Source organism: Cryobacterium sp. 10S3, from assembly GCF_034344045.1.
GTDB classification, from domain to species: domain Bacteria; phylum Actinomycetota; class Actinomycetes; order Actinomycetales; family Microbacteriaceae; genus Cryobacterium; species Cryobacterium glucosi.
In genome coordinates, this window is the sequence record NZ_CP133773.1 from 461191 (window position 1) to 517664 (window position 56474).

The 56474-nt window shown below is 64.1% G+C and carries 56 protein-coding genes; 32 read left to right on the plus strand and 24 right to left on the minus strand.

The features are described from left to right. The first annotated feature begins 149 nt into the window (after positions 1-149). The 10 genes from RHM57_RS02095 (at position 150) to RHM57_RS02140 (ending at position 11258) form a co-directional block, all read left to right on the plus strand. Positions 150-3041, plus strand: a complete 2892-nt coding sequence (locus tag RHM57_RS02095) for a phage tail tape measure protein (RefSeq protein ID WP_322189526.1) — start codon at positions 150-152, stop codon at positions 3039-3041. Between the two features lie 307 nt (positions 3042-3348). Beyond that, positions 3349-4899, plus strand: a complete 1551-nt coding sequence (gene istA, locus RHM57_RS02100; protein ID WP_322188742.1) for an IS21 family transposase — start codon at positions 3349-3351, stop codon at positions 4897-4899. Further along, the gene (locus tag RHM57_RS02105) at positions 4896-5645 is read left to right on the plus strand and encodes an ATP-binding protein (RefSeq protein WP_322188740.1); all 750 of its coding nucleotides are present in this window, start codon (positions 4896-4898) and stop codon (positions 5643-5645) included. The genes istA (RHM57_RS02100) and RHM57_RS02105 overlap by 4 nt, the downstream gene beginning before the upstream one ends. Positions 5646-5771: 126 nt before the next feature. Next, the gene (locus RHM57_RS02110; protein ID WP_322189527.1) at positions 5772-6446 is read left to right on the plus strand and encodes a phage distal tail protein; all 675 of its coding nucleotides are present in this window, start codon (positions 5772-5774) and stop codon (positions 6444-6446) included. Then, positions 6447-7595: a hypothetical protein gene (locus tag RHM57_RS02115; RefSeq protein ID WP_322189528.1), complete on the plus strand. Its 1149-nt coding sequence runs from the start codon at positions 6447-6449 to the stop codon at positions 7593-7595. A 16-nt stretch (positions 7596-7611) separates the two neighbouring features. After that, positions 7612-8016 carry a hypothetical protein gene (locus RHM57_RS02120; protein WP_322189529.1) on the plus strand — a complete coding sequence of 135 codons (405 nt, stop codon included), beginning with the start codon at positions 7612-7614 and terminating at the stop codon, positions 8014-8016. A gap of 457 nt (positions 8017-8473) precedes the next feature. Next, positions 8474-8923 carry a hypothetical protein gene (locus RHM57_RS02125; protein WP_322189530.1) on the plus strand — a complete coding sequence of 150 codons (450 nt, stop codon included), beginning with the start codon at positions 8474-8476 and terminating at the stop codon, positions 8921-8923. 69 nt (positions 8924-8992) lie between these two features. Continuing rightward, positions 8993-10288, plus strand: a complete 1296-nt coding sequence (locus RHM57_RS02130) for a hypothetical protein (protein WP_322189531.1) — start codon at positions 8993-8995, stop codon at positions 10286-10288. 86 nt (positions 10289-10374) lie between these two features. Next, positions 10375-10704, plus strand: coding sequence for a hypothetical protein (locus tag RHM57_RS02135; protein ID WP_322189532.1), 330 nt, complete (start codon positions 10375-10377; stop codon positions 10702-10704). Beyond that, entirely contained in the window at positions 10704-11258 is a 555-nt protein-coding gene (locus tag RHM57_RS02140) for a hypothetical protein (RefSeq protein ID WP_322189533.1), read from the plus strand. Before RHM57_RS02135 ends, RHM57_RS02140 begins: the two co-directional genes overlap by 1 nt. 13 nt (positions 11259-11271) lie before the next feature. On the opposite strand, the gene RHM57_RS02145 is transcribed toward RHM57_RS02140, so the two are convergent. Further along, positions 11272-12563, minus strand: a protein-coding gene (locus tag RHM57_RS02145) for an IS3 family transposase (protein WP_322189242.1) whose coding sequence is annotated in 2 segments (ribosomal slippage) — positions 11272-12293 and positions 12293-12563 — 1293 coding nt in all. Because the reading frame shifts where the segments join, the coding sequence is not laid out codon by codon here. Between the two features lie 270 nt (positions 12564-12833). Between RHM57_RS02145 and istA (RHM57_RS02150) the strand changes: the two genes are divergently transcribed. The 6 genes from istA (RHM57_RS02150) to RHM57_RS02175 all read left to right on the plus strand — a co-directional run bounded on the left by istA (RHM57_RS02150) (position 12834) and on the right by RHM57_RS02175 (position 16823). Then, positions 12834-14426, plus strand: coding sequence for an IS21 family transposase (gene istA, locus RHM57_RS02150; protein ID WP_322138239.1), 1593 nt, complete (start codon positions 12834-12836; stop codon positions 14424-14426). Next, a complete protein-coding gene (locus RHM57_RS02155; RefSeq protein ID WP_322137582.1) occupies positions 14423-15193 on the plus strand; it encodes an ATP-binding protein in 771 nt (256 codons plus the stop codon). Before istA (RHM57_RS02150) ends, RHM57_RS02155 begins: the two co-directional genes overlap by 4 nt. An 84-nt stretch (positions 15194-15277) precedes the next feature. Then, positions 15278-15613, plus strand: coding sequence for a hypothetical protein (locus tag RHM57_RS02160; protein WP_322189534.1), 336 nt, complete (start codon positions 15278-15280; stop codon positions 15611-15613). Further along, on the plus strand, positions 15610-16128 hold the full coding sequence (locus tag RHM57_RS02165; protein WP_322189535.1) for a hypothetical protein: 519 nt from the start codon (positions 15610-15612) through the stop codon (positions 16126-16128). Before RHM57_RS02160 ends, RHM57_RS02165 begins: the two co-directional genes overlap by 4 nt. Beyond that, the gene (locus RHM57_RS02170) at positions 16125-16376 is read left to right on the plus strand and encodes a hypothetical protein (RefSeq protein ID WP_322189536.1); all 252 of its coding nucleotides are present in this window, start codon (positions 16125-16127) and stop codon (positions 16374-16376) included. The genes RHM57_RS02165 and RHM57_RS02170 overlap by 4 nt, the downstream gene beginning before the upstream one ends. 105 nt (positions 16377-16481) lie before the next feature. Further along, positions 16482-16823, plus strand: coding sequence for an Lsr2 family protein (locus RHM57_RS02175; RefSeq protein ID WP_322189537.1), 342 nt, complete (start codon positions 16482-16484; stop codon positions 16821-16823). 60 nt (positions 16824-16883) lie between these two features. On the opposite strand, the gene RHM57_RS02180 is transcribed toward RHM57_RS02175, so the two are convergent. Next, positions 16884-17138, minus strand: a complete 255-nt coding sequence (locus RHM57_RS02180; RefSeq protein WP_322189538.1) for a hypothetical protein — start codon at positions 17136-17138, stop codon at positions 16884-16886. Between the two features lie 11 nt (positions 17139-17149). After that, positions 17150-17422, minus strand: a complete 273-nt coding sequence (locus tag RHM57_RS02185) for a hypothetical protein (RefSeq protein WP_322189539.1) — start codon at positions 17420-17422, stop codon at positions 17150-17152. 413 nt (positions 17423-17835) lie between these two features. Here RHM57_RS02185 and RHM57_RS02190 point away from each other — a divergent pair, with 413 nt between their 5' ends. Together RHM57_RS02190 and istB are read left to right on the plus strand one after the other, a co-directional pair. Then, positions 17836-18957, plus strand: a complete 1122-nt coding sequence (locus tag RHM57_RS02190; protein ID WP_322138562.1) for a Mu transposase domain-containing protein — start codon at positions 17836-17838, stop codon at positions 18955-18957. Continuing rightward, on the plus strand, positions 18954-19718 hold the full coding sequence (istB, locus tag RHM57_RS02195) for an IS21-like element helper ATPase IstB (protein ID WP_322135186.1): 765 nt from the start codon (positions 18954-18956) through the stop codon (positions 19716-19718). The genes RHM57_RS02190 and istB overlap by 4 nt, the downstream gene beginning before the upstream one ends. Positions 19719-19742: 24 nt before the next feature. Here istB and RHM57_RS02200 read toward each other — a convergent pair whose 3' ends face one another. The 4 genes from RHM57_RS02200 to RHM57_RS02215 form a co-directional block, all read right to left on the minus strand. Next, positions 19743-21773 carry a type IV secretory system conjugative DNA transfer family protein gene (locus RHM57_RS02200; protein ID WP_322189540.1) on the minus strand — a complete coding sequence of 677 codons (2031 nt, stop codon included), beginning with the start codon at positions 21771-21773 and terminating at the stop codon, positions 19743-19745. Positions 21774-21813: 40 nt separating this feature from the next. Next, positions 21814-21993: a hypothetical protein gene (locus RHM57_RS02205; RefSeq protein ID WP_322189541.1), complete on the minus strand. Its 180-nt coding sequence runs from the start codon at positions 21991-21993 to the stop codon at positions 21814-21816. A 79-nt stretch (positions 21994-22072) separates the two neighbouring features. After that, on the minus strand, positions 22073-22258 hold the full coding sequence (locus RHM57_RS02210) for a hypothetical protein (protein WP_322189542.1): 186 nt from the start codon (positions 22256-22258) through the stop codon (positions 22073-22075). A gap of 5 nt (positions 22259-22263) precedes the next feature. Next, complete coding sequence (locus tag RHM57_RS02215) at positions 22264-22572, minus strand: hypothetical protein (protein ID WP_322189543.1); 309 nt, start codon at positions 22570-22572, stop codon at positions 22264-22266. Between the two features lie 90 nt (positions 22573-22662). Between RHM57_RS02215 and RHM57_RS02220 the strand changes: the two genes are divergently transcribed. Continuing rightward, positions 22663-23265, plus strand: a complete 603-nt coding sequence (locus RHM57_RS02220; RefSeq protein ID WP_322189544.1) for a hypothetical protein — start codon at positions 22663-22665, stop codon at positions 23263-23265. Further along, positions 23237-23728: a hypothetical protein gene (locus RHM57_RS02225; protein ID WP_322189545.1), complete on the plus strand. Its 492-nt coding sequence runs from the start codon at positions 23237-23239 to the stop codon at positions 23726-23728. Before RHM57_RS02220 ends, RHM57_RS02225 begins: the two co-directional genes overlap by 29 nt. Positions 23729-23786: 58 nt before the next feature. On the opposite strand, the gene RHM57_RS02230 is transcribed toward RHM57_RS02225, so the two are convergent. Together RHM57_RS02230 and RHM57_RS02235 are read right to left on the minus strand one after the other, a co-directional pair. Continuing rightward, the gene (locus RHM57_RS02230; RefSeq protein WP_322189546.1) at positions 23787-25553 is read right to left on the minus strand and encodes a DUF5671 domain-containing protein; all 1767 of its coding nucleotides are present in this window, start codon (positions 25551-25553) and stop codon (positions 23787-23789) included. Next, on the minus strand, positions 25550-26023 hold the full coding sequence (locus RHM57_RS02235) for a hypothetical protein (protein ID WP_134449763.1): 474 nt from the start codon (positions 26021-26023) through the stop codon (positions 25550-25552). Before RHM57_RS02235 ends, RHM57_RS02230 begins: the two co-directional genes overlap by 4 nt. 78 nt (positions 26024-26101) lie before the next feature. Here RHM57_RS02235 and RHM57_RS02240 point away from each other — a divergent pair, with 78 nt between their 5' ends. Continuing rightward, positions 26102-27595 carry a sensor histidine kinase gene (locus RHM57_RS02240; RefSeq protein ID WP_134449764.1) on the plus strand — a complete coding sequence of 498 codons (1494 nt, stop codon included), beginning with the start codon at positions 26102-26104 and terminating at the stop codon, positions 27593-27595. A gap of 46 nt (positions 27596-27641) precedes the next feature. Here RHM57_RS02240 and RHM57_RS02245 read toward each other — a convergent pair whose 3' ends face one another. Beyond that, positions 27642-27890, minus strand: a complete 249-nt coding sequence (locus tag RHM57_RS02245) for a WhiB family transcriptional regulator (RefSeq protein ID WP_035837005.1) — start codon at positions 27888-27890, stop codon at positions 27642-27644. Positions 27891-28070: 180 nt separating this feature from the next. Here RHM57_RS02245 and RHM57_RS02250 point away from each other — a divergent pair, with 180 nt between their 5' ends. Continuing rightward, on the plus strand, positions 28071-28526 hold the full coding sequence (locus tag RHM57_RS02250; RefSeq protein ID WP_322189547.1) for a hypothetical protein: 456 nt from the start codon (positions 28071-28073) through the stop codon (positions 28524-28526). A gap of 126 nt (positions 28527-28652) precedes the next feature. Here the strand turns inward: RHM57_RS02250 and bcp are convergent, their stop codons facing one another. The 3 genes from bcp to aroA are packed head-to-tail and all read right to left on the minus strand — an operon-like array spanning position 28653 to position 31549. Then, a complete protein-coding gene (bcp, locus tag RHM57_RS02255; RefSeq protein WP_322189548.1) occupies positions 28653-29132 on the minus strand; it encodes a thioredoxin-dependent thiol peroxidase in 480 nt (159 codons plus the stop codon). A 9-nt stretch (positions 29133-29141) separates the two neighbouring features. Further along, on the minus strand, positions 29142-30191 hold the full coding sequence (gene rsgA, locus RHM57_RS02260) for a ribosome small subunit-dependent GTPase A (protein ID WP_134449767.1): 1050 nt from the start codon (positions 30189-30191) through the stop codon (positions 29142-29144). Further along, entirely contained in the window at positions 30188-31549 is a 1362-nt protein-coding gene (gene aroA / locus RHM57_RS02265) for a 3-phosphoshikimate 1-carboxyvinyltransferase (protein WP_322189549.1), read from the minus strand. Before aroA ends, rsgA begins: the two co-directional genes overlap by 4 nt. Before the next feature lie 110 nt (positions 31550-31659). Between aroA and RHM57_RS02270 the strand changes: the two genes are divergently transcribed. Together RHM57_RS02270 and RHM57_RS02275 are read left to right on the plus strand one after the other, a co-directional pair. Further along, positions 31660-32298: a sigma-70 family RNA polymerase sigma factor gene (locus RHM57_RS02270; RefSeq protein WP_174774656.1), complete on the plus strand. Its 639-nt coding sequence runs from the start codon at positions 31660-31662 to the stop codon at positions 32296-32298. Further along, a complete protein-coding gene (locus tag RHM57_RS02275) occupies positions 32295-32537 on the plus strand; it encodes a zf-HC2 domain-containing protein (RefSeq protein ID WP_134449770.1) in 243 nt (80 codons plus the stop codon). Before RHM57_RS02270 ends, RHM57_RS02275 begins: the two co-directional genes overlap by 4 nt. Before the next feature lie 72 nt (positions 32538-32609). Here the strand turns inward: RHM57_RS02275 and RHM57_RS02280 are convergent, their stop codons facing one another. Further along, positions 32610-33524, minus strand: coding sequence for a VOC family protein (locus RHM57_RS02280; RefSeq protein WP_241975497.1), 915 nt, complete (start codon positions 33522-33524; stop codon positions 32610-32612). Between the two features lie 151 nt (positions 33525-33675). Next, positions 33676-37458: a multifunctional oxoglutarate decarboxylase/oxoglutarate dehydrogenase thiamine pyrophosphate-binding subunit/dihydrolipoyllysine-residue succinyltransferase subunit gene (locus tag RHM57_RS02285; protein ID WP_322189550.1), complete on the minus strand. Its 3783-nt coding sequence runs from the start codon at positions 37456-37458 to the stop codon at positions 33676-33678. Between the two features lie 130 nt (positions 37459-37588). Here RHM57_RS02285 and RHM57_RS02290 point away from each other — a divergent pair, with 130 nt between their 5' ends. From RHM57_RS02290 to RHM57_RS02305, 4 genes are all read left to right on the plus strand, one after another. Further along, positions 37589-39028 carry a GuaB1 family IMP dehydrogenase-related protein gene (locus RHM57_RS02290; protein ID WP_134449772.1) on the plus strand — a complete coding sequence of 480 codons (1440 nt, stop codon included), beginning with the start codon at positions 37589-37591 and terminating at the stop codon, positions 39026-39028. Between the two features lie 189 nt (positions 39029-39217). After that, positions 39218-40645: a hemolysin family protein gene (locus tag RHM57_RS02295; protein ID WP_322189551.1), complete on the plus strand. Its 1428-nt coding sequence runs from the start codon at positions 39218-39220 to the stop codon at positions 40643-40645. Beyond that, positions 40638-41720 carry a hemolysin family protein gene (locus RHM57_RS02300; RefSeq protein ID WP_322189552.1) on the plus strand — a complete coding sequence of 361 codons (1083 nt, stop codon included), beginning with the start codon at positions 40638-40640 and terminating at the stop codon, positions 41718-41720. Before RHM57_RS02295 ends, RHM57_RS02300 begins: the two co-directional genes overlap by 8 nt. Positions 41721-41826: 106 nt before the next feature. Beyond that, positions 41827-42204 (plus strand): VOC family protein, encoded by a 378-nt coding sequence (locus tag RHM57_RS02305; protein WP_134449775.1) that lies wholly within the window; start codon positions 41827-41829, stop codon positions 42202-42204. A gap of 71 nt (positions 42205-42275) precedes the next feature. Here RHM57_RS02305 and RHM57_RS02310 read toward each other — a convergent pair whose 3' ends face one another. Next, positions 42276-43415, minus strand: a complete 1140-nt coding sequence (locus RHM57_RS02310) for an NADH:flavin oxidoreductase/NADH oxidase (protein WP_416173103.1) — start codon at positions 43413-43415, stop codon at positions 42276-42278. A 23-nt stretch (positions 43416-43438) separates the two neighbouring features. Between RHM57_RS02310 and RHM57_RS02315 the strand changes: the two genes are divergently transcribed. Further along, a complete protein-coding gene (locus RHM57_RS02315) occupies positions 43439-44308 on the plus strand; it encodes an ADP-dependent NAD(P)H-hydrate dehydratase (protein ID WP_134560604.1) in 870 nt (289 codons plus the stop codon). A gap of 11 nt (positions 44309-44319) precedes the next feature. Here RHM57_RS02315 and RHM57_RS02320 read toward each other — a convergent pair whose 3' ends face one another. The 3 genes from RHM57_RS02320 to RHM57_RS02330 are packed head-to-tail and all read right to left on the minus strand — an operon-like array spanning position 44320 to position 46918. Next, positions 44320-45078, minus strand: a complete 759-nt coding sequence (locus tag RHM57_RS02320) for an amino acid ABC transporter ATP-binding protein (RefSeq protein ID WP_322140671.1) — start codon at positions 45076-45078, stop codon at positions 44320-44322. Next, complete coding sequence (locus tag RHM57_RS02325; protein WP_416173104.1) at positions 45075-45968, minus strand: amino acid ABC transporter permease; 894 nt, start codon at positions 45966-45968, stop codon at positions 45075-45077. Before RHM57_RS02325 ends, RHM57_RS02320 begins: the two co-directional genes overlap by 4 nt. A gap of 17 nt (positions 45969-45985) precedes the next feature. Continuing rightward, entirely contained in the window at positions 45986-46918 is a 933-nt protein-coding gene (locus RHM57_RS02330; RefSeq protein WP_134560608.1) for an ABC transporter substrate-binding protein, read from the minus strand. Between the two features lie 120 nt (positions 46919-47038). Here RHM57_RS02330 and RHM57_RS02335 point away from each other — a divergent pair, with 120 nt between their 5' ends. The 3 genes from RHM57_RS02335 (at position 47039) to RHM57_RS02345 (ending at position 50046) form a co-directional block, all read left to right on the plus strand. Then, positions 47039-48364: a glycosyltransferase family 87 protein gene (locus RHM57_RS02335; RefSeq protein WP_322189553.1), complete on the plus strand. Its 1326-nt coding sequence runs from the start codon at positions 47039-47041 to the stop codon at positions 48362-48364. A gap of 2 nt (positions 48365-48366) precedes the next feature. Then, on the plus strand, positions 48367-48693 hold the full coding sequence (locus tag RHM57_RS02340; RefSeq protein WP_134449780.1) for a thiamine-binding protein: 327 nt from the start codon (positions 48367-48369) through the stop codon (positions 48691-48693). 72 nt (positions 48694-48765) lie between these two features. Beyond that, positions 48766-50046, plus strand: a complete 1281-nt coding sequence (locus tag RHM57_RS02345) for an MFS transporter (protein ID WP_322189554.1) — start codon at positions 48766-48768, stop codon at positions 50044-50046. A gap of 92 nt (positions 50047-50138) precedes the next feature. Here the strand turns inward: RHM57_RS02345 and RHM57_RS02350 are convergent, their stop codons facing one another. From RHM57_RS02350 to metX, 5 genes are all read right to left on the minus strand, one after another. Continuing rightward, positions 50139-50819 (minus strand): response regulator transcription factor, encoded by a 681-nt coding sequence (locus RHM57_RS02350; RefSeq protein WP_255454140.1) that lies wholly within the window; start codon positions 50817-50819, stop codon positions 50139-50141. A 69-nt stretch (positions 50820-50888) separates the two neighbouring features. Further along, positions 50889-52193: a hypothetical protein gene (locus RHM57_RS02355; RefSeq protein ID WP_322189555.1), complete on the minus strand. Its 1305-nt coding sequence runs from the start codon at positions 52191-52193 to the stop codon at positions 50889-50891. After that, a complete protein-coding gene (locus RHM57_RS02360; RefSeq protein WP_322189556.1) occupies positions 52190-53359 on the minus strand; it encodes a sensor histidine kinase in 1170 nt (389 codons plus the stop codon). The genes RHM57_RS02355 and RHM57_RS02360 overlap by 4 nt, the downstream gene beginning before the upstream one ends. A 217-nt stretch (positions 53360-53576) precedes the next feature. Further along, the gene (locus tag RHM57_RS02365) at positions 53577-55082 is read right to left on the minus strand and encodes a DUF4389 domain-containing protein (RefSeq protein ID WP_241987476.1); all 1506 of its coding nucleotides are present in this window, start codon (positions 55080-55082) and stop codon (positions 53577-53579) included. 159 nt (positions 55083-55241) lie between these two features. Further along, complete coding sequence (gene metX, locus RHM57_RS02370) at positions 55242-56444, minus strand: homoserine O-acetyltransferase MetX (RefSeq protein WP_322189557.1); 1203 nt, start codon at positions 56442-56444, stop codon at positions 55242-55244. Positions 56445-56474: the final 30 nt, after the last annotated feature.

The following is a 56474-nucleotide window of genomic DNA, read 5'->3' on the forward strand; positions in this document are numbered from 1 at the left end:
TTGAAGTCATCAACCGGGCGTTTATTATCTGGAAGCTCGATGCTCAACACGAAGTTATGGCGCAATCTTCATCTGATTAGCTTCTATATAGTCGAATGAATTAAACCGTGTTAAATTGAACTAAAGGATTACACAAAAACTAAATACAGATGGCCTATAGCAACACAATCGGCATTATCATTGCAGCAAAGGATGAGGCTTCCGCTGTTATTAATAAGGCCGCTCTTAGTACTAAGGCTGCCGCTGGTGAAGTCAATGGACTAGGAAACGCTTCTTCCGCTGCTGGTTCCATGCTCAAGGGTGGTTTGGTACTCGGCCTTATCGCAGCAGCTGGTGAGAGCGCAACCCTTGCCATCAGATTCCAGCAGAGCATGGAAATGCTTCACACCAACGCCGGTGTGGCTCAGTCAGACATCGCTGGTCTGTCTCAGAAGCTCCTAGACATGTCTGGCGCAGTCGGCCAGGGACCAGATCAACTCGCCAAGGCGTTCTATCACATCGCCTCAGCCGGTACCGGTATCTGGGATACGGCCAAGCAGCTCGACATCTTGAAGGTTGCCGCCGAAGGTGCAGCGATCGGCCAAGCAAGTCTTGACGACACAACCTATGCGCTTACGAGTGCAATGGCATCGAACATTGGCGGTGTAAAGAACGCCGCTGAGATGATGGCCGTTCTAAATGCCACTGTCGGCGCTGGTGACATGAAGCTCCAAGACCTCAACGGCGCCCTCTCAACTGGCATCCTCTCAACCGCTGCAACTTTCGGTATCTCGGTACAGTCGGTTGGCTCAGCGCTTGCAACTCTGACAGACAACGGTGAGCACGCTGATGAAGCGGCGACCAGGTTGCGCATGACGTTTGCCCTCATGTCTTCGCCTAGCTCGATGGCAACTAAGCAGCTCGAAGCTCTTGGTCTGACTGCTGAGAACGCCAAGGTATCGACGGAAGGAATGAACTCTGTCTTCGCCAAGTCCGGCCTAAGTACCACAAAGCTCGCTGATGACCTTCGTAAGCCAAATGGTATTGCAGTGGCCATTGAGGATCTCCAAACCCACCTGAAGAATGCTGGGCTGACAGCCAGTGAATCAGACGCGATGCTTTCAAAGGCATTCGGTGGCGGTCGTACTGATGCGGCTCTATTGACCTTGTTGCAGAACACAGATCGACTCGATGCCAAGTTCAAAGTCATTAACCAGAATGCCGGTCAGTTTGGCCAGAACTATGCCGATCAACAGATGACAACGGCGCAGCGTATTGCCGACATGTGGGCTGCTATCCAAGCATCTCTAATCAAAGTAGGCGATTGGCTCGGCACGGTAGCTGACAAGGGAATGAAGCTTGTTGCACCTGCATTTCAGGCTATTGCTGATGTTTGGAATAAGAATATCAAGCCATTCTTTGATGCTATCAATGGTGATACAGGTGACAAGCTGACTCAATTCTTTGGCGTCGTACTTGCTGGATCACTAATGTCCGCAGCCGCGGCTCTAGCGATAGCAGCTGTGCCCTTTGTATTGCTAGATCTTATACTCGCTGGAATTGTTCGCGGCGCTGAATGGTTCGCAACAAACTTTCCTAAGTTCATTGGTGAAGCCGTGGCAAATGTCACCAAATGGTGGACAAAGCTCGGAGAAGATACGAAGAACGCCTGGGATGGCGTACTGACGACCATTAGTGATACCTGGAATAACGCAATCGCAGCGACAAAGGACTTTGCAAAGCGCGCAGGTGATTGGGCAAGGCAGACAGTTAGCAACATTATTACCGAGTTTCAGAAGCTCCCAGGACAAATCGGAACCGCGATTTCAGATGAATGGAAGAGCGTAACTAAGGCCTTTCAAGATGGCTTTAGCAACATCGTGAAGAATGCGCCGACCTGGGGGAAGAACCTAGCGAACGGGTATATGGATGGCCTCAAGGCTTTAGCGGACTATGACATCCAATCAGTCATGAATTGGGGAAAGGGCATTGTTGATGCCTATAACGCTGGTGTAAAGGGCATAAAGGACTTCATCTCAGGCATGATGACTGGCCTCAAAAATTTCAAGTCAGATGTCGAGAAGGTTGGCAAAGACCTGATTAAGGGGATTGAAGATGGATGGAATCAGGGTGTGAAAGATGCTGAAAGGTGGGCTAAGGATCTCATCAAGAAAGTAGGCAGTGGATGGGAAAAGGCTGTAGCAGATACTCAGCAATGGGGTAAGGACCTAGGTGCAAACATCAAAAAGGGTTGGGATCGCCTATTGGCAGACGCTCAGCAATGGGGAAAAGATATAGTCGGAAACATCGTGAAGGGTCTCAAACAAGCAGGGGATGACATATCCAAGTGGTTCAACAATCTTCCGAACACAGTTAATCAGGCAGTTACCAAAAGCGGAGCTGATATAGCTAAAAAGAACATTGATGGTATGGCCAAATCATGGCTTGATCCAGACAATATGAAGACTATTGGCGACAACATTCTAAAAGGCATCGGTATCGCTATCCTTGCCATTGTTGGGGGATTACTTCTTGTTGCAATCTCGATTGTTATCTCACTGATAAACGCGCTGATATGGGCTTGGCAGCAGACCATCCATCTGTTCGCTGAAGCCGTCGTCAATAGTTGGAATGCAGTAACGGGGGCCTTCACCCAGTGGGGAGCATCAATTACGAACTGGGCTGCCGGAGTCGTGAAGTCAATTGTTGATGAGTTCAAGAAACTCCCTGGACAAATCGGAGATGCCATTGGCGGTGCAACTGGGGGTATCGGCAATTTATTAGGCGGTATCGGCAACAACATTGGTAGTTGGCTCGGACTCGGTCTGAACCACCATGCACTCGGTACTAACTTCGCACCTGGCGGTATGACCATGGTTGGTGAGAACGGCCCCGAGCTGGTCAACCTACCTACTGGATCACGAGTTCATACCGCTGCCGATACTCAGCAGATGTCTCAAGGCGGCAGAGGTGTAACTATCACTGGTGGCGTGCATATCCACAACAACATGGATGAGGACAAGTTCCTAGCCAAACTCGGCTGGAGGTTGTCACTTGCATGATTATCGGGGTCAACTCATTTACCCTCAACGACCCGACGAGTGCTAACCCCGTCGCTTTAGATGAACCTGTCGCTGGCCTTTCAATGCCTCCTATCCGCACAAGTAGCGGAACCTACAGCGGCCGAGATGGTGGCTATGTAGGTGCTCAGTGAATATTGGCTTCGATGGGCACCACCTGTGGTGCGAGTGAGCCCCACTGTTCAGATGCGTGATTTGTATCGTTCAGCCCCACTACCGGCGTGGTTGAGCCCCACCTGAAAAGCTCCTTCCACCGTGTGAGCGCCACACGGTGGAAGGAGTACCGGCAATGGTACGGAAGATCAAAGCGAAGCAGATCCTGCAGCTGCGTAATCAGGGCTTGTCGCGACGGGCTATCGAGTCCGCCCAGGGAATGTCCCGGCACAGCATTCGAGCTGTGCTCGATGCAGCAGAGCGGCTCGGGCTCGACTGGGACGACGTCGCCGAGTTGTCGGAGGCCAAGGTGTATTCGACGTTGTTCCCCGGCCGCGGCGTCCACGAGAGTGTCTTCGCGCAGCCGGACTGGGCGCGGGTGCATACGGAGTTGGCCAGGGTCGGGGTGACGTTGAAGCTGTTGCACCAGGAGTATGTAGACGCCTCATCGATGGCGCAGGCGACGATGAGCTACGACCGCTTCTGCCGCCTCTATGGCGAGCACGCCGCTGTCTCGGGGGCGACGTCGCGGGTCGGCCACAAAGCCGGCCGCAGCATCGAGGTCGACTGGTCCGGGCCCACAATGCAACTACTCGATCCGACGTCGGGCGAGATGTCGAAGGTGTATTTGTTCGTCGCGTGCCTGCCGTTCAGCCGCTATGCGTTCGTGGAAGCCACCCTGGATATGCGGCAGGAGTCGTGGCTGCGCGCCCACACTGCAATGTTCGCGTTCTTCGGCGGCAGCGTCCCACGCCTGGTGCCCGACAACTTGAAGACAGGGGTGATCTCCCACCCGAAGGAAGGGGAGGTCGTTTTGAACGATGCCTACCGGGAGATGGCTGCGCACTACTCGGCCGCGGTGCTCCCCGGCAGAGTTCGGCACCCGCGCGACAAAAGTAGTACTGAGAACACGGTCTCCCATGTCGCGACCTGGGTCATCGCGGGTTTGCGGCAGGAGACGTTCACGTCGCTGGCACAGCTGCGCCTGCGAATCCGGGAACAGATGGATGCCTACAACCGGGAGCCGTTCCAGAAACGCGTCGGGTCCCGCCTCAGCGTGTTCACCACCGAGGAGAAACCTCTGTTGCAGGCGCTGCCAGCGGCACCGTTCGAGATCAGCACGTGGTCCTATAAACGAAAGGTCAACGCCAACGCCCACGTGGTCTGGGCCAAGAATTTCTACTCCGTCCCTTTCAGCCACATCGGCGCGCTGGTAGACCTTCGTGTCACCGAGACGATGCTGGAGGTCTATCGGCGCGACGAGCGTCTGGCCAGCCATTTGCTGCTGCCGGTCACGACGACGAACCAGTATCGGACGAACGATGCGGACTTGCCCGAGGGGCGCAGCTTCCAGGCCTGGGACCGAGCCCGGATCGAGGAATGGGCCGCGCGGATCGGGCCGGCAACCGTCACCGTGACGGCCAAGATCTTCGAGACCGTCTTCATCGACGAGGCCGGCTTCGACGCCGCGCTGGCCGTGCTGAAACTGTCGCGCCGGTTCCCTCCGGCCCGGGTCGAGGCCGCCTGCGCACTCGCGCTGCGGGGGCCGGTCCGCTCCCCGCGCTACGCGCATTTGCGGCCGATCCTCGACACCGGGCAAGACAAAACCGGACAAGTTCCGGAACCGGAACCGGACGATGGCGGTTATGTTCGTGGCAGCGCTTACTACGCCGGAGGGAACCGTTGAGCGCGCTGGACGGGGAGACTAAACGCAAGCTCCGCGAGATGAATGCCGGCGAGCTGTTGGAGGCCATCGACCTCCAGGACGAGATTCTCTCGATCAGCCTGACCTTCGAGGAACGGGTCCGGCTGGTCGTCGACGACGCCTACTCGAGCTTCATGCATTCCAAGGTTGACGGGCTGATCCGGCGGGCGGGACTGCGTTACCCGAACGCGGATTTGCGGCGCATCGACCTGCTCGACGAGCGCGGCCTCAACCGGCAGGTGCTGACCCAGCTCGGGACCTGCTCGTTCGTCACCCGGCAGCAGAACGTCGTCTTCCAGGGCTTTACCGGGTCGGGGAAGTCGTATCTGGGATGCGCGATCGCCAAACGGGCCTGCGAGCATCGAATCCGCGCTCACTACGTCCGGATGCCCGACCTCGAGGAAGCCTGGGTCGCCGCGCAAGACGCCCCGGGCGGGGCGGGCAAGTTCCTCCGCAAATATGCCGCGTTCACGCTGCTGGTCATCGACGAGTGGCTGCTCGATAAGCCGACGGAATCGATGCGGACAATGCTGCTGGAGCTGATGGAGCGCCGCTACGGCGAGACATCAACAGTGTTCTGCACCCAGTATCAACAGAAGGACTGGCACCAACGCCTCGGCGCCAGCGTCCACGCCGACGCCATCATGGACCGCATCATCCACAACACCACCTGGGTCGACACCGGCACCTACAACATGAGGGAACAAACCGCCCTCGCAACCGCGTAATCCGTGACGGGGAGCACCAGTGGTGCTGAGCCACACCACCACTGGTGCTCTTCCGCACGACCAGTGGGGCTCAACCGCACGATCGGGTGGGGCTCAGAGACTCGAATACTCACTCAGTTCTACGGGATGCGCCTCATAACCCTGACAGGTTTCATCTTCGGTACCCCAGCACTCCTTGAATCAACCAGGCAAGCGTTTGAGGCCGCGGTATCAACTGGCAGCATCCTCCTGACCATTACGACCAACGCAGGTAACCAGTACGTCATCAACTGCTATCTCGATGCGCTGGATATTCCGATCAATCGCTCAGCGACTAAAGCACCGTTCAATCTCACGCTAATCGCGCCGGACCCAACGATCTATGACAACTCAGCTGGTGGCCTTCAAACAGCATCTCTCGTCCCAGTAACAGGCGGGGGAGTGACCTGGCCAATCGCCTGGACTCCCGTTGTCTGGGCACCAGGTGGACTGCCTACGACGATCACAAATACAGGCAATCTTGCTACCTACCCGATGATCACCCTGACGGGTCCAGCTACCAACCCGACGATTACCAACATCTCAACGGGTCAGTTCTTCAGCATTCAAGGACTCACGACAACCGGTACCGATGTGATTGTCATCGACATGCTCAATAGAACAGTCCTTCTCAACGGCGGACCAATCCTGACCTACGTAACGGTGACAAGCAGCTGGTTCCCTCTGCTGTCGGGATCAAACTCGATCAAACTAACCACGGGAAACTCACTCGACACTGTTACAGGTGTGATCTCTTGGAGAAGCGGTTACCGGGGCATCTAGGTGGATCTCGGAAGCTCACGCCGATATGAGATTGAATTGTGGAGTTCTAGCGGGCTGCGCATTGCTGACATCAGCGCTTTCTGTTTCAATCGCCGCTATACGATGCAGCGAAACGAAGCCGAGACGCTGACCTTCGATGTCAACCTCTATGCATTCGAGAAATATTGCCTGAACAACCTGGGCGGCATTGATCCAAAGACACTCATCGCACCATACGTGACCGACGTGAAAGTGAAACGCAATGGGCTCTATCTCTTTGGTACTCAAGTAGTCGATGTGAATTTCGACCTCGCACAGGACATGTCACGAGCTGGCGAGTCAGGCGGCGGCGCAGCTGCTACGACTCAAGACCAGAAAGTCAGCATCACAGCCACGGGCTATCTAAACCTCCTGAAGGACCGTTACGTAACAAAGACATATGCAGCCACGGAACGCACCGCGATAGCCACAGACCTCATTACAACGACGCAGGCGCAGACAAATGGAAGCGTCGGCATCACCATCTCTGGGTCTCAGTACCTCACCACGCAGCTGAGTGACCGTACGTACCAACTTGATGAGGTGAAGAACAAGATCCAAGAGATGGCCGCTCTAAGTGACTCACCTTTCGACTTTGACTTCTCCCCACTTAAGGCATTCCGCACGTATGCCAAGATCGGTGCTCGTCGCCAGGACATAAACCTTATCTATGGGGGAGCACTTGGCAACGTGGCCGGCTTCGCTCTTGATCGCAGTGCTATCAACCTGTTCAACAAGATCTATGGCATCGGCTCGGGCTTTGGCACAAGCCAGCTCACATCAACTGCGGGGGATAACGCGAGCCAACTCAACTACTACCTACGTGAGCAGATACAGCAGTTCAACAGCGTTCTATTGCAACCAACTCTTGACCAGAACACATCAACAGCGCTGAGTCTTGAGAAGGACATCCTAGAGTTACCTGTCGTCACGATCACAGGCAAGGAGATCCCAGCAACTTTCCTGAGCGTTGGTGATCGCATCCCACTCAAGGTCATGACTCACAAGTGGCTCGACAACATCAACGGCCTGTACCGCATCGAGCAGATCGACGTCACGATCGATGAGAACGACTTCGAGAGTGCAATCAAGCTGACCTTCGATAGCTACGGAGTCAACCAGAGTGAATAGTCGGCTAGACCGTCAGGTGCAGAACGTGCCGGGTGCGTGGCTTGCTGACCTGGCGGATGACATCAACCAGATCAAAGTAAGTAGGCAATCATTTGGTCCTGAGAGCCTTATTGTGCAGCGAACGGTGACTGGTAGTACTTGGGACATCAACGGGGATGCAATTGCAGCGTATGCCGTGCAGCAATACCGAGTTGTCTTTGCACCCAATAAAACGGTCAACCCCTACGCGGAACTCACCTACAACCTGACCATCACTGGTGCTGATGGCTTTGAGAAGACATTCCTCTGGCCGGATGGTTCACTCCCTCAAACAATCGAGTGGAGGTTCACTGTCGCTAATGATGCCAATGCAATCAATCTCTACGTGCAGTTCTCGATAAAGTGCGTAGACGCTGGAACGATCCGGGTCACAAAGCTATGAATCCTCGTATTGATAACACTCCTGAAAATCAGATGGTTTCGACTATCTCTAGCATGCGCACCACTGTGAATGAGATGCGTGCCGTACAAAACACCGCAACCTCAGCGCTCAAGACCTATCTCAACCAGACAGCCAATGCATCTGACAAGTCGTTCACCATGACTACCTACGGACAAGTCGTCACGTTCTCAGTTACCTTCACCGGGGCAATCCAGACGTACCCAATTACCAGTCTGATCTACCAGGTGTTCATGAACAGCACGAGCAATGAGGTCTATCCTGGGTCATCTACGTCGGCGCCAACGTGCCCACTAGTCGACATTCACCAACGACCGCCGGCCACTGGATCAAAGGCAACGATCTGGGACTTCAAGGTAACGATGAATGACTCAGCAACTGAGACGTGCTTCTTCAAGTTCTTCGTACAATCGACTGACAATGGCGGGATCACTGTCTCATGACTCGCCTAAAGCATCCTCAGATCATCGAAGACTTGAAGCAGCTGCGGACGGACGTTGACGAGCTCAAGCGAACGCAGCTCATCAGTGGAGACAGTCTCTTTGGCTACCTGACGCAGAGCAGCAATCAAAACGACTACTCATTCTCGTTAGGTGCCTATGCCAAGCGGACTCTAGTTGTTACCTTTACACCGGCAACACCTAACAACTCAGCGATTGTCGAGATGATGCAGTTCAACACAGTCAATCAACCTATGGTGTTGCCGAATGCCGTGCCGCCCTGGGCTGACTCAACCTACAGTGACATTTCCTTTGTGCAGAAGCTTCCCCCTATCGGTAACGCCAGTCGATGGAGGATATGCGCTCAGGACTATTCCGGTTCGTCGCGAACGGTCTATCTCAAGTTCATCTTTGACGGTACTGATACTGGAACTTGGACAGTTGTCTAATTGCCATAGGAAAATGAGTCCTGATGTTTTATATTGGGGGCATAACCAAAACTAAACAGAGATAATACCTTGGCAAAGCTCGTAGCGAATTATAACGGCGGAACTTCAGACGAATATGGAACCCTCAAGGCTCTGAATGAAGCCTTTGCGGGTCAAGTGTTCAAAGGCTTTGATGTCGTACCTAATAGCACTCCGAACATGACTATCAAGGTCAACATCGGAAGCGCACGTATTCCAACGGGGACCATTCCTAGTGACTACTACTACATGGTGAGTCACGACACAACGGCTGGTGAATCGGTCACTATCGCAACTGCTGCGGCCTCACCTCGCATTGACTACATCGTGGCCTACATCGACAAGAGCGTCACAGCTGCCGTCTCCCCAGTCAACAACGCGAACAATTTGCTCAAGTTCGCTGCCGTTGCCGGAACGCCTAGCGGTTCACCTGTGGTCCCAACGACTGCCCAGATTCAGACTGCTATTGGTGCGGCTAACCCGTACATCATCCTGGCGCAGATTGCAGTTGCAGCTTCAGCGACGACGATTACGACTCCGAATATCGCTGACAAGCGAACATTCGTGGCCTCAACTAACGGCCTGGCTCTCGGTGCTTCGTCCTACGTTGACAACGGCGCTGTCTGGTCTATTAGCTCGGGGCTGAGCGGAACGATGACCGCTGGCCTAGCGTACATCAATGTTGCAGGCATGATGGTCCCAGTCAACATAGCCACAATCGCAAGTAACACCTTTACGGCATCACAAGATACCTATGTTTACGTAAACGTGTTTGGCACAGTCGGCTACTCAGCCGTCGCTAACAACGCGGTTTCACCTACACTGCCTACCAACTCTTTGTGGCTAGCGATTATTGTTACAAGTGGTAGCGCAATCACAACTATAAACACGGGCCAACTGACGGCAACAGCGCCTGTAGTTACCTCACGCATCCTGACCGTCTCTGACACCAATGGGTTTCTCATCTACCCACAAGCTAACCAGCGGCATTTGGGTTATGCGTACACTACAACTGTCCAAGGCGGCATATCGTCAGCTGATCTCACTGGACTGACGACAACAGTTATATCGAATGGTAAGAAGATAAAAATTGAGGGGCGGGTGCCAATGTTCACCAACGCCGCTGGAAATTACGTTGAACTATCTATCAAAGAAGGTGCCGCAATTGTCAGGCTTGATAACACACAATACCCAACTGTGACCATACCTGGAACAGCGAGTGTAGTTGCCTATATTTCACCAACGCCAGGCGTACACGTATACAAACTGTCAGTAGCGCTATTCTCAGGCGCTGGTCAAACCATTACTGTTAATACTATGCCGTTCATGTCTGTGGAGAACGAGTAGTAATGGCAGCTAATAAGTCTCAAGACAAAATGGAAGCGCCCGCAAAGGCTTATTGCTTTGGATGCACGATGATGGAGAGCCTTTAGGTGGATAACTCACCTCATACTCAAGTCGATAACAACGTAATTAAGATTGCTCTTCTTGAAAATAACCAGGTCATTTTTGAACGCATTGATAAAGCAGTTGAGAATAACGGCGCGAAAATAACAAAAGTTGTCAACGATAAGACGGATAGCTTAATTAGTCAAATAACTTCTCTCGCAACAGTGCAAGGCTCAAACGTGGCGAGAATAACAGACATTGAATTGAAGCTATCGAATATCTGGGCAAAGATTGTGGCTCTGCAATCAGTCATCGGCTTCATCATCGGCCTAATCGGATTCCTACTTGGCGGTGGTCATATAGGTAGCCATTAATGAGCTTGGTCCAACTACGAGATGCTAATTGGCAAGTTCCCTACGTCGGTGGCTGGTGTCTCAAGTTCGTACAGGATGCCTTTGGAACTGACCACCCATACTCAAGCGCCATTGATGCCTGGAATGACAACTACGGCGGCGGTAATCACCCAGGCGAACTGCCACCCGCAGGCAAGACCGTTGTGGTCTATTTCTCACTCGGCGATGTTCCTGCTGGCCATGTAGCGATCTCACTAGATGATGGCTCTGTTGCTAGCTCGACGCAAGGCGGCACACACGCCCAGGGCTTCATCCACCCAAACCTACAGAACCTAATCGACACCTATGCCAAGTACAACGGTGGATGCACGTATCTCGGTTGGAGTGAGTACGTCGGCACGGTGCAAGTAGTCAGTCAAGATCAACCAACAACGCAACCATCACAAGGAGGTGACAACGTGGCAATCATTCAAGATGCAGATAACTACAGAGCGCGAGCAAACAAGAGCTTTCAAATGATCCGTGGCCGGTCCATGGGTGATGGCGAGTTTGAGCCTTGGATTGGCAAAGACTGAACCGTCCCGGTTTTCATGCCGCCGTTTTGTTGGCGGCTTCGATATCTATCGGGCCGTTTGTTTCAGCGTAGTAGTTGCGTTCATATTCTTCGGGCGGCATGTTCCCGAGCGCGCTGTGCAGGCGCCGATTGTTGTACCAATCCAACCAATCGAAGGTGAGTTTCTCGACGTCCGCGAGAGTCTTCAACGGCCCCGTCATGAAGGGTGAGTTCTTCGCCACGGCCTCGTTTTTGTAGAGCCCCATGACGGTCTCCGCGGCCGCGTTATCGTACGCGTCACCGATAGTTCCGATCGAGGCGATGAGCCCTTCCAGAGCGACAGTCTCGGTGAATTTAATCGATGTGTATTGAGATCCGGCATCGCTGTGATGTATCAAACCGGGCCCCACGGCGTGGCCGGCGCGATCGCGACGCCAGAGCGCCATGTTCAAACAGACTTCCACGAACGGCGTGTCTTTGGCCGTTGACGCATGCCAGCCCACGATCGCTCGGGAGTACAAGTCGATTGCGAAAGCTACGTAGACGAAGCCGCCCCACGTTGGTACGTAGGTGAAGTCCGTGACCCAGGAATGGTTAGGGCGGGGCGCACTGAAGTTACGTTTGAGCAAGTCAGGAGCTCGCGGTGAGTCCTTGCCAGCCGACGCCGACTCCCGGGGCTTATGGCCCCTTACGAGGCCATTCATGCCCTCGAGGCGCATCAACCGGTCGACCGTGTGCTTGGAAACGCCGGCGAACTCGCCTCGGTTCAGCCACGCCGTCATCTTCCGCCGACCGTAGAGAATCTCAGGTTGCTGACGGCCCTGGGTATCTCGCGCCTTCAACGCTTTGAGCCGATCGACGAGGGCAGCGTCGCTCTGAACTCGCGCTGCGGCGGCGCGGGTCTTCCATGCCCGAAATGACCGTGAAGTGACAGCAACGCCCTGCTCGCGCAGGACGCCACACGTCAACTCGACTCCATGGCCATTCGCCTTCATCTGAACGATGAAAGCGACTATGGACGGTTGCGAGGGTCGAGCTCCCTCGCGAAGAAAGACGCGGCTGCTTTGAGGATGTCGTTCGTTTCTCGAAGGTCGCGGTTCTCGCGCTTCAAGCGCTTGATTTCCTCGAGCTCTTCGCTTGTGGGCCCGCTACGTTCGCCGGCATCGGCCTGGGCCTGGGTGACCCACTTCCGGAGCGTTTCCGCGCCGATATTGAGCTTCGGTGCAAGGTCGCGGCACGCGGCCCACATCGATGGGTAATCCTTCAAACGGTCAAGGGTCATACGGACCGCTCGTTCGCGAACCTCTGTTGGGTGTTTCTTGGGCATATCCGAATCCTTTCACCAGAAAGAAAGCGGCAGGAAAACCGGGACGGTTCAGACTTCCTTAGTCTTGTTGAAGCCCTGGAAGATAACCCCGAAGCTGATGCACAAGTTGACTTCGCTAATTGGGTGGCGAGTCGCCCTATCGGGTAGCGCTGTTCTGACGATCCGGTAGCGCGATTCCGGGGACAAGGTAGCGCTCGACGCGGGTGTGCTGCTCTGCTGTGAAACGACAACACATGGGGTGTTGTCGTTTCACGTTTGGAGTGCTGGTTCATGGCGGATTATCGAAAGATCCTGGTGTTGTTGCTGGAGGGGCGCAGTTATCGGGACGTGGTGGAGATCGCGGGGTGCTCGCACCGCGCCGTGGCCCGGGTGAGCCAGGAAATCCAGGCGCGGGGCGTCACCGCGGCGGATTCAGTCAGCGACGCCGATCTGGCCGGGTGGTTCCCGGACGGGCGCCGGAAAGTGTCCGAGGAATATGACCAGCCCGACCTGTCTCGGGTGCTGGCGTCGATGAAAGCGAACCGGCATTTCACCCTGTTGTTGGCCTGGCGCCGCTACGTCGACACGAAGGACCTCGGGAAGAAGTATGGCTATTCGCAGTTCTGCGCCCTGTTCACCGACTACGTCCGCAGCCACGACTTGGTCGCGGTGCTGAACCACGAGCCGGGCCGGGCGATGCTGGTGGACTGGGCCGGCGACACCATCGAGCTGGTCGACGCGGTCACCGGTGAGACTACGAAGGCGGTGCTGTTCGTCGCGGTGCTGCCGTTCTCCGGGCTGATGTTCTGCTGCGCGTTCATCGATATGAAGTCGCCGGCCTGGCTCGACGCCCACGTTCAGGCATTCGCATTCTTCGGCGGGGTGCCGCAGATCATCGTGCCGGACAACCCGACGACGGCGACAAACCGGTCCCACCCCGGCGATGCGGAGCGGGTCGTGAACGCCCGCTATCAACAGCTCGCCGACCACTACCAGTGCGCGATCGTCCCCGCCCGAGTGAAGAAGCCCCGGGACAAGGCGTCGGCCGAGAACGCGGTGAACGTCGTCAACAAACGCGTCATCGGGTATCTCGAGGACGATGTCTTCACGACTCTGGCCGAGTTGAACGACGCGATCGTTGAGCGGGTGCGGGAGATCAACCACGATATCCGCCGCGCTGACGGCTCGACCCGGTGGGAGAGGTTCGACGCCGAAGAGAGGAAGCTGCTGGGATCGTTGCCGGACGCGGCATTCGAGGACGTCCAGTGGAAGGAGCTCAAGGCAGGCCGCAACTACCACGTCACCGCCGACACCCAACGGTATTCGGTGCCGTTCGCGTTGGCCGGCAAGCTGTTGCGGGTGAGGCTGACCGCCTCGACGGTGACAGTGTTCGACGGGAACGACATCCTCTGCCAACACCCGCGGTTGACGGGCCGGAAAGGCCAGTACTCGACCCTGCCGGAGCATGTTCCGCCGCAGCACCGCAATATCGACGGGCTGTGGTCCAGGCGGTGGTTCACCGATCGGGCCCGCAGTTTCGGCCCGGCGACGGTCACGGTGATCGAGCAGATCCTCGACAGCCAGGCAATCGAGGCGCAAGGGTATCTGGCCTGCCAGAACATTCTCGACGGGCTCGGCAAGAACAACCGGCAACGGCTGGACGCCGCCTGCCAGGAGCTGCTGAACCGTCACGGGCACCCCACCTACACGACGCTGAAACACCTCATGGCCACGATCGACAGCGACGCGAAGAAACCCAAGCCGTTGATCCCGGCGGCCTCGACCCGCAAGCGCGGCAGCACCGTCGTCTTCCGGGACACCGGACCCGACGTCTATGTTCGCGACGCCTCCCACTACGAGATCGGCGAAGGGACCGGGCGATGACCTTCACGAGCATCGACTACGACAAGTTCCGCGCCCTGCGGGTCACCCATGTTGCGACCCGGCTGGAGGAACTCATCCAGGACGAGGCCAACGACACCCTCACCCCGGAGCAGCTGTTCCTCACCGCCGTCGACGACGCGTTGGAATCCCGGCGGGTGAACAAGGTCGAGCGCCTGATCCGCCAGGCACAGCTTCCGATTCCCGGAGCCACGATTGCGGAAGTCGACTACCGCGACGGGCGCGGCATCACCCCCGTTCGGATGCGCCGCTATGCCACCCATCAGTGGCGGGCGGATTCGACGAACCTGCTCATCATCTCGCCCAGCGGAGGCGGGAAAACCTACCTCGCCTGCGCGCTCGGGATCAGCGCCAGCCAGAGCGAGCACACGGTCGCCTACTTCCGGATGGACGACCTCGCCCGACGGCTCGTCATCGCCCGCGGCAATGGCATCGCGCACCAGAAGCTGCTGAACGAGCTGTCCAACATCGACCTACTCATCATCGATGACTTCCTCACCGTCGGCATCGACAGCGACGCCGCCAGCGACTTGTTCGCGGTGCTCGCGAACCGAGAACACCGGTTGCCGACGATGATCGCCTCACAAACCGGACCCGCGCACTGGGTCGCCGAACTCCCCGACCGGGTCGCGGCGGACTCGATCGTGAACCGCCTCGCGAACCACGCCCGGATCATCAACCTGGGCCAGATTGACATGCGCAGGCACCGCAACGAACAAACCCGCAGCCACGACACCTACTGGGAGTGAAACCGCAGCGGCCCGGGCAGACAGTCCGGGCCGCTACCACTTAGGCAGAAGAGCGCTACCGGGTTATCAGAACAGCGCTACCCGATGAGGCGACGCGCCAATTGGGGACGCACCGCCAAGAATGACAACTGGCAAGGACAGATCACCGACCTGCAAACCAAACTTGGTGACGAACAGCTGAAAGACGCTGGACTTGCTACGAACCTCGCAGACACCAACGCAAAGCTTGATACGGCCAGCAAGACAATCACCGATGACGAGACAAGAATTGCTGACCTCTCTACCCAGCTTTCGACTCTCAAGGCTCAAGCTGACAAGCCAGAACCCACAAACCCAATAGTCCAAGCTCCCTCGATAACTCCCCCTGTAAAACAAACATTGATCGACTGGCTTGTCAGCGTGTTCAAGGTGCAGAAATGATGGCTAAGAAGAGTGCTATCTCAGGCATCCACGCAGTAGATCGAATGCTCAAGGAAGAAGTCTTCTATCCTGCACACGATGCACGCAAAGAGAGCTCAGCATACGCAAAGGCGCACAAGCACCTGGTCAAAGAGCTGGACTTACCGTGTCTCATCTGCGGTGTTAGGAACTCAACGCTGCAAGACCCTGAGCACAACAAGGTCGGCGCACGAGCGATGGAGACTCACCATCACGTCATTGAATGGGCACTTCAGAACGCTATCGATCTAGCGAAGTTCAATGAGCGCATCTGGCCAGCTCTCAAAAACAAACACACTGGCAAATACGAAGAACCGTTCACGCAACAAGAAATGCTCGACTTCATCGACCACTCAGAAGACAATCTCTGGGTGCTCTGCGATGTGCATCACCGCCACTCGCTGGTCGGCATCCATTCAGTAACAGCGCCAATTTGGGGAGCACAAGACCTGATATTGGACTCATTCACTTACATACCTTTGAAGGAGGTCAAATGACAACACTAACAACAACAACAACTCACTCACCACTCGTAAAGGGAATCCGTACCGCAGTTCAAGCCATCGTCGGCATCGTACTCGGCTACATCGTTTTCATTTGGGCTGTACCTGGCGTACCAGCAGCAACCATTCAGTACATCTCATCGAACATCGTGCCACTACTTGTGACAGCTGGCCTTCCATCAGGCTTAGTCGCATTTGCGTGGAACTACTTTGAGCAACGTGTTCAAAAGTCTTCTAATTAGTGCCTAGCTCGCGTTGTGGCGCGTTCTAAACGAAAAGACACTAATTCATACGTCTAAGGCTTCTGGCGATTGTCAGGAGCCTTTATTCATGGCTAGTATGTCGTCATGGCACAGAAAACAGTTACGACGACAACAATCATTGACGACCTCGATGGCAAGCCTGTTGATGAAGGCAAGGCCGAGACGATCAACTTCACCTTTGATGCAGTTGCTTATGAGATTGACCTAAGCGACGTCAACGCAAAGAAACTCCGCGATGCTCTCAAGCCGTACCTGGCTGTTGCTCGTAAGACTGGGCGCGGTACTGCTACCCGTACTTCTGCCAGTAAGAACGATCCTGCTGAGCTTGCTGCTGCCCGTGAATGGCTTCGTTCCAATGGCGAGACCGTGAGTGATAGAGGCAGGATTGCTGCACCGCTCATGGAGAAGTACCGGGCGAACAAGTAAGTAGCTACACGCTAAAAGAGAACGTCCGCGATATTTCGCGGACGTTCTCTTTTGTTATTACTACGTGAGGTCAACCAGCTGCGACTTCACCTGCTCAATGATGATGGCGATGTCTTTCACTTCGTCGCTTGTCTCTTCCCAACCGGAGACATCATCGACGGGGACCATGCTGCCGAGGGCAGAGTCTGTTGTAGAGCGGATCTCTCGCAGGCTCGACAGAATTGATTCCGCATTGTATGTCGCATCGTCAAGCCATTGGTTAGTGCGTCGCACGATCAAAGCGATCTGCTCGGGTGGTGCCCACTGCTCACTCATTGCCGTACCCCCTATCCGTTCAGACGCAGTGCAAAGTAGCTCGCACTCTCGATGTACCTGATGACTTCGCTCATGTGAAAGTCAGCCCGTTCTAGGTCGCTCTCAGCGTTGTCTAGAAGATGGGTAAACGGATGCTCATCTGGGTGAGCATCCTTATACAGAACGTAGTGACTAGCCTCTTCGCGGATCGTCTCGATGTTCCTACGGATCAGGTCATATTGGGATTCAAGCTCGCTTAGACGATGCTCAACTGCGGCTGCTGAAGCTTCGATAATTCCGCTCATTACTTATCCCACTCTTTCATCTTGCTGTAGCCGATAGATGGACGCTTGCTGGTCTTCGTCGTGCCATCGCCAGGTGCTCGACGAGCATTGATTTGTGCGACTACGAATGCCTTTGAATGTGCGTACAGAGCGCGTGACTTATCTCGGATCTCACGCGGATTAGACGACGGCGCAGATAGGTCTTTGGTACGCATCGTGAATGGCTGAGAGACACCAGAGTCAGTCTGTTAACGCCGACCGAAAACAGGGCCAGAAACGCCAACTGAAAATAGGGCCACCAACCATTATGGAAGGTGATCAAATTGGATGATTGGGCAGAGATTCGCCACCTGCATTCGACGGGCAAGCATTCGAAACGGGAGATAGCCCGGCTGGCCGGGGTGTCCCGGGGAACGGTGGATCGGGCGTTGGCTGTGGATAGGTCGCCTACGTATAAGCGCGAGCCGACCGGGTCGAGTTTCGACGCGTTTGCGTCGCAGGTGCGGGTGTTGCTTGCGGCAACGCCGACGATGCCGGCCGCGACCGCGGCCGAACGGGTGGGCTGGTCGGGGTCTCCGTCGCTGTTCCGGGCCAAAATCGCCGAGCTGCGCCCGGAGTACGCGGTGCCGGACCCCGCGGACCGGCTGGTGCACCCGCCCGGGTTCCAGGTCCAGTGTGATCTCTGGTTCCCGCACGAAGACCTGCCGCTGGGCCATGACCAGGCTGCTGCGCCGCCGGTGCTGGTGATGACTTCGACGTTCTCCGGATTCATCCAGGCCCGCATGTTGCCGTCTCGGACGACGCCGGATCTGCTCGGCGGGATGTGGTCGTTGCTGCAGGAGGCCGAGGCCGTTCCCGCCCGGCTGACCTGGGACAACGAGACCGGCATCGGGCGCGGGAAACTCACCGAGCCCGCCGCCGCGTTCGCCGGTACGCTCGGCACCCAGATCAAGCTACTCAAGGCCCGTGACCCCGAGTCCAAGGGCATGGTCGAGCGGATGAATCGGTTCTTCCGCAGCCGCTTCATGTCGGGCCGGGCGTTCACCTCGCCCGACGACTTCAATGAGCAGTTGGCCGGGTGGCTGCCCATCGCGAACAACCGTCTCTCCCGGTCACGCAGAGGCCGCCCGCAGGACCTGATCAGCATCGACCGGGCGGCGATGCGCGGGCTGCCGCCGCTGGCGCCGGAAGTGATGTTCCGAAATAGCGTCCGGCTCCCACGGGATTACTACGTTCGCGCTTTCAGCAACGACTACTCCGTCGACCCGACCATGATCGGCCGGGTCGTGGACGTGACAGCGGGCCTGGAACGCGTCACCGTCCACCACGACGGGGTCCTCATCGCCGCGCACCGCCGGAAATGGGCTCGGCAACTGACCGTGACCGATCCGGCGCACGTCCTCCGCGCGGCCGAGCTGCGCGCGCAGTTCCAAGCCCAACGCGCCCGCCGGCCCGCGGTCACTGCCGTCGTCGAGATGGCCTCACTGGCCCGCTACGACGAACTCTTCAGCGTTGACCTAGACACCACCCCGACCGTGTTGGCGGTCGCGTCATGACCGGGTCGGAAGCGGCCTCGCAGATCGAGTACTACGCCCGCGCGCTGCGGGCCCCACGGATCAGCGAAGCCTTCCGGCGCCTGGGCGACCAGGCCCGCGACGCGGGCTGGTCCCACGAGGAATACCTCGCCGCAGTGCTCTCCAAAGAGGTCTCCGAACGCGAAGCCTCCGGGGCAGCGCTCCGCATCAAGGCCGCCCGGTTCCCGGGTCACAAAACCCTCGAGGACTTCAACTTCGACCACCAGCCCTCCGCAGACCGGAACCTGATCGCGCACCTGGGCACGAGCGTGTTCCTCACCGAAGCGAAGAACGTCGTCCTCCTCGGGCCTCCCGGAACCGGGAAAACACACCTCGCCGTCGGCATTGGAATCAAGGCCGCCAAAGCCGGCCACCGGGTCCTCTTCGACACCGCGACGGGCTGGGTGACTCGACTCCAAGAAGCCCACTCACGAGGCAAACTCGCCGCCGAACTCATCAGGCTGCGCCGTTACAGCCTGCTGATCGTCGATGAGGTCGGCTACATCCCCTTCGACCAGGACGCCGCGAACCTGTTCTTCCAACTCGTGTCATCTCGCTACGAACACGCCTCACTGATCATGACGAGCAACCTGCCCTTCGCCCGCTGGGGCGACGTGTTCGGCGACCTCACCATCGCCTCCGCGATGATCGACCGCATCGTTCACCACGCCGACGTGATCAGCCTCAAAGGCAACAGCTACCGGCTCAAGCAACACCAACCCACCGCGACTACGGCACACTAGAACCACACGAGAGTGGCCCTGTTTTCAGTTGGCAGAAGTGGCCCTATTTTCGGTTGGCGTTAACACAGTCGCAACCTTTGCGATCGCTTCCCGCCTTTGTAGGTTCATGAGGTCCTCTTGCCTCACCTTCCCGCCCAGCTCAGCAGCCATACGGCGTGCATCTTCAGCCGTCGTTTGGAAGACGATCTTTGACCTGGCGTTGGCAAGCGCGTCGATTACATCAGGTCGCAATTGCTTTAGGTGTTGGTTGGCTACTACCATACCAAGGCCAAAAGAACGCGCTTGAGCGAACATCTCCTTGAGGCTTTCACTGTGCGCGATGAAGTTCTGGAACTCATCCATAAACAGCATCACAGGGCGCTCATGGGGCACCTCACGAACGGCTTTCCAGAGTTCACCTAGTAGAAGAGTTCCCATGATGTTTGCCGCGGACTGACCGATGACCACACCGTTCAAGTTGATGAAGAGCAGCTTGCCGTCACGTACAACATCACTCATTTGGAAGCTCGACTTTGATTGTCCGAGACTGTTCCGGATTTCAGGCCGTGACGTGAACTGCCACAGACGACGGCGTAATGCCGCGCTCTCGGAGTCCTGTTTCTTCGGGTCGTTCTTTAGGTATGCAACCCAGTAAGCCTTGATTTCCGGGTTCTTGATCTTCCCTACTAGATCAATCCGCCACTGGGTCTCTTCAGGCGTGGTCGGAACCAGGAGCGCAGGAAGGTCGATCAAGGTCGCTCCATCTAGTTCAGCAAGAGCGTGCAGACCGTGGTACAGAACAGCAGGCGCTGTAACTGTCTCCGGGTACATGGTCGAGATGAGCTGGATCAACTCGTCAATGGCTGATGATGAACGCCACTGATCCAAGATGTTGAAACCGATGGGGTATTCAGAGTCGGCAAGATCCCAGATAATAACATCCTTCTTGCGTTCTTCTGGCACACGTTCAAGCGCAGCTAGGAAGAGGTCACGCTTCGTTTCAATAAGTACGACACCTAGGCCGTCCTTCATGTCCTGTTCAACCACGCACGCCATCCAGCTCGTTTTACCGCTCTCAGTCGGTCCGAGGATATGGACGTGCTTCAAGCGATCGATCGTGTTGATGCCGATGTCCCTCTTGCTCTTTGCGTTCGATGCACCGATGACGGTCGTTCCCTTCCCATTAGCGGGGACGCTGTTGTTGACGTGCATGTAGCGCGTGCGGCTCTGGGGGAGACCCGGCACATAAGGGGAGTCAATCGGCCAGGTGATGATGGATGAGAGCTCGTTGATGTTGAACTGGGCTGGAAACCTCTTTGGGGTACTTGCTTGAGTTGCCCGCATTGCTGCCCCAGTGTCGGTGATCTTGATAAGTCGGTTCACGTAGGTCGACGTCTGAGACATCGAGTTCAAGACCTTGTTCGTGATCTGCTCGGCGGCTTGGGGCTTGCTGCTAATTGCTACCCTGCCCACCGCGTAGAAGTTCGGAGTTTCCAGCTTCCTGCGGCGATCTTCAATCTCGGCCGCATTGGCGTCTAGCTTCCCCATGAGAGAACGACTGATGTGGAACTCATGAGACATTGCTGCCTGTCCAACTGCCGGCATCTCTTCTCGGGGCTTCGGTGTGACGACCCATTGGACAAGTGCCACCTGCCCCTCTTCCAGTGACTGAATGCTCGTCAATAAGGAGGACGCGAAGTCACCGCCCTTGGTGATGTTCAAAGTGCGTGTGGGGTTGTTCATCCCGATCTCGGTAACAAGCTGCCACTCGAGTTCAGGTCGGTCAGTGTCTTCTTCGACAGTGACACCGGGGATCAAGTTCTCAAGCTGCTCAATCAGGAAGACAGCCTTTGCAGAGGGGACCAGCAGACGATGAACGAAACCCTGATCGTCAGCCCATGTCTCAAATACGATAGATGAGACAAGCGGCGTCTTGAGTCCAAACATCCTCTGCCGCGCCCACAAGCTGCCGCTGATTGCACGCAAGAAAGCCCTCACGCGTTCTTCAGTGAGGTCAGCGGGAAAGATGATTCGGAATGTCTTCCGGGATGAGTCAATTTGGTACTGGTTTTCCATTGCTGCTACCCGCCCCTACTTTGACACGTTGGGTATTGAATTAAAAGAACTGGTTCTTCTTTTTGCGGGCCTTGATGACCTTGCCGAAGACGATGGCGGCCACGATGACCACCAGCGCGATCCCTATAAGAGGAAGCCAGGGGCCGATCATTACCCCGATGATCTGAACTGCGATCACCGAGGCAATGACGAGCCAGAAAAATGACCATGCTTTTTTCATTGGTACCTCGTCACTTTGAACATAGAACAACGTAAGGCGGCGACCGCGGGGTGCCGCCTTACGTTGAAAAGAGGTAGATCTACTTGCGCTGCGCTTTCGCGTAGTCGCGCATCTCACGCATCGTGTCTTGCTTCCGCATCACCGCTTCAATCTCCAACTGGTAAGCGCTCTTGGGAGTCGGGGCTACGAAGCTCTCGCTCCAAAGCGCTGAAAATACGAATATGAAGGCAAGGAGGAAAACAAAAACTGCCATCGCAACCAGCATCGCGACTACCTCGCGTTCTGTGCCCGATAGATCATCTGTTCTGACTGCATCCAGCCACCTGCGAACTCCATCAGGCCGGCAAGGATCAACGAGTCGCCTCCTGAGAGGTTGAGTGCGAGATCCATGACCTCCTTGGCATCGTGCATTCGGTTCTCGGTGTAGCGCTTGCGGAGCTGCGCCTGAAACTCATTCAGCTCTGCCTTGGCAACTGACTTCTGAGCTTCTACCTGCGTTCCGCGTGTGAAGCGGGCGGCTTCGCGACCCGACGACGTCCAGGGGTTTGCCTGCGACAGTAATGCAACTGCATTGTTCATGATGGGCCTCTCGGGGTGTCAGATTGCAACGAACCTTGCAATAAATGAAAAGTATCAAACTATTCAATTACTGGCAAGTAGACTTTTGACATGAACAACTCTGATCTTGAGACCCCAGATACGAATTGGGAACGAGTTGCCGCGATTCAGCGGCTATGCAAGAGGCAGGGCCTATTTGGAGGCAAGACTCATCCGCCAGAAACTCTTGAATTGTTTGGCGTCAAGAGTCAACTTGAGTTCAGCAAGCTCATCAATACGGCCTTCATGCTCACGCCCAAGTGGCCACCCATGACAGCGATAGGTAGTGCCCTTGGCTTCGGATTCATCAGCGGAACTGGCGTAGTCGCACCTGAATCACTGACTGACAGGCGCACAGCACTTGCTATTCACCTAGGTGTCAGTGTGAGCACAGTTATGCGGTTTGAACACTCAGGAGCAGTGATACTCGATGACTACATTCGTCGACTTACAGATACTTCCGACCCAGACTGGCTAATCAGCTCGATGTGGCTAGGACTCGAATGGATCAATTCTCATGCGACTGAATTGAAGCTTGATTCACTGCTCACGGAGAATGCGGCGGAGGCTGCCTTCTGCCTGTCGATGGAGCGTTCGAAGTTTCGTGTCGAAGCTGAAAAGGCTCAGAAGCCCCCTGAAGACACCCGTGACGACACGATGCGTACCGACGCATAGCGCGTGTAGCATCGACCTGTTCGCGCCGCGGCGGAACGCTGCGACGCTGACCGCGCTCCGGTCAGCGGACCACGTCGTCGCGTGCGGGCTTGCCGACCCCGTCGGGCTTGCCCGCTTCCTGCGGTCGTGGGCCGAGCTCGGCGAGGCGGTCTCGACGGACAGGGTCAGCGTCGTGATGAACCGGGTGCGGCCGAGCGCCGTCGGGATCGACGCCAACCGGCAGGTCGTCGCAGCGCTGCGCCGGTTCGGCGGCATCCACGCCCCGTTCCTGGTCCCGCACGACCAGTCCGGCGCCGACGCTGCCGTGCTGACCGGCCGCACGCTGCGCGATGCCGCGCCGAAGTCGCCCGCACGCACGGGCATCCTGCGTCTGGTGCACAGGGAGCTTCTGCCCGAACCGGTGCGGGCGCGGGGCCGGGGACTGGGGCGGATGCCGTGGCGTCGCCGGGCGCCCGCCCTCTGAACCCCGCCCTCTGAACCCCGCGCTCTGAATCCGGCGTCCTGACGCCGGTGCCCGAGGTTCAGTCCCGCAGCCGGATCACGGTGACCCCGGAGCCGGGGCCCGTCACGACGAGCACCCGTTTGCCGGTGACCCCGTCGAGGGCCGCGGTGATCTCCGCGGCGGATGGGCCGCCTGCAGTGCTGTCCGTGCCCGCTTCGGCGCCTGCGTCTGCTGTTGTGTCTGCGTTGCCCTCTGCCCGCGCCCAGACGGTCACGGATGCCCCTGTGGTCTCGGTGATCGCCCGCCGGAGCGGTTCGGGGGACGCGCCGGTGACCAGGATCACCCGTCCGATGGTGCATTGCCGGCCCGGCGTCGCGGCGCTCATGGCCCTGTCGCGCTGCCAGACGGCGAAGTGGTACCCGGCGGCGAGGCCGGTCGCGATGAGGAGCCCCAGCGGGGCGCGCACCCGCTCGAGCAGGCTGCTCCCGGATGGGGACCCGGACGCGGACCCGAGACCGAACTCGAAGATGCGGTAGCCGATCAGGAGGAGGGCGACCAGCGCGACGACGGCGCTGACACCGAAGACCAGGATCAGGTAGACGCGCCGGGCGGTCGCGGAGCTTGTGGATGGATCGGCCGGGGCCAGCGGACGCCAGGCCAGCCACCAGACCGGTCCGCCCGCGATCATGACGCTGATGCCGCCGAGCAGCAGGGTGCGCGGGTTCGAGTCGGCGAGTGGCTGCGCGAGTGCCGCGAGCAGGGAGTTCACCACGACCCCGAGCCCGGAGGCCGCACCGACGAGCCCGATGCCGGACACGACCAGGCCGGCCGCCTGCCTGGTCTGGTCGCCGCGGACTGGAACCAGGACCCGGTGATAGGCCCAGACGAATGCGCCCATCGACGCCGCCGCGAGTGCGTTGCCGAGGGGATCGAGGATGCCGGTGAGGGACTCGGCGTTTCCGAACGCGCCTGAGCGGTCGAAGCCGAGCCTGAGCAGCACGAACACCGTTGTGCCCGCCCCGGCGAGGGTGAGGATCGCCGCTCCGCCGATTCCGCTGGCGATGAAAGCGACGTCGGCGAGCCCGCCGCGGAGGGTGACGGCCCTGTCGTGCAGCCAGTGCCACCACCACACGGCGCCGCCGCCGGCGCACCAGACCAGGCCTTCGAGGGGGAGCCACCACCACGGGGCACCCGCGAACGTCGATGCCCCCGACCCGGTGATGGCCGAGTCGAGCAGCGCGCCGAGCGCCGTGACGGCTCCGCCGGTACCGATCACGAGACCGAACACGCTCCCGAGAACGATCGCCGCCGTCGGGAGCCGCAGCGGATGCGTGGCCGGATTCCTGGATATCCACGTGTGCCACACCCACACGGCGGCCCAGACCAGTCCGGTGGCGAGGGTGCGCGGCTGCCAGTCCGCGCGCACGAGGGCCGCTGCGGAGCCGAGCAGGGCGGTCGAGGCGACGACGAGCGCGACGGTGCGCATGCCGGCGAGGTAGAGGCCCCAGGCGAGGGACGACCGATCTTCGCCGTCCAGGCGCCGCCGGAGCACCCACCACAGCAGGGCGGCGAAGGGGCCGGCGACCAGGGTGAAGGCGAGCGAGCGGGCGAGTCCGGCGACGTCTTCCCCTGCGAGAGCATTACCCGCATCGAGCAGGCGCCCCAGCAGCCCGGCCAGACCGATCGCGGCGATCACGACGAGGGCGAACAGGAGGACGAAGGCGATCAGGCGCCGGACCGTCGGCTGGGCCGACCCTCCCCGCGGTGCCGGCGACCGGCGGACCCCGATCACGATGGCGGCGATGACGACGCCGAGCGCGACCAGGAGACCTGCCCCGACGATCACGGGGCATCGGTCGTGGTCGTGGTGCCCGGGCAGATCGCGAGTTGCCAGGGCGCGGAGTCGATCTTCCAGGCGCCGTCGACCGTGAGCAGGTCGAACACCTCCTGGCTCTCGTATTCCGAGGACCCGAAGGGGCCGGCATCCTCCGAGGTGACGATGGACACCGTGACGTCGGCCGAACCGGGCCGCTCCGTCGTCGAGACGAGCGTGACCCTCAGGTCGCCGGCGGCCCGGCCGCCGACCGCGTCGCAACTCGCGAGGGCGTGCGGGGTGAGGAATCCGGCCGCCTTCTGCTCGTCGCCGTCGATGACAGCGGCAGAGTAGCGCTGGACGACACCGGCCGGGGTCGCCTGGCCGAGCTGCTCCGGCGCTCCGCGGGAGAAGACGACGACGAGCGCGACGATGACCAGAACTACGATCACGGACAGAACGGCGATCAGGGTGCGATCGGGCCTGCCCGGAGTGGGGTTCATCTGACCAGCATGACACCGCGCGCCGATTCATGGTCGCCCCAGTCACTTTCCTCGTTCAGGGGGACCTAGGCTGGCAGGGTGTCGACGCTCAGTGATCTCGTACTTGCCCAGGGCCGCAGCAGTGCCGAGGATGTGGACTGGCTCCACATGCTCGTCGCGGATGGTCAGCTCCTCGCCGACCTTGCTTTCGCGGACATCGTGGTGTGGGTGCCCGGCACGACCGGGAGCTTCGTGGCGGTCGCGCACGCGCGCCCCTCGAGCGCCGCGACCCTGTTCTACCGCGACTTCGTCGGGCAGGGAATCAAGGGGGAATGGCGCCAGCAGGTGACGGAGGCCTTCGAGTCCGCCAGGATCGTGGATACGACGGCCCCGGACTGGTACGAGGAGACTCCGACCCGCGTCAGGGCGATCCCCGTGATGCGCCGGCTCAGCACGACCGGTTCCCAGATCGCACCCGTGCCCGTCGCCGTGCTCACCCGGCACACGAACCTCAGCGAGGCGCGCACGCCGAGCCGCCAGGAACTTACCTTCAACGACTGCGCCAACGACCTGTTCGCGATGATCGCCTCCGGCGATTTCCCCGATCTCGGCGCTCCGACCGGCCCGCGCCGCGGCGCCCCGCGCGCCTCGGACGGCCTGATCCGGCTCGACCTCGACGGTGTCACGACCTTCGCGAGCCCCAACGCGCTCTCCGCCTTCAACCGGATGGGCTTCGTCGACGAGCTCGAGGGCGAGTCACTCGCCGAGGTCACGACGGGATTGCTCACCGGCACGGTCGTCGTCGACGAATCGCTCCCGCTCGTCGTCACCGGCCGGGCTCCCTGGCGAACCGATGTCGAGGCTCGCGGGGTGACCGTCTCGCTCCGCGCGATCCCGATCCGCAACCGCGGCCAGCGGATCGGCGCGATCGTGCTCTGCCGCGACGTGACCGAACTGCGCCACCAGGAGCGCGAGCTCATCACGAAGGACGCGACCATCCGGGAGATCCACCACCGGGTGAAGAACAACCTCCAGACCGTGGCGTCGCTGCTCCGGATCCAGGCCAGGCGGACCCACTCCGATACCGCGCGCGAGGCGCTCAACCAGGCCATGCGCCGGGTCGCGGCGATCGCTGTCGTCCACGACACCCTGTCGACGGGGCTGAACCAGCAGGTCGACTTCGACGTCGTCTTCGACCGGGTGCTGCTCCTGATCGCCGAGGTCGCATCCGCTCACAACACGACGGCGCACCCGAAGCTGTCCGGCAGTTTCGGCGTTCTGCCGAGCGCCTTCGCCACCCCGCTCGCGCTCGCGCTCACGGAGCTCGTCACGAACGCGGTCGAGCATGGCCTCGCCGGCCGGGAGGGCGAAGTCGTGATCGAGGCCGAGCGCAACGAAGAGACCCTCACGGTGCGCGTGCGTGACAACGGTTCCGGTCTTCCCGAGGGCAAGGTCGGATCGGGACTGGGCACGCAGATCGTGCGCACCCTGATCCAGGGCGAGCTCAGCGGGAGCATCGACTGGCACACGATGATGGGCAGCGGCACCGAAGTGACGATCGAGATTCCCCTGCGGTACATGCGTGAGACCTGACTGCCGCGGGGGCGGCGCGCCAGGTCTCAGGACACGGGCGGTGGGGCTAGGACGCGCGGCGCGCCCGTGCGGCACGGCGCTTGAGGGCGCGGCGTTCGTCTTCGCTCAGGCCGCCCCAGACGCCGGAATCCTGTCCGGTCTCCAGTGCGTACTGGAGGCACACCTCGGTCACATTGCAACGGGCACACACAGACTTGGCCTTCTCGATCTGGTCCACAGCGGGTCCAGTGTTACCGACGGGGAAGAACAATTCCGGGTCGGCGGTGAGGCAGGCCGCTTTGTCGCGCCAGTCCATAGAGATGCTCCTTTATTGCAGGGTGCCTGGCCGATTGGCCGAAGATGAGAGGCTGCCGATTGCAGGAAGGTAAGCGATTTACGCATTCATAGGGCTCACGTCCCTGTGAGCGTCAACCGGGCCTCAATTATGGTCGCATAATGGTGGGGTCAAATCAATAGTTTGGTATGGGATATCTCTGTGAATCAACAGTTCGACCAGCGTCCGGACGGTGACGCCGGTGCGTTCCGCCCGCTTCGTGCGCCCGCACTCCTTCTCCTCGCCGGCCTGCTCTGGGCCGAGGCCGCCCTGCTCTGGGCCGCGGTGGTCTGGCTCGTCCTCGAGCTTCTCACCGCGACGCCGACCTCGCTCGCGAGCGGGGTCGCGATCCTGATCATCGTGCTGATCGCCGCCGCCTGGGTGACCGCGATCGCGGTCAATTCCCTGAGGCGCCGCGGCTGGATCCGCGGCGCCGCGGTGACCTGGCAGGTCGTGCAGATCGCCGTCGCCGTCGGCTGCTTCCAGGGGCTGTACGCGCGTCCGGATCTCGGCTGGGCGCTCCTGGTGCCCTCGATCGTGGTGCTCGGGCTCCTGTTCACCCCCGCGGTGCTCGCGGCCACGCAGACCCCGCGGGATGAGGGCGACACGGCCGGGTAGACATCCGTCGCCGAGTGTTCACACAGTATTTCGTCCAGGCAGCAGGTCGGTGCCGCCCGGACGGCAGCGGATGTCGTCAGCGGCCGCTGGGGGCCCCTGACGGCCCCGGGGAAGTGGGACCGGGTGTCAGTCGCCGAGGCCGAGCTTCTTGCGCAGGCTCGCGACGTGGCCCGTCGCACGTAGGTTGTAGAGCGCGAGGGTGATCAGTCCGGCCTCGTCGATCACGAAGGTGGACCGCAGGACGCCCGTGACGGTCTTGCCGTAGAGGTTTTTCTCGCCCCAGGCGGCGTACGCCCGGTGCACGGTGAGGTCGCTGTCGCTCAGGAGCGGGAACGTGAGGCCCTCGGCGTCCCGGAAGGCCCGGAGCTTCTCCGGCGTGTCCCGCGAGACGCCGAGCACGCGGTAGCCCGCAGTCTCGAGCGAACCGAGGCTGTCGCGGAAATCGCAGGCCTGCTTCGTGCAGGCCGGGGTGAGCGCGGCCGGGTAGAAGTAGACGACGACCTTCGAGCCCGCGAACCCGGCGAGCGAGACGGATGCGCCGTCCTGGTCGGTGAGCGTGAACTGCGGTGCCGGGTCGCCGGCTTCGAGGCGCGTGGAATCCGTCATGCCCCCACGTTAGTGGTGCGGGGACACCGCGAAGGTCGCGAGCAGTCGTTGCAGCGAGTCGAGGCGGGCCTTGCCGGTGTCGCCGAGTTCGCCGGCCGCGACGGCCTCGTTGATGGCGCAGTCCGGCGAGTCCGGCAGATGGGTACAGCCGCGCGGGCACTTCTCCGCGATCGCGGCGAGGTCGGTGAACGCCTTGAGGATGTTGTCGGTGTTGATATGCCCGAGGCCGAAGGAGCGCACTCCGGGAGTGTCGATGACCCAGCCGCGGCCGGCATCCGTTTCGAGTCGCAGCGAGACCGTCGAGGACGAGGTGTGCCTGCCGCGGCCGGTCACGGTGTTCACGACGCCGACGGCGCGGTGCGCGTCCGGCACGAGGGCGTTGACGAGCGTGGACTTGCCGACGCCGGAGTGGCCGACGAAGACGGTGTCATGGCCGACGAGCGCAGCGGAGATGCTCTCGAGCGGCATGGCGTCGTCGCGGCTCGTGAAGACGATCAGGTCGAGGCCGGCGAAGTTGTTCAGGAACTCGGCGGGATCGGCGAGGTCGGTCTTCGTGATGCAGAGGATCGGCGTGACGCCCGCGTCGTACGCCGCGACGAGGTACCGGTCGACCAGGCGGATGCGCGGCTCCGGGTTCGCGGCGGCGACGACGATGAGCATCTGGTCGGCATTGGCGACGATGACCCGTTCGACGGCGTCGGTGTCGTCGGCGCTGCGGCGCAGCAGGGTGACCCGCGGCACGATCCGCACGATGCGGGCGAGGCTGCCCTCCGCCCCGGTGGTGTCTCCGACGATGTCGACGCGGTCGCCGGTCACGACGGCGTGCTTGCGCAGCTCGCTCGCCCTGGCCGCGGTCACCCGTCGTTCGGTGTGCTTGTTCTCGTCGAGCATGACGGTGTAGCGGCCGCGGTCGACCGAGAGGATGCGCCCGGTGAGCGCGTCCTCGTGGTCAGGGCGGGTCTTGGTGCGCGGTTTGCTGCCCTTGCGGTTGGGGCGCACCCGCACGCTCGACTCGTCGAACTCGGGTTCGTCGTCGTCCGCGCCGGCCCACCAGCTCATGCGAGCACGGTCGAGGCGAGGAGCGCGTGCCACAGTTCGGGGAACTGGGGGAGCGTCTTCGCAGTCGTGCCGATGTCCTCGACCAGGACGCCGGGAACAGCGAGGCCGATCAGGGCTCCCGCCGTCGCCATCCGGTGGTCGTCGTAGCTGTGCCACTGTCCGCCGTGCAGGGGCCGCGGGTCGATCTGCAGGCCGTCCGGCAGCTCCGTGACGGCGCCGCCGAGCCCGTTGATCTCCGTCACGAGGGCGGCGAGGCGGTCGGTCTCGTGGTTCCGGATGTGGCCGATGCCGGTGATCGTGCTCGGGGAATCCGCGAGGGCGGCGAGGGCGACGAGGGCCGGCGCGAGCTCACCTCCCGTGGAGAGGTCGAGAGTGACGCCGGTGAGATGCTCGCCCGCGGTGACCGTGAGACGGTCGCCCGCGCGGGTGACGATCGCGCCGAACAGCGGCAGCAGGTACGCGAGGTCGGCGCCGACCTGGGTCGTCTCGGCAGGCCAGCCCGTGATCGTGACGCTCCCGCCGGCCACGAGCGCGGCCGCGAGGAACGGCGCGGCGTTGGACAGGTCTGGTTCGATGTCGACGTCGATACCCCGGATCGGGCCGGGCTCGACGATCCATTCGCCGACGGCTGGGCTCGTCACGGTGACCCCGCGGCGGGCGAGGGTCGCGATCGTCATCTCGATGTGCGGCAGGCTCGGCAGGCGTTCGCCGTCGTGTCGGAGGTGCAGTCCGCGCTCGAACCGCGGGGCGGCGAGGAGCAGGCCGGAGACGAACTGGCTCGAGGTGGACGCGTCGATCGTGACCTCACCGCCGGAGAGGCTGCCGGTGCCGTGCACCGTGAACGGCAGCGCGTGGCGGCCGTCGTCGTTGATGTCGGCGCCGAGGGCGCTGAGGGAGGAGATCGTGGTCGCCATCGGGCGGCGGCGTGCACCGGCGTCGCCGTCGAACGTCGTCGGGCCGAGCGCGAGGGCGGCGACGGGCGGGAGGAAGCGCATCACGGTGCCGGCCAGGCCGCAGTCGATCGTCGTCGAGCCGAAGAGCTCGCCGGGGGTGACCCGGAGGTCCGTGCCGAACTCGCCGTCGCCGGGGACGGACTCGATCGTGGCGCCCAGCTGCCGGAGCGCATCGACCATCAGGTCGCTGTCGCGGGAGTGCAGCGGTGCGCGGAGGAGGGAGGGCCCGTCGGCGAGGGCCGCGAGCACGAGCTCGCGGTTGGTGAGCGACTTCGAACCCGGCAGGGAGACGACGGCGGCGAGCGGCCGCGCTGCAACAGGGGCCGGCCACCAGGCATCCGTCTCTTCGGGCGCGTTGTCGCCGTAGGGATCGAAATCGGGCTTGGAATATCTCGAGATCAACATCGGTTATCAGGATAGTCGGTGATGAACAGATGAGGGAGGTCCCGATGGTGCTGTCAACGGTGCTTGAACGACCCGAAACGTCCGTGATCGACGCATTAGAATTGTCCGTGATGACAACTGACGCGATCGACCTGCGAGACCTGTTCGAAGAACAGGCGATGCCCTACATCGACCAGCTCTACGCCGCAGCAATGCGGATGACGCGCAATCCTTCGGATGCGCAGGACCTGGTCCAGGAGACGTTCGTCAAGTCGTTCGCCGCTTTCAAGCAGTTCGAGCAGGGCACCAATCTCAAAGCGTGGCTCTACCGCATCCTCACGAACACATTCATCAACACCTATCGCAAGAAGCAGCGCGAGCCCTACCAGGGCACCATCGACGACCTCGAAGACTGGCAGCTCGGGGGCGCCGAATCGACGACCGCGATGGCGAGTCGCTCGGCAGAGGCCGAAGCGATCGATCACCTGCCGGACAGCGCCGTGAAGGACGCCCTGCAGTCCATCCCGGAAGACTTCCGGCTGGCCGTGTACTTCGCCGACGTCGAGGGCTTCTCCTACCAGGAGATCGCCGAAATCATGAAAACACCGATCGGCACCGTGATGAGCCGCCTGCACCGTGGCCGGCGACTCCTGCGTGACCTGTTGGCCGGCTATGCGCTCGAGCGCGGCCTGGGCTCAGCCCAGCCCGCATCCGGGACCCCGGCTGCAACGGGCCGGGCCGGTCGTAACACCTCTGGGAGCACGAAATGACCGATTGCGGCTGCGAGAAGGCCAAGGCCGAACTCGAGGAATACCTCCACAACGAACTCTGCGGCGAGGACACCGCCGATATCCAGGAGCACCTGGCCCACTGCACGGACTGCAGCAGCGAACACCTCGTCGGGCGCACCCTGACCGAGGCCGTGCAGCGCGCCTGCCGGGAGATCGCTCCGGAAGACCTCCGCGACCAGGTGTTGCTCAAACTGCGTACCATCCAGTCCTCGCACTGACTCCCGCCTGGCACTGACTCCTGCGTGGCGTGTCCCTCGCGGCACCGTCGTTCGGCGGATGCCCGTGACGGGTCACCCGGCGGACTGGCTGGTTTCGACGTCACTCTCGTCGACGTCGATGAAGGCGGCATCCGCGAAGGCAGCGTCGTCGCCGACGCCAGTCGCGACCGTTTCCGTCGTTGTGGCGTCGTCCCTGGCCGCGCCGGTCGGCGTGCCGGCCTCGACCGAACCCAGGTAGAACATCGCTCCCGTCGGGTCTGCGACCTGGGCGAAGGTGCCGAACTCCGAGTCCCACGGCTCGCGAAGCACCGCGCCGCCCAGCTCGACGACCCGGGCGGCGGCCGTTGCCGCGTCCGGGACGCCGAAGTACACCGCCCAGTGCGAGGGAACACCCTCCGGGAGGAACGCCGTCGAGTCCATGACCCCGGCGACGGGCATGCCCTCCGGCCCGATCGTGCTGTACCGGAATTCCGGGGTGTCGCTCAGGACCTGCGGGTCCCAGCCGAAGACGGTCGCGTAGAACGGCAGGGCGGCGTCGTAGTCCCGACTGCTGAGTTCGTGCCAGATCGGTGTCCCCGGCCGGGCGACGGTGTGGAAGCCGTCGAACTCAATGGGCTGCCAGATGCCGACCGCGGCGCCGGAGGGGTCCGCGAGCACCGCGGTGCGTCCCATCCCGCCGACCGTGAGCGGCTCCAGGAGCACCTGGCCTCCGGCTGCGACCGCGGCCGTCACCGTGTCGTCGACGTCGTCGACCGAGAGGTAGACGAGCCACGCGTCCGGCGCGTTCGACCCGTCAGGGGCGGCGGCCATTCCTGCGACATCTGCGGCTCCGCGCGAGAAGGTCACGTAGTTGCCGTATTCGGGTCCGGATTCGCTCGCGTGCCACCCGAAGAGCTGGGTGTAGAACTCACGGTCCTTCGAGGGATCCGAGGTCATCAGGTCGTTCCAGCAGGGTTCGCCGAGCCGGGTCACATCGCGGGTGGACACAGCAACACTCCTTCGGTCGCGTCGCGGTCCCTGTCACCTTCGAGGTCGCGATCGCGGCCAGCCTACGACCGGGCCCGTCTCCGGGCAATGCCCGTGCCCTTCCGGTCGAGAGTGCCCGCCAGAACGGGAACTCTCGACCGGAAAGGTACGCCTAGAGGGTGAGCGCGTTCCTCAGCAGGTCGACCTGTTCGGCGGCGTGCCGCTTCGCGGAGCCGGCCGCCGGCGATGCGGAGGCGGCCCGGGAGAACACCCGAACCGGGCGCTTGACGACCTTGCTGGTGCTGAAGTAGAAGAACGGCCAGGCGCCCTGGTTTTCCGGCTCATCCTGCACCCAGGCGAGTTCGGCGTCCGGGTACTGGGCGACGACCTGCTGAATCTCGGCTGCGGGCAGCGGGTAGAACTGCTCGATCCGCACGAGTGCGATCTCGGGGTTCGGGTTCTTCTCGAGCTCGCTGAGCAGGTCGTAGTAGAGCTTGCCCGCCATGAACAGCACGCGCTTGACAGCGGACTTGTCTGTGATGCGCGCGTCGTCGATCACGGGCTCGAAACGTCCGCTGGTGAAGTCGGCGACCGCGCTCGTCGCGCCGCGCAGGCGGAGCATCGACTTGGGCGTGAAGACCACGAGCGGGCGCCGCGGGCGCATGTACGCCTGGCGGCGCAGCAGGTGGAAGTACGAGGCCGGCGTCGAGGGGCGGGCGACGGTCATGTTGTTCTCGGCGCACAGCTGGAGGTAGCGTTCGATCCTCGCCGAGGAGTGGTCGGGGCCCTGGCCCTCGTACCCGTGCGGGAGGAGGAGCACGACGGAGGACCGCTGGCCCCACTTCTGCTCGGCGGAGGACACGAACTCGTCGATCACGGTCTGGGCGCCGTTGGCGAAGTCGCCGAACTGGGCCTCCCAGAGAACGAGCGCGTCGGCGCGTTCGACGGAGTAGCCGTACTCGAAGCCCATCGCCGCGTATTCGCTCAGGAGCGAGTCGTAGATCCAGAACCGGGCCTGGTCCTCGCTGAGGTTCGCGAGCGGCAGCCATTCCTGGCCGTTGATGCGGTCGTGGAGAACGGCGTGACGCTGCACGAAGGTGCCGCGGCGGGCATCCTGGCCGGCGAAGCGCACCGGGGTGCGCTCGAGCAGGAGGGAACCGAGGGCGAGGAGCTCACCGAACGCCCAGTCGATGTTGCCGTTCCGGCTCATGTCCGCACGCTTCTGCATGAGCTGCTGGAGCTTGTTGTGGACCGTGAAGCCGGCGGGCTTGTTGAGGAAGGCATCCCCTATGAGGTGCACGACCGCCTCGGGGACGCCCGTGGTCGCAGGCTCGCCGACGGCTTCGTCCTGGAGGTTGTTGCCGGAGGACAGGCCCTGGCTGCCGACGACCGGAATCGACGAGGACTGCGCGGCGTGCGTCTCCATGAACGCGCGTTCGAGGCGGTCCTGGAAGTCGGCGTGCGCGGCCTCGTACTCTGCCTCGGTGATGTCGCCACGTCCGACGAGCGCCTCGGTGTAGAGCTTCCGCACCGAGCGCTTGGCCTCGATCAGGTTGTACATCAGGGGCTGGGTCATCGAGGGGTCGTCGCCCTCGTTGTGGCCACGCCTGCGGTAGCAGATCAGGTCGATCACGACGTCGCGCTTGAACTCCTGGCGGTAGGCGAATGCGAGCTCAGCGACCCGCACGACGGCCTCGGGGTCGTCGCCGTTCACGTGGAAGATCGGCGCCTGGATGGTCTTCGCGACGTCCGTCGAATACACCGAGGTGCGCGCGTCGAGGGGCAGCGTCGTGAAGCCGACCTGGTTGTTGACGACGAGGTGGATCGTGCCGCCGGTGCGGAAGCCGCGCAGCTGGGACATCTGCAGCGTTTCGAGCACGATGCCCTGGCCGGCCATGGCTGCGTCGCCGTGCACGAGCACGGGGAGGGTCGAGAAGGTGCCGATCGGCTTGCGGTCCTGCTTGGCGCGCACGATGCCCTCGAGGACGCCGTCGACGGCTTCGAGGTGCGAGGGGTTCGCGGCGAGGTACACCGGGATCTCCACGCCGTTGTTTCCGCGGAAGCTGCCCTCCGTGCCGAGGTGGTACTTGACGTCCCCTGAGCCCTGCACGCTTCTGGGGTCCTGGGTGCCCTCGAACTCGCGGAAGATCTGGCCGTAGGTCTTTCCGGCGATGTTGGTGAGCACGTTCAGCCGGCCACGGTGGGCCATGCCGATCGCGACGCCGTCGAGGCCGGCATTCGCCGCACCTTCGAGGATCGCGTCGAGGAGCGGGATGGTGGACTCGCCGCCCTCGAGGCTGAACCGCTTCTGGCCGACGTACTTGGTCTGCAGGAAGGTCTCGAAGGCCTCGGCCTCGTTGAGCTTTCCGAGGATGCGCATCTGCTCGTCATGCGTGGGCTTGACGTAGGTCTTCTCCATCTTTTCCTGCATCCACTTGCGCTGGGCAGGGTCCTGGATGTGCATGTACTCGATGCCGGTCGTGCGGCAGTAGGAGTCGCGGAGCACACCGAGGATGTCGCGGAGCAGCATCAGCCGCTGGCTGCCGAAGCCGCCCGTGACGAACTGGCGGTCGAGGTCCCAGAAGGTCAGGCCGTGGTTGGCGATGTCGAGGTCGGGGTGGGTGCGCTGGGTGTATTCGAGCGGGTCGACGTCGGCCATCAGGTGTCCGCGGACCCGGTAGGCGTTGATCAGTTCCTGCACGCGCGCGGTCTTGTCGACGGCGCTCGCGAGGTCGACGCTGATGTCGGGCGCCCAGTGGATCGGGTCGTATGGAATGCGCAGCGCCGCGAAGATGTCTTCGTAGAAGTGGTGCCCGCCGATGAGGAGCTCGTGCACGATCTTGAGGAATTCGCCGGAGCCGGCGCCCTGGATGACGCGGTGGTCGTAGGTGCTCGTGAGGGTGATGGTCTTGGAGATGGCCAGGCCGGTGAGCGTCTTGACGCTCGCACCCTGGAACTCGGCCGGGTAGTCGAGGGCGCCGGCGCCGATGATGCAGCCCTGCCCCTTCATCAGCCTGGGGACGGAGTGCACGGTCCCGATGCCGCCCGGGTTGGTGAGCGAAACGGTCGCGCCGGAGAAGTCGTCGGCGGTCAGCTTGTTCTTGCGCGCGCGGGTGACGAGGTCTTCGTAGGACGACAGGTACTCGCCGAAGGTCATGGTGTCCGCACGCTTGATCGCGGGGACCATCAGGGCGCGGGTGCCGTCCGGCTTGGGCAGGTCGATCGCGATGCCGAGGCCGACGTGGGCGGGAGCGACGACGGAGGGCTTTCCGTCGATCTCGTCGTACCAGACGTTCTGGCTCGGGAACATCTTGAGGGCCTTGATCAGCGCCCAGCCGATCAGGTGCGTGAAGGAGACCTTGCCACCGCGGGACCTGCGCATGTGGTTGTTCATCACGATGCGGTTGTCGATCAGGAGCTTGGCCGGGATGGTGCGCACGCTCGTCGCCGTTGGCACGGTGAGGCTCGTGGCCATGTTGGCGGCGAGGCTCTTCTGCATGCCGCGGAGCGGGGTGACGAGGTCCTGCGTCTCGGCAGTGCCCGCCGGCGCCGGCTGGCCCTTGACCGGCGCGTCGGCAGGGACGGGGAGCGAACGCGGGGCGGTCGAGGTGGTGCGGGCGGTGCGCTGGCCGCCGATGATCGCGATCGGTGCCGTGATCGGGGCGGGCTCGACCGGGGCGGATGCGACGGGGGCCGGTGCGACCGGGGTTGCTGCTGCGGGGGCGGATGCCGCCGTCTGGGCCGGCTGCGCGGCCTCGGCAGCGGGTGATTCCGCGTCGTGGCCTGCCCCGTTCGCGGTCTGGTGGTAGCTCTCCAGCACGGGCCACCAGGACTCATCCACCGAGTTCTTGTCGACGAGGTACCGTTCGTACAGCTCGTCGACGAGCCACTCGTTCGCTCCGAATTCACCCGACGTTGCTTCGTCGGATCCACTACCGGTCAACTGGCTCGACACAGCCGGTTCCCACTCTCTGCGTTGAATTTTGGATATCCCCGGCCGAAAATCGCCGGTTCGGTCTGCCCGCCCAGCCTAAACCAATCGCGCATGGCTGCGGGTATCGATGCGGGGGGCTAGCGTTATTTGCATGCAGTTCTATGGAGCGATCCCCAGCCACGATCTCACGTATTCCGACGTCTTCCTGGTGCCGAGCGAATCGGCCGTCACGAGCAGGCTCGACGTCTCCCTCGCGCCCGGAGACGGGACAGGGGCCACCATCCCTGTCGTGTCCGCGAACATGAACTCGGTGACCGGTCCCCGGCTCGCCGCGTCCCTCGCACGCCGCGGCGGACTCGGCGTGCTGCCGCAGGACATGCACCTGCAGGAACTCGACGCCGCGATCCGCTGGGTGAAGGACCAGTCGACCCGTTTCGACACCCCGTTCATCTTCGGGCCGGGTGAAACGGTCGCGAGCGCCCTGCGCCAGGTGCCCCCCGTCGCCGGCCAGGGCATCGTCGTCAACGACGCCCGCGGCGCATACCTCGGCTGCATCGACGCCGCCAGGCTCGGCACCGCCCTGCCGGACGCCCAGCTCGGCGACCTGCTGCACGGCCCGCTGACGTCCCTCGACGCCGAGGACATCGACGGCCCGCGCCGCGCCTTCGACGTGATGACCGCCGCGGAACTCGACTTCGCCCCCGTGCTCCGCCACGGCGTCATGGTCGGCACCCTGAGCCGCAAGAGCGCGCTCCGCTCGACCCTCTATCAGCCCTCCGTCGACGCCCACGGGCGTCTGCTCGTCGCCGCGGCGATCGGCATCAACGGCGACGTGGCCGCGAAGGCACGCGCGCTCGTCGCCGCCGGTGTCGACGTCCTCGTCGTCGACACCGCGCACGGGCACCAGGCCGGCATGCTGCGGGCGCTCGGCATCGTCGCAGGGCTCGGCCTCGGCATCCCGATCGTCGCAGGCAACGTCGTGACCGCGGATGCCGTCAACGACCTGGTCGGGGCGGGCGCCACCATCGTGAAGGTCGGCGTCGGACCCGGCGCGATGTGCACGACCCGGATGATGACCGCCGTCGGCCGGCCGCAGTTCTCCGCCGTGCTCGAGACCGCAGCCGCCGCGCGCGAACTCGGCGCGCACGTCTGGGCGGACGGCGGGGTGCGCTACCCCAGGGACGTGGCGCTCGCACTCGCCGCCGGCGCGGCATCCGTCATGATCGGCTCGTGGTTCGCCGGCACCATCGAGGCGCCTGGCCTGCTCGACACGGATGCCTCCGGCGCGGTCTACAAGGAGAGCTGGGGCATGGCATCGACCAAGGCCGTTCAGGAACGCTTCGACAGGCTCGACCCGTACGAGCTCGCACGGAAGACCCTCTTCGCAGAGGGCATCTCGAGCTCGAAGATCTACCTCGACCCGCTCCGTCCCTCACTCGAGGACCTGCTCGACATGATCACCTCCGGTGTGCGCAGCTCGTTCAGCTACGCGGGCGCGACCAACCTCGACGAATTCCACGAGCGCTCCCTCGTCGGGATCCAGTCGGCCGCCGGCTACGAGGAGGGCAAGGCCCTCCCGGTCTCCTGGTAGCGGTCGCTTCCTGACAATCGGGTCCGGGTGTGCCACGCGCACCCGGTCCCGCACGGGACCTGCACGGTATAGTTGGATGAATAATGGACGACCCTCCTCCTGCGAATTCGCCCAGTAACCGTTCTCCCCGTGAGAACGGTTTTCCCCTTGTGACGACAGCTGCAACGACAGCGGACGCCGGGCCCCGCGATGTTTGAGTGGGTCATGCTCGGCGTCGGCATCATCCTGACCATCGGCACCGGCCTCTTCGTCGCGAGCGAGTTCTCCCTCGTGAATCTCGAGCGCAGCGACCTCGAGGCCAGGCAGGCCCGCGGAGAGACGCGGCTCGCGAAGACCATCGCGGCCCTGAAGATCACCTCGACGCACCTCTCGAGCGCCCAGCTCGGCATCACCCTGACCACGCTCCTCACCGGCTACGCTCTCGAGCCCGCGATCAGCAGCCTGCTCGCGCCGCCGCTGCTGGCTGCGGGGTTCCCGAGACTCGTCGTGCCCGTCGTCGCCTCGACGGCCGCGATCGTGATCGCGACCCTCGCCTCGATGATCATCGGCGAGCTGGTGCCGAAGAACTTCGCCCTCGCCCTGCCGATCAAGACCGCGAAGCTCGTGATCCCGTTCCAGACCCTGTTCACGACCGTGTTCCGTCCGGCCGTGACCGTGCTCAACGGCAGCGCGAACGCCGTGCTCCGGTCGATCGGGATCGAACCCAAGGAAGAGCTGTCCGGAGCGCGCACCGCAGAGGAGCTCTCCTCGCTCGTGCGGCGTTCTGCCAGTGCCGGCCTGCTCGAGAAGGACACGGCGACGCTGCTGCACCGCACCCTGCTCTTCTCCGGCCACACCGCCGCCGACGTCATGACGCCCCGCCCGCGCGTCGCGAGCATCCAGCGCAACGCCTCCGCCCAGGCCGTGATCGACCTCACCCGCCAAACCGGGTACTCGCGGTTCCCCGTCGTCGACGAGGGAGTCGACGACGTCGTCGGCATCGTGCACGTGAAGCAGGCCGTCGCCGTGCCGCGGCACCGCCGGGCGGATGTCCCGGTGTCCGCACTCCAGTCCGAGGCCGTTCGCGTGCCGGAGACCATGAAACTCGACGGCCTCCTCGTCGAACTCCGCGGCCGCGGCTACCAGATGGCCGTCGTCGTCGACGAATACGGCGGAACCGCCGGTGTCGCGACCCTCGAGGACCTCGTCGAGGAACTGGTCGGCGAGGTCGCCGACGAGCACGACCGCACCAGGGCAGGGGTCGTGCATTCGCCGGACTCCCTGACCTTCCCCGGGATGCTCCGCCCGGACGAACTCCTCGAACGCACCGGCGTCGTGGTTCCTGAGGACGGCCCGTACGAGACGGTCGCGGGTTTCGTGATGAGCGAGCTCGGCCGATTGCCCGTCGTCGGCGACGTCGTCGGCATCGCAACGGGAGAGCTCTCGGTCGAACGTCTCGACGGTCGCCGGATCGACCGCATCCGCTTCACGCCCACGTCGGAGCCGGAACCGGAGACCGAGTCCGAGCCGGGGACCACGGTCGCGGTCGCAACCGTACCGCTGGCGACGCCGGCGACGGCACCCTCTGCGCCCACCCGACCCACCGCGGCGAAGCCGAAGGAGCGCCGTCATGAGTGACTGGACAGGAATCGTCTGGCTGTTCGTGCTGCTCGCCGGAAATGCCTTCTTCGTGGCCGCCGAGTTCGCGGTCATCTCCGCGAGGCGCTCCCAGATCGAGCCGCTCGCAGCCGCCGGCCGGATGGGCGCCCGGACGGCGCTCTACGCGATGGAGCACGCGACGCTCATGCTCGCGACGACCCAGCTCGGCATCACGGTGTGCTCGCTGCTGATCCTGAACGTTTCTGAGCCGGCGATCCACCACCTGCTCGAGGCGCCGCTCGCCCTGACCGGGCTGCCGGACGAGGCGCTCACCGCGATCGCGTTCATCGTGACGCTGCTGCTCGTCTCCTACCTGCACGTCGTGTTCGGCGAGATGGTGCCGAAGAACCTGTCGTTCTCGATCCCCGACAAGGCCGTGCTCGTGCTCGCGCCGCCGCTCGTGTTCTTCGGACGCCTCGTCAAGCCCCTGATCGTGGCGCTCAACTCGACTGCCAACGGCGTCCTGAGGCTGTTCCGGGTCGAGCCCAAGCACGAGGCGAACAGCACGTACACGCTCGAGGAGGTCGCGACGATCGTGTCGGAGTCGACCAGGGAGGGCGTGCTCCGCGACGGAACCGGTGCGCTCAGCGCGACGTTCGAGTTCACCACCCGCAAGGTGCGCGACGTCGCGGTCCCGCTCGCGGACCTGATCAGCCTGCCGGAGTCCGCAAGCCCGGCCGACGTGGAGAAGGCCGTCACCAAGCACGGTTTCTCGCGCTACGTGCTCGTGACCGCCGAAGGGGAGCCGACCGGCTACGTGCACCTCAAGGACGTGATCGACCTCGACGGCGACGCGGGAATCCCCGTCACGGGCAGCACCGCCGGGAACGGCCTCGGCAGCTACGCCGATCCCATCCCGGCCAAGCGCATCCGCCAGCTCGTGTCGATCTACGAAGGCACCGACCTCGAGGACGCGCTCGCGACCATGCGCCGCTCCGGAGCACATCTCGCCCGCTCGTTCACCGCAGTCGGGGCGACGACGGGGGTGCTCTTCCTCGAGGACATCATCGAAGAGCTCGTCGGCGAAGTGCAGGACGCGACCCGGCGTCTCTGAGCGGCGTCGAGGTACCGGGTCCGACGGACGCTGCGGGCAGGCCGGGACCTCGACGGCGGGTGCTCACGGGCGTAAAATGTGCGCCGAAAGAAAGTGAGGCAGACTCATGTTGAGCCAGTTGGAAGCCTATTCGGTACTGCCGGCGAAGGACCTGAAGCGCGCGAGGGAGTTCTACCGGGACAAGCTCGGGCTCGAACCGGCGGAGGAGCACGAGCACGGGCTCGTCTACCGCACGCCGTCCGGGGCCAGGGTGCAGGTCTACGAAACCGAGAACGCCGGCACGGCCAGGAACACCGCGCTCGGCTGGATGACAGACGACCTCGAGGCCGAAATGGCCGCGCTGCGCAGCCGCGGAGTTGTCTTCGAGGAGTACGACGTGCCGGGACTCAAGACCGAGAACGGCATCGCAACGGACTCCGAGGGCAAGGCTGCCTGGTTCCGGGATTCGGAAGGGAATTTCATCTGCGTGTCCCAGTCGGTGTGAATGGCAAGACGGCGTGAAGGGCCAGGCGCCCTGAGCGCCTGGCCGGAGTGAGCGCCGGGTCGGTGGGGCGCTCAGGCCTCCGGCCAGCGGGCGCGCAGGTACTGCGGCGGCCAATAGTCGATCGTCGCCCCGAGTTCGTGGGCTGCCCGCAACGGGAAGTGCGGGTCGCGCAGGAGTTCCCTCGCGAGCATGACGGCGTCGGCCTGCCCGCTCGCGAGGATCTCCTCGGCCTGCGCCGGGGTCGTGATGAGTCCGACCGCGCTCACCGGGACATCCGCTTCGCCCTTCACGAACGCGGCGAGCGGCACCTGGTAGCCGGGACTGAGCGGGATCTGCACGCCCGTGACGTTGCCGCCGGAGGAGATGTCGAAGAAGTCGGCGCCCGCGGTGCGCGCCCAGCCGGCGACGATGGCGGTCTCCTCCGGGGTCCAGCCTCCCGGGGCCCAGTCGGTGGCCGAGAAACGCACGAAGAGCGGATGCGACGCGCCGACCGCCGCGCGGACGGCCGCGACGACCCGCAGCAGCAGCCTGGCGCGGTTCTCGAGGGAACCGCCGAACTCGTCGGTGCGGTCGTTGCTGAGCGGGGAGAGGAACTGGTGCAGCAGGTACCCGTGTGCCGCATGGATCTCGAGCACGTCGAAGCCGGCTTCGATGGCGCGGACGGCCGCGGCGGCGAAATCGTCGACGACCATGTCGATGCCGCGGGCGTCGAGGGCGACGGGAGCCGCGTAGCCGGGGAACGGGATGGTCGACGCCGACAGCGTCGGCCAGCCGCCCTCCGCCGCGGGGACGGTGCCGTGCCGGACGGCGCCGTGGCTGTCGGCGCCCCAGGCCGGCCAGGTCGATGCCTTGCGGCCGGCGTGCGCGAGCTGGATGCCGGCGCGTGCGCCCTGTCCGTGGATGAAGCGGACGATGCGGGCCCAGGCGTCGGCCTGCTCCGTGTTCCAGATGCCGGTGTCTCGGGCGGTGATGCGACCCTCCGGGCTCACCGCGCTCGCCTCGGCGATGACGAGGCCAGCCCCGCCCGCCGCGAGGCCGCCGAGGTGCACGAGGTGCCAGTCCTCCGGCACGCCGTCCTCTTTCAGGATCGAGTACTGGCACATCGGGGCGGCCCAGAGCCGGTTGCGCACGGTCAGGCCCCGGACGGTCAGGGGGCGGAAGGCGAGGGGCTGGGCGGGCTGCTGGGCGGGGGTGGGCTGGGTCAGGGGCACGCAAACCAATCTATCGTGGGGTCATGAGTGGTTTCGCGGGATGGCAGGCCTGGGACGATGAGCGGGCGCGAGAGTGGATCGCCGTGCCAGGGGCATCCGCAGACAAGTACAGCAGGGGCGTTCTCGGCGTGCGCACGGGCTCACGCGCCTACCCGGGCGCCGCCGTGCTCGGGGTCGAGGCGGCCATGCGCACGGGGCTCGGGATGGTGCGCTACCTCGGCCCGCGCCGGGCCACGAGCCTCGTGCTGCAGCGCAGGCCCGAGATCGTCACAGCGCAGGGGCGGGTGCAGGCCTGGTTGCTCGGCTCCGGGATGGACGCCTCCGAGCGCTCGCCGGCGACGCTCGAGGCGCTCGAGGGCGCGTTCGCCGAGGGGGTTCCCGTCGTGTGCGACGCGGGCGCCCTCGACCTCGTCGGCAGTCACAGCGGCCCGACCGTGATCACCCCGCACTACCGGGAGCTCGCCGGGCTGCTCTCCGGCGCGGGCTCCGGCGCGGTCTCCGGGCGGCGTGTCGATGTGACGCCCGCGGAGATCGCGGCGGACCCGGGGGAGTGGGCCGTGCGCGCTGCCGACCTGCTCGGCGTGTCCGTGTTGCTCAAGGGGGCTGTGACGTACGTCGCCTCGCCCGGCGGCACCAGGCTCACGGTGACCGGTGCCCCGCCGTGGCTCGCGACGGCCGGCGCGGGGGACGTGCTCGGGGGCATCCTCGGCGCACTCTTCGCCACCCACGCCGCGGCGCTCGAAGCGGATGCCGAGGCCTGCGCCGCCCTCGCGGCGACCGCGGCGCTCGTGCACGGCCTCGCGGCGGCCCGGGCGTCCGCAGGCGGCCCGCTTGTGGCCCTCGATGTCGCCGAGGCCATCCCCGCGACGATCGCGGCCCTCCTCCGCCCCTGACCCGGATCGAATCAGCGGCGCGGGATGCGGGCGAGGAAGGCGCGGGTGCGGGGTTCGCGCGGGGCGTCGAAGACCTGCTCCGGCGGCCCGAACTCGAGGACCCGGCCGGCGTCGATGAACGCGACCCGGTCGGCGACGTCCCGCGCGAAGCCCATCTCGTGGGTCGCCATCACGATCGTCGTTCCCGACTGCTTGAGCTGCCGCACGAGGTCGAGGACCTCGCCGACGAGCTCGGGATCGAGCGCGCTCGTCACCTCGTCGAGGAGGAGCAGTTCGGGGTTCGTCATGATCGACCGCACGATCGCGGCACGCTGCTGCTGGCCGCCGGACAGTCGGTCGGGGAAGTCGCGGGCCTTCGCGGACAGGCCGATCTGGTCGAGCAGCTCGAGGCCGCGCGCCTCGGCCGTGCGGCGCGGCACCCGGTGCACGATCCGGCTGGCGAGGGTGACGTTGTCGAGCACGCTCAGGTGCGGGAAGAGGTTGAACTGCTGGAACACCACGCCGATCCTGGCGCGCACGGCGTCCGCGTTCGCGCGCGGGTCGCTGATGTCCCGGCCGGTGAGCCAGACCTGCCCGTCGTCGACGCGCTCGAGCAGGTTGATCACGCGGAGCAGGGTCGACTTGCCGGACCCGCTCGCCCCGATCAGTGCGACGACCTCGTGTTCGTGCACGACGAGGTCGATGCCGCGGAGCACGGGAACCGAGCCGAAGCTCTTGTAGACGTCGTCGACCCGGAGGACCGGAACGACGGCATCCGCTGCCTCGCTCATACGACCCCACCGACCTGCTCGCGGCGGCGCATCCGGGCGGACAGCCAGTCCGTGAGGCGGATCATCGGCAGGGCGAGCAGCACGAAAAGCAGCCCGGCGAGCACGTACGGCGTGAAGTTGAAGCTCGCCGCCGTCTCGATCTGGGCGGCCCTGACCGCGTCGACGGCGCCGAGCACGCTGATCAGGCCGACGTCCTTCTGCATCGCGACGAAGTCGTTCATCAATGCCGGCGTCACCTTGCGGAGCGCTTGCGGCAGCACGATCGTGCGCAGGGTGCGGCCGTGGCTGAGGCCGAGCGACCGACCGGCGAGCACCTGCGAGGGGTGAACCGCCTCGATCCCGGCGCGCCACACCTCGGCGACATAGGCCGAGTACGTCAGGACGAGTGCGATCGTGCCCCAGACATACGAGGGCAGCTTCGGGAACACCCCGAGGCCGGGCAGCCCGAAGCCGACGAGGTAGAGCACGATGATGAGCGGCAACCCGCGGAACAGGTCGGTGTACCCGGCGGTGAGGGCGCGCAGCGGGAAGAAGACCGCGCCGCGCAGGGTGCGGAGTGTCGCGAGCAGCAGGCTCACGATCAGCACGCCGACGGCGGCGACGAGCAGCACGCGGATGTTGAGCAACAGTCCCTCGAACACGCGCGGCCAGGCCTTCACCGCGACGGCGGGGTCGAAGAAGGACTGCTGTACCCGGGTCCAGCCCGGCGTGTTGACCACGAACACCCAGATCACGATCGCGAAGAGGACCGTGCTCACCGCGCTCAGCAGCACAGACCGGGCGGTCTGCGTGCGCCTGTACGCCCGGCGGCCGAGCTCGACCGCGCTCGACGGCCGCGTCGGCCGACCGGTGTCGGTGACCGTGTCGGTGACCAGGTCGGGACCGGCCACTGGACCTTCCTCCGGTGTCACTTCAGGACGGGCGCGTCCGCGTTGCCGGCGAGCCAGGTATCGGCGAGGTTCGCGAGGGTTCCGTCCGCGCGCAGGGCGTCGACGGCGGCGCTCACGGCGGCGGTGAGTGGGCTGTCCTTGGCGAGGACGAGGCCGAATGCGTCGGTACCCGCCTGGGCGCCGGGCGTTGCGCCAGGGGTGGGGGTCTGGCTGCTGGACCCCGCTGCGGCATCGGGCAGCTGCCCGATGATCGTGCCGCCGTCGAGTTCGACCCCGGTGAGGTAGAACGCTGTCGGGAGGTCGACGACGATCGCGTCGACGGTGCCGTTCTGCAGTGCGAGCTTCGCGTCGTCGTTCGTGTTGAACGCCTGCACGCCCTGGGTCGGTGCGATCAGCTTCTCCGCTTCCGTGAAGCTCGTCGTGCCGGTCGCGGCCCCGATCAGGAGACTCTTGAGTCCGGCGAGCGAGGTCACGGCGGCCGCCGGAGAGGTGCTGACGGTGATCACGGCCTGGGTGGTCTCGTAGTACGGAGAGGAGAAGTCGACCTGCTGGGCGCGCTCGGCCGTGATCGAGAACTGCTGCAGGTTGAAGTCGAAGGCCTTCGGCCCCGGAGCGATCGCCTCGTCGAAGGTGCTCCGCACCCAGGTCACGTTCTCCTTCGCGAAGCCGAGCTTGCCGGCGACGGCGTAGGCGACGGCGGCTTCGAAGCCCTTGCCGGATGCTGGTGAGTCGTCGATAACCCAGGGGAAGTACGCGGGTTCCCCGGTTCCGATCGTGAGCTTGCCCGGTGTGAGGTACGACGTGGGATCGGGGGAGCTCAGCGATCCCGCGTTCGTGGACGGGGCGCTGCCCTGGGTGGGGCTCGCTGCCGAACAGGCGCTCAACAGGAGCGCACCCGCCACGGAGAGGGCGAGCACAAAAATGTGACGGGACCTGCGGCGATTCACCATATTGACCACTCCTCGAGATGACTGTCTCTGGCCATCATGACGCATGTTTTCGCGGTCGTCGGCACCCACCAGCGAATGTGACGGTCTCGTTAAGAACACCGGGGTGTGGGAAAGTGGAACGTGCCCGATTCCCTCCCCCCGAAACCACCGGTGCGGTTCGCGTCGGGGCCGAGCCTGCGCATCCTGCTCTGGGCCGGATTCATCGCTGTGCACGCCTGGCTCGTCTACATCTGCTTCGCCGCGATCGGCTGGCCGCTCGGCGATGTCGACGTCGTCTACCTCGGCTGGGCGACCGACGCCGCGAGCGGAGTGGCCCTCGTCGGCATCACCGCGCCCTTCGTCTACCCCCTGCTCGCCGTCGTGCCGATCTTCGCGGCCCTCGCCTTCGGCACCGCCTCGTACACGGCGACCTGGCTCGGCATCGTCACCCTCCTCAACGCGGTCGCATTCGCGGCCCTGACCGGCCGGCGCCGCGGGCCGCGCGCGCTCCTCGCCGCGGGCTGGTGGCTGGCCTTCCTCCTGCTGCTCGGTCCGATCGCGATCGCCAGGATCGACTCGATCACGGCCCCGCTCGTCATCCTCGCCGTTTTGTGGCTGCGGACCCGGCCGGTCTGGGGCACCGTGATCCTCACGCTCGCGACGTGGGTGAAGATCTGGCCGATCGCTGTCATCGCGGCGCTTGTCATCGCATCGAAGCAACGGATGCGCGCCGGCTACGCCTTCCTCGCCACGAGCGCCGTCATCGTGGTCACGGCGCTCAGCCTCGGCAGCGGCCTCCGCGTGTTCAGCTTCATCTCCGAGCAGGCCAACCGCGGCATCCAGATCGAGTCTCCCGTCGGCGCCATCTGGATGGTGCAGGCCGCGCTGCGGATCCCGGGCAGCTACATCTACTACGACCACGACATCCTCACCTTCCAGGTCGTCGGCCCAGGATCTTTCATCGCCGTCGCGCTCATGACGCCGGTCCTCGCGCTCTGCATCGCAGCGGTCCTGCTGATCGCGGTGCGGGCGACACGGGCAGGGGCGAGCTTCGAGAGGCTGTTCCCGCCGCTCGTCCTCGCGCTCGTCGTGACGCTGATGGCCGTCAACAAGGTCGGCTCTCCGCAGTTCGTGATCTGGCTCGCCGCGCCGACCATCCTCGGCATCCTCCTGCGAGGGCGCGGCTGGCGTACCCCGACCATCCTCGTCACGGTCATCGCCGGGCTCACCCAGGTCGTCTACCCCTACCTGTACGACTGGCTGCTCGTCGCCAACCCGCTGATGGTGCTCGCCCTCTCCATGCGCAACGTGCTCGAGTTCGTCGTGCTCGCCTGGGCCGTCCGCGAGGTGTGGACCCTCGGCAGCAGCTCCGCCCAGCACGGCAGCCGCCACGGGAACGGCAACGCCGCCCCGCACGACCCACCGGCGGCCGGCCTCGACCGCCCGATCCTCATCCCCAGGGAGTAATCATGCTCGTCGCCTTTTCCGTCTCGCCCTCCGGAGCCCAGGATGCCGAGGGTTCCGTGCACGACGCCGTCGCCGCGGCCGTCCGGATCGTCCGCGACTCGGGCCTGCCGAACCACACCGACTCGATGTTCACGACGATCGAGGGCTCCTGGGACGAGGTCTTCGCCGTCGTCAAGGCCGCCACGGAGGCCGTCGGCGCCTTCGGGCCGCGGGTGTCCCTCGTGCTCAAGGCGGACATCCGCCCCGGTCGCACCGGCGAGCTGACCGGCAAGGTCGAACGCCTCGAGGTCGCGCTCGAGAACGCACGGGCGGCCGGAGGCGCGGCATAGCAGGCACCGCACGGGCAGGCGGATGCTGCCGGGCGCTTCCCGCCGCAACCGTCCGGCCCTAGGCTGGACCGCATGCCCCCACCCACCGACGGGTCGGCGATTCTGTCTCCGGCCCGCATCCGCCTTGCCCTGCTCTCCCTCGCCCTCGGCGGCTTCGGCATCGGCGCGACCGAGTTCGTGGCGATGGGGCTGCTGCCGAACCTCGCGCGGGATCTCCTGCCCGGCCTCTACGCGACAGCGCCGGACGCTGCGAACGCCCAGATCGGCTGGCTGATCTCGGCGTACGCTCTCGGCGTCGTCGTCGGAGCCCCGACGATCGCGGCGGCAGCGGCACGCTGGCCGCGCAAGCAGCTGCTGCTCGCCCTGCTCGCCGCGTTCACCCTCGCGACGATCGCCTCCGCCCTGCTGCCGACGTTCGGGCTCGTGCTCGTGGCCCGGTTCGTGGCCGCGCTCCCGCACGGCGCCTACTTCGGCATCGCCTCGCTCGTCGCTGCCGACCTGATGGGCCCGGGCAAGCGGGCGCGCGGCGTCGCGCTCGTGCTCAGCGGCCTGACCATCTCCAATGTGATCGGCGTGCCCGTGATCACCTGGATCGGGCAGGTGTCCGGCTGGCGGGTCGCCTACCTCGTCGTCGCCGCCGTCTTCGCGGTCTCCTTCCTCGCCGTGATCCTGCTCGTGCCGTTCCAGGCGGGTAACGCGCTCGCGACGATGCGCAACGAGCTGAAGGCGTTCGGCAGGCTGCAGGTCTGGTTCGCGCTCGGTATCGGGGCGATCGGCTTCGGCGGCCTCTTCGCCGTCTACACCTATGTCGCCCCGCTCGTCATCGAGGTGACCGGACTCGGCGCGGGCGCCGTTCCGCTCGTGCTCGTGGTCATCGGCCTCGGCATGACCGTCGGCAACCTGCTCGGCGGCCACCTCGCCGACAAGAGCGTCCGCCGTACCCTCTACGGGTTCTTCGCATTGATGATCGTTGCCCTGGTGGGACTTGCCCTGTCCGCCCAGTTCCTGCCCGGACTCCTGGCCGGCGTCTTCCTCGTCGGCGGCGCGGCGGCCGGGCTGTCCCCGGCCATCCAGACCCGGCTGATGGATGTCTCGCACGACAGCCAGTCCATTGCGGCTGCGCTCAACCACTCGGCCCTCAACATCGGCAACGCGCTCGGCGCGTTCCTCGGCGGCCTGGCCATCGCCGGCGGCCTCGGTTACGTCGCCCCGGTCTGGATCGGCGCGGTCCTGAGCGTCATCGGACTTTCGCTCGCGGTCGTGAGCTTCGCGATCGACCGGTCCTGGCGCCGCAACGGACGGCACGTGCCGTACGGCACCGCCCTCATCGAGGTCGTCACGGACGCCGCTTAACGCCGAAGTCGGAACCTTTCGCGACTCGGGTCGGCGCGGTCTGCGCCTGCGACGGTCACGGAAGACTCCGACAGAGGGTCGGGAGCGCGAGCTCAGTCCGTCTGCAGCAGGATCCCGTCGTGAATCGCGCGCTTCCGCAGCGCGACCTTGGTTCCGACGTCGAAGCCCGCAAGACGGTACTTCTCGCGGATCCGTTTGAGGTAGGACTTGGCGGTCTCCTCGGAGATGCCGAGCTGGTGGGCAACGGCCTTGACGGGCTCGCCGGCACCGTACAGAGCCATCACGCGGCGTTCCTGTGCGCTCAGTCTCGGCGAACCGCCGCCCGTTCCCGCGCTGAGCGCTTCGTCGAGTTCAGCGGAGATGTACGACTCCCCGTCGAAGGCTGCCCGGATCGCGTCGACGATCATGCCGGCTTCTTCGCTCTTGACGAGGTAGCCGAGTGCCCCGGCGGCGAGTGCCTCGCGCACGAGGCCGGGCTCCGAGTACGTGCTCATCAGGACGGTCTTGACACCGGCCGTCTTGAGGGTCGAGATCTTGAGCGAAACCGGGATGTTGTCCTTGAGATCGAGGTCGAGGAGAACGACGTCCACCGGGAATTCGGGGTGGGTGAGAAGTTCCGGCCACGTCGTCACAGCGGCGACCATGTTGATGTCGTCTGCGGCGCCGCGGATCCACTCCGTCAACGCCCCCAGCAGCATCCGGTGGTCGTCCACGAGAGCAAGCCGGATCGGATTCTCCCGACTGGGCGCCGCCGCCCGGGTCGTCGTGCTGATGTTCGTCACTGTTGCCTCCTGTTGCCTGTGCATCCGACTGGAAGCCCGGCGATGCCGGACCAGAAAATTTCACGCATCTGCGGGATTGTCAATGCTGCACTCGATCTCCACGTGGAGACTGCCACCCCGGCTCGACGCGATGTGCGGGCCAACTACCCGGATAGCTTGCCACGTCTCGGGGTCGACCCGGCGCCGAGGCACACCCGTGGTGGCCAATTCGATGGGGAATCGTAACTTCTGCCGGTCGATCAGGCCATTCGTCGGGCGGATCGGACCGAGGGAGAGGGCGACGGATGCCTCGGGGCGCTGGGTGTCGCTGATCAGGAGCCAGATGGTGCGCAGCAGGGCGTCGCGCTGGGCGGGATCGAGCAGCCCGGCGAGCCCGGCCGGGTCGTTGAGGCTCACCGAGGGGCCGAGGAACTCGGACTCCGTGATGGCGTGGTACAGCCAGGTCTCCCTGCGGCCCTGGATGAGGTGCAGCCGCAACTGGGTCGCGAGCGAAGACGCGGTCGTCGACTTGGCCGCGTTGAGGGGGAGCGCGGTGCGGCCCTTGGACACATCGTCGAGCAAGGTCTCCGCGTCGAGGTCGATCCGCGCGAGTTCCTCGGAGGCGAGCATGCCGACGGCGAACCGCGGCTGGGAGACCGTGCTCTGTACGAGCACGAGGTCCAGTTCGCGCTGCACCATCCGGTGGAACGAGCGGACGATCGCGACGCCGAGGAGCGGCGGTATCACCGCGAGCCCGAATGCGACAAGCTCCGGCGCGAAGGACAGCGGGTCGCTGCGCGGCTCTGTGATCGCGAACACGGCGAGGAGCGTTCCGAGGACGGCCGTGGAAGAGACGACGTCCCTGCCTCGCCGAACGGTCACGAGCGCGATCAGCAGGCTCCCGACCGCGGCGGCGGCGGTCGGGAAGACCCCCCGGTCGGCGCCGGCGTGCGAGCCGGCCAGGTCGAGTGCGATGACGACCGCGCCGGACGCGAGGGCCGCCGCGAACAGCCAGTCGGGCATCCGTGCGGAGAGTCGCTGAACGACGGCGATCGCGAACGCCGTCGCCGCCACGAGGATCACCCATGCCACGGGGGTCGGGACGGGAGTCGTGTACCGGGGCCACTGCTCGACGTACTCCCAGAACAGGTAGGCCGCGACGATGCCGCCGGCGACGGAGAGGCCGATCCCGAGGTGGCGTCCACCGAGGCCGCTCTGGTTGGCGCGCGTCGTCTTGACCGTTCGCTCCGGCCTGCGGAAGCTGCGGCGGCGATCCTGGCGCTCCTGGCGTCCGTGTTCCTCGAGCGGGCCGGCTTCGGTGACGGCGCGCCTGGCCGGTCGACGGATGCCGCGCTCCGGCTGCACGGTCACGCCGCGGGTGCTCACTTGGGCACCTCGAGTACGACCGTCGTTCCCGAACCCGGGGACGAGAACAGCCGGGCGTTGCCGCCGACGTCGCGGAGCCTGGCGACGACGGACTCGGCGAAACCGAGGCGTTCCGGGCTCACTGCCGCGAGGTCGAAACCGACGCCGGCGTCGGTCACCATGGCACGAACTGTCGTGTCGTCGTCCGTGATCGTGACGTCGGCGCGGGCGACCCCTGCGTGCCTGCGCACGTTCTCGAGGCACTCGCCCAGGGCGAGCAGGAACGAGTCCAGAACGGTGCTCGGCAGCAGGACCTGGCCGCTCCCGTGCCAGTCCACGTCGAGCCCCATCCGCTTGAAGCGCTGTTTCACGGACTCGAGGGTGCTGCCGAGGGTCGACTCCGACGCGGGTTCGAGCGTGTAGACGCCGGAGCGGTGCGGGGTCGGGAGCCCGCCGAGCCGGAGCTGCCTGAGCAGCCGGGCGTCATCGCCGGCCTGCTGACGCAAGGCGGCGGGGCTCACGCCGACGCCCGAGTGCGCGAGCAGGGTGAGGGTCGCGAGGACGGTGTCGTGCAGGAGCCTGGCGTCCTGCCGGCGTTGGGCCTCGAGCTCGCTCGCGTGCCGTTCGGCGAGGTGCGCACGGCCGATTTCGGCGATGCGCTGCATGACGCGGGGGATGCTCTGCGCGATCCACCATCCGGCGATCGCGATCGCGAACCAGCCGGTGATCGTGAGCATGACCGGGACGAGTGCGTCGGTGCTGAGCCGCGCGGCAGCGAGCACGCTCGCGAGCGTCGCGCCGAAGGCGACGCCCAGCATGATCAGCCGGCGCGAGGTGGTGACGAGTACCAGGGCGATGGAACCGATGGCGGGCGAGGCGACGCACGCTATCACTGCCTGTTCGCCGAGGTTGAGTCCCGATGTTCCCGTGCCGACGAAGCCGATCACGAGGATCATGGCCACCCCGCAGACGACGAGGAGTGCCGCCCATCGCAGGTGACCGTTGCGGCCGAGCAAGTACTGGGCGCCGACGATGACAAGGAGCAGGGGAAGGCTCAGGGCGAGCGCCAACCGGTCGAGGCCGCCCGGTATCAGGAGCGCCAGGAACGTGGCGATGGAACCAGCGAGCCCGGTCAGCTGCGCGCCCCTGCGCAGCAGTCGATCCCGTTCCTTGAAAATGCGTTGCATACCCGTCGCATTACCCCTCGTCGTGCTCCAGAAAGCACCATATCCGGATGCGGCCGGTTTCGACGCGCGCGTGGCGCTCAGTTTCACGAATGTGCCTTGTTTACGGGCCACGCGTGCGGGGGGTTCGCCGGGAACGGGGCGAACCGGGGGTATTTGGGCGCGTGCAGGGGGAACAGTTAGGCGCCTCGAGCTTTGTCGGGTCAGCATCCGTGATTCCTCAGGTCGTTTTCACCCTAGCAGCCTCGTCGATTCCCCCCGGTCCGGTGCCCCCCGTTTCGGTCCCGCCCTGGTCGAGGCGGAACGGTGGATAGTCGTCCCGGAAGAGTCCGGTGTACACCACCACACGGAACACCCAGCGGTCGATACCGAGGATGAAATCGAACAGGGACTGCCGGTAGTGGCCCGTGAACAGCAGCATCAGCCCCGCAATGAGCACGAGGAGACCGAGGAGTGATACTCCGGTCGTCGTCGAATAAGTCGTGTCCCCGATCGTGTAGCGAGCGGTCGGGGTGCTCGTCAGGGCGGACACGATGAGGATCTGTGGAATCGCGAGCAGCCACCACTTGACCAGGACAAGCCCCCGGGACAACCGCTCGGGGTAGTCGATGTCGAGGTCGGCTGGGTAGTCGGCCGGGGCGAGAGTGAACGGCGGGTACCTGTCCGTGCCGAGCGCCGAATACGCGTAGAAGGCGACGCGCCAGCTCCAGCGCAGCACGCCGACGTTGAACGTGAAGAGGGCCAGGGGATACCGGCCGGTGAACAGGATGGCGAAGCCCGCGACGATCGTCGTCACGAACGTGGCGAACCAGAGGAAGAACAGCACCACGACGTGCGGGAAGATCAGGATCCATTTCACGAGCCACAATCCCCTGGACACGTCGGGCTGCAGTGTGCCCTCGAGGCGGGCGGGGTAGACCGGACCAGGTGGACCCGTAGCTGCGACAGCGCCAATCGCTCCGGCAGTGCCCATCGCTCCGGCAGTGCCCGTCGTTCCGACAGCGCCGTCGTGGTCGTCCGGCCCCTGTGCGGAGTCGCGCCTCCCGAGGCCCAACGCGCCGAAGACCACGAGGAGCACCCCGGCCACGAGCAGCAGCCCGCCGCCGAGCAACAGGGCGACCGCCGCAGGCACGAAGAGGCCGGACCGGACGCCGGCCCGCGCCTCTACGTCAACGCCCTGCGTCGCATCCGCGTTCATGACGACGACGGCCCAGTCGCCGCTCACGACCGGCCAGACCAGGCGCTGCGTTCCCGGCCCGGAGGCCGCGACCGTCCACCAGGTCTGGCTGCCCGGACGGGCAGGACGTCTGCTGCCGGGCACCTCGCGGTACTCGGTGCGGAACGGCGTGGAGTTCACGGAGGTGAGCTCGCTGTGCGCGACGGATGCGAGGTAGCGTTCCACCTCCGCCCGCGGTGCGATGCCGATGAAGACCCCGGTGCCGCGGACGCTCGTCGCCTCGAGCATCACGGTCGCGAGCCCGGAGGGCATCCCGCCGGACCCCGCCTGGGTGCTGGTCCCGGTGCCTGAGTCGCTCTCCGTCGTGAGGTTCGGTGAGGTGATCGCATACGAGGCCACGGAGAATGAGCCGCTCGGCGTGGTCAGGAACCCGTCCCTGCCCTGTTGTGCCGCGACCGTTGCAACGGCGACTCCGCCGGCGAGCAAGCCGATGCCGGACACGGCGAGCAGCGTTCCGACGATGACCATGACGACGTAGCCGGCTTTCATCACGGGACTCCTCTTCGCTGGGCGGTCTGGACAAGGCAGGCAGTGGCCGGGCTCCCTGTCAGGGTCGTCCGGAATGCCTGCCCTGTCAATCGCAGGGCGGTAGCGGAAAAGTCGGTGTGATAGCCGGCGGAACCGGCCGACGCCCAGCCGTCGTGAAGGTCAGCGGAGCAGGCGGCCGAGTTGCTCGCCGACGGCGGCATCCTCGATCAGAAAGCCGTCGTGGCCGTAGCTCGAGGAGAGCACGACGGGTTCGGTGCCGTCGAGGCCGTTGCGGAGGTGTGCCGCGATCCGGCGCTGGCCCTCGACGGGGAACAGCCGGTCGCTGTCGATTCCGACGACGAGGGTGGTTGCTTCGATCGAGGAGAGGGCCTCGGCGAGGGAACCCCGGCCGCGGGTCACATCGTGGGAGTTCATCGCCTCGACGAGGACGATGTAGCTGTTCGCGTCGAAACGTCGGGTGAACTTGTTGCCGTGGAAGTCGAGGTAGGACTCGACGGCGAACCGGCCGCCAGAACCGAGCGGGGAGATCCGGCTTTGCCAGCCGCGCTCGAAACGCTCGTTGAGCTCGGACGGGCTGCGGTAGTTCAGCAGGGCCATCCGCCGGGCCAGGGCGAGCCCGCGGGTCGGACCGTCGCCGTCGACGGCGTCGTAGTAATCGCCGGACCGGAACAGCGGGTCGCTGCGGATGGCTTCGATCTGCACCGAATTCAGGGCGATCTGATCGGCCGTCGTCACGGGCGGCGCCGCGAGGATCGCGAGCCTCTCCACCCGGTCCGGCCGGTCGATCGCCCATTCGAGGGCGTGCATTCCCCCCATCGACCCGCCGACCACGAGGGCCCAGGCGTCGATCCCGATCCGGTCGGCGAATGCGACCTGGGCGGCGACCTGGTCGCGGATGGTCAGGTAGGGGAAGCGGATGCCCCACTCCGAGCCGTCAGGGGCGAGGGACGACGGGCCTGTGCTGCCCTGGCAACCGCCGAGCATGTTCGGTGCGACGACAAAATAGCGGTCGGTGTCGATGGCCAGGCCGGGGCCGACGATGCCGCCCCACCAGCCGGCGGTCGCGTGGCCGGGCCCTGCCGCGCCGAGCAGGTGGCTGTCCCCGGTGAGGGCGTGCAGCACGAGCACCGCGTTGTCCCGCGCGGGGGAGAGTTCGCCCCAGGTCTCGTAGGCGATCCGGACGGCGCCCAGTCGCCCGCCGGCCTCGAGGTCGAGTGCGCCCACGTCCTGGAACCTGCGGTTGCCGACGGGGTCGCCGTCGCGCCACGCACCCGTCGCCGGGGGCTTGCCGAACAGCGAGCGCGCCTGAGCCTCGGTGATGAAGCTGGACGGGACCGTGTCCGCCGAGGTCTGCCATTCCATATGCCCTCATTCTGCCCGGTCTGACGCGCC

What these genes read in the sequence shown, in the direction of transcription:
- RHM57_RS02170 (WP_322189536.1), top strand. Translation starts at nt 16,125, where the DNA reads ATGACAACACTAACAACAACAACAACTCACTCACCACTCGTAAAGGGA.
- RHM57_RS02345 (WP_322189554.1), top strand. Translation starts at nt 48,766, where the DNA reads ATGCCCCCACCCACCGACGGGTCGGCGATTCTGTCTCCGGCCCGCATC.
- RHM57_RS02155 (WP_322137582.1), top strand. Translation starts at nt 14,423, where the DNA reads ATGACCTTCACGAGCATCGACTACGACAAGTTCCGCGCCCTGCGGGTC.
- RHM57_RS02215 (WP_322189543.1), bottom strand. Translation starts at nt 22,572, where the DNA reads ATGAACAATGCAGTTGCATTACTGTCGCAGGCAAACCCCTGGACGTCG.
- RHM57_RS02300 (WP_322189552.1), top strand. Translation starts at nt 40,638, where the DNA reads ATGAGTGACTGGACAGGAATCGTCTGGCTGTTCGTGCTGCTCGCCGGA.
- RHM57_RS02330 (WP_134560608.1), bottom strand. Translation starts at nt 46,918, where the DNA reads ATGGTGAATCGCCGCAGGTCCCGTCACATTTTTGTGCTCGCCCTCTCC.
- RHM57_RS02275 (WP_134449770.1), top strand. Translation starts at nt 32,295, where the DNA reads ATGACCGATTGCGGCTGCGAGAAGGCCAAGGCCGAACTCGAGGAATAC.
- RHM57_RS02360 (WP_322189556.1), bottom strand. Translation starts at nt 53,359, where the DNA reads ATGCAACGCATTTTCAAGGAACGGGATCGACTGCTGCGCAGGGGCGCG.
- RHM57_RS02160 (WP_322189534.1), top strand. Translation starts at nt 15,278, where the DNA reads ATGAGGCGACGCGCCAATTGGGGACGCACCGCCAAGAATGACAACTGG.
- RHM57_RS02140 (WP_322189533.1), top strand. Translation starts at nt 10,704, where the DNA reads ATGAGCTTGGTCCAACTACGAGATGCTAATTGGCAAGTTCCCTACGTC.
- istA (WP_322138239.1), top strand. Translation starts at nt 12,834, where the DNA reads ATGGCGGATTATCGAAAGATCCTGGTGTTGTTGCTGGAGGGGCGCAGT.
- RHM57_RS02210 (WP_322189542.1), bottom strand. Translation starts at nt 22,258, where the DNA reads ATGCTGGTTGCGATGGCAGTTTTTGTTTTCCTCCTTGCCTTCATATTC.
- RHM57_RS02180 (WP_322189538.1), bottom strand. Translation starts at nt 17,138, where the DNA reads ATGAGTGAGCAGTGGGCACCACCCGAGCAGATCGCTTTGATCGTGCGA.
- metX (WP_322189557.1), bottom strand. Translation starts at nt 56,444, where the DNA reads ATGGAATGGCAGACCTCGGCGGACACGGTCCCGTCCAGCTTCATCACC.
- RHM57_RS02320 (WP_322140671.1), bottom strand. Translation starts at nt 45,078, where the DNA reads ATGAGCGAGGCAGCGGATGCCGTCGTTCCGGTCCTCCGGGTCGACGAC.
- rsgA (WP_134449767.1), bottom strand. Translation starts at nt 30,191, where the DNA reads ATGAGCTGGTGGGCCGGCGCGGACGACGACGAACCCGAGTTCGACGAG.
- RHM57_RS02165 (WP_322189535.1), top strand. Translation starts at nt 15,610, where the DNA reads ATGATGGCTAAGAAGAGTGCTATCTCAGGCATCCACGCAGTAGATCGA.
- RHM57_RS02235 (WP_134449763.1), bottom strand. Translation starts at nt 26,023, where the DNA reads ATGAACCCCACTCCGGGCAGGCCCGATCGCACCCTGATCGCCGTTCTG.
- RHM57_RS02295 (WP_322189551.1), top strand. Translation starts at nt 39,218, where the DNA reads ATGTTTGAGTGGGTCATGCTCGGCGTCGGCATCATCCTGACCATCGGC.
- RHM57_RS02245 (WP_035837005.1), bottom strand. Translation starts at nt 27,890, where the DNA reads ATGGACTGGCGCGACAAAGCGGCCTGCCTCACCGCCGACCCGGAATTG.
- RHM57_RS02340 (WP_134449780.1), top strand. Translation starts at nt 48,367, where the DNA reads ATGCTCGTCGCCTTTTCCGTCTCGCCCTCCGGAGCCCAGGATGCCGAG.
- RHM57_RS02220 (WP_322189544.1), top strand. Translation starts at nt 22,663, where the DNA reads ATGAACAACTCTGATCTTGAGACCCCAGATACGAATTGGGAACGAGTT.
- RHM57_RS02110 (WP_322189527.1), top strand. Translation starts at nt 5,772, where the DNA reads ATGCGCCTCATAACCCTGACAGGTTTCATCTTCGGTACCCCAGCACTC.
- RHM57_RS02290 (WP_134449772.1), top strand. Translation starts at nt 37,589, where the DNA reads ATGCAGTTCTATGGAGCGATCCCCAGCCACGATCTCACGTATTCCGAC.
- aroA (WP_322189549.1), bottom strand. Translation starts at nt 31,549, where the DNA reads ATGTTGATCTCGAGATATTCCAAGCCCGATTTCGATCCCTACGGCGAC.
- RHM57_RS02125 (WP_322189530.1), top strand. Translation starts at nt 8,474, where the DNA reads ATGACTCGCCTAAAGCATCCTCAGATCATCGAAGACTTGAAGCAGCTG.
- RHM57_RS02185 (WP_322189539.1), bottom strand. Translation starts at nt 17,422, where the DNA reads ATGAGCGGAATTATCGAAGCTTCAGCAGCCGCAGTTGAGCATCGTCTA.
- RHM57_RS02270 (WP_174774656.1), top strand. Translation starts at nt 31,660, where the DNA reads ATGACAACTGACGCGATCGACCTGCGAGACCTGTTCGAAGAACAGGCG.
- istB (WP_322135186.1), top strand. Translation starts at nt 18,954, where the DNA reads ATGACCGGGTCGGAAGCGGCCTCGCAGATCGAGTACTACGCCCGCGCG.
- RHM57_RS02200 (WP_322189540.1), bottom strand. Translation starts at nt 21,773, where the DNA reads ATGGAAAACCAGTACCAAATTGACTCATCCCGGAAGACATTCCGAATC.
- RHM57_RS02305 (WP_134449775.1), top strand. Translation starts at nt 41,827, where the DNA reads ATGTTGAGCCAGTTGGAAGCCTATTCGGTACTGCCGGCGAAGGACCTG.
- RHM57_RS02095 (WP_322189526.1), top strand. Translation starts at nt 150, where the DNA reads ATGGCCTATAGCAACACAATCGGCATTATCATTGCAGCAAAGGATGAG.
- bcp (WP_322189548.1), bottom strand. Translation starts at nt 29,132, where the DNA reads ATGACGGATTCCACGCGCCTCGAAGCCGGCGACCCGGCACCGCAGTTC.
- RHM57_RS02315 (WP_134560604.1), top strand. Translation starts at nt 43,439, where the DNA reads ATGAGTGGTTTCGCGGGATGGCAGGCCTGGGACGATGAGCGGGCGCGA.
- RHM57_RS02365 (WP_241987476.1), bottom strand. Translation starts at nt 55,082, where the DNA reads ATGAAAGCCGGCTACGTCGTCATGGTCATCGTCGGAACGCTGCTCGCC.
- RHM57_RS02205 (WP_322189541.1), bottom strand. Translation starts at nt 21,993, where the DNA reads ATGAAAAAAGCATGGTCATTTTTCTGGCTCGTCATTGCCTCGGTGATC.
- RHM57_RS02175 (WP_322189537.1), top strand. Translation starts at nt 16,482, where the DNA reads ATGGCACAGAAAACAGTTACGACGACAACAATCATTGACGACCTCGAT.
- istA (WP_322188742.1), top strand. Translation starts at nt 3,349, where the DNA reads ATGGTACGGAAGATCAAAGCGAAGCAGATCCTGCAGCTGCGTAATCAG.